Origin of the sequence: Thermohalobaculum xanthum, from assembly GCF_016623495.1 — a bacterium.
Classification (GTDB): Bacteria; Pseudomonadota; Alphaproteobacteria; order Rhodobacterales; family Rhodobacteraceae; genus Thermohalobaculum; species Thermohalobaculum xanthum.
Map to the genome: position 1 here is coordinate 113,470 of NZ_JAEHHL010000012.1, position 57,135 is coordinate 170,604.

Consider the following 57,135-nt stretch of genomic DNA (forward strand, 5'->3'; position numbering starts at 1 on the left):
CGATCCCGGCCGTCTTGACGTCGATGCCGACGGGATCATTGACGAGGGCTGGCAACAGGTGAACGGCTCGCTGAACGCGGGTGACGAGATGCCCGAGGGCCTTATCCTGTCCGCCATCACGCCCAATGGCGTGATCCTCGAGCAGGACTTCCTCGATACGGCGGTCTACCTGAAGGGTGACCGCCAGGACTCGGCAAACCTCTACGACATCCGGCTGGTGATCGAGTACGAGCCGATCCTCGAGCAGGTGACGATGGGCGCGGTGCAGGGCCTCTCGGTCAATCACATCGAGCGGGTGGTCAACTACCAGGACGGTGCCACCTTCGCGGCGCCGGTCGTGTTCCTCACGCCCACGACGCGAGACGGCTTCCAGCCCGCCTCGATCACCGTCAGCAGCGTCACCTCGACGGGCGCCAGCATGCGGCTCGAGGAGCCGGACTATCTCGACGGCTGGCACAACCCCGAGGGCGTGTCGATGCTCACGCTCGAAGAGGGTAACTGGACACTCGAGGACGGCACGCGCCTCGAGGTCGGGACCGTGGATCTCGCCGCCGGGTCGACCTCGAGCTTCGCCGCCGTGACCTTCGACGAGGCCTTCGATGAGGTGCCGACGGTGATCGTCCAACTGCAGACCGACAATGGCGCCGACTGGGCAATCGCGCGGGTGCAGAACGTCACGACGACCGGCTTCGAGGTCGCCATCCAGGAAGAAGAGGCCAGCGACGGCGTGCACAGCGCCGAGGTGGTCGGCTGGGTCGCGCTCGACGCGTCCGCCCCCTCGGGCGTCATCGATTGGGGCGGCATCGGCGCACAGGCCTTCACGATGGACCAGGGCGTGAGCCATGCTGGCGGCTCGTTCACCTTCGACGAGGCGGTCGGGCTGGATCCGCTCGTCTCGGCGGGGATCGCGAGCTTCTTCGGCGCAGATCCGGCGATCCTGCGGCTGAACGATCTCTCGGACGACGGATCGGTCGCGACCGCCGATTTCCTCGCGCAGGAGGAGAAGAGCGCCGACGACGAACTGTGGCACGCGCTCGAAGACGTCTCGGGGATTGCGTTCGAGACCGCGGGGCTGCTCACGGCGGGTGAGACGCCGACGGTCGAGGCCTTCGACTTCGTCTGAGCACCAAGCCTCGATGCTTCCTTCGCCGGGCGGCCTGCTGGCCGCCCGGCTTTCATTTTGGCTGCTCTCTTGGGACGACTAGGCGCGGGTCACGCATCGCCATGGCACTGAGGGACGCGAACGAGAAAGGCCGGGGCACGCGGTCCCCGGCCTTCGTCGTCACCTCGCCCGAACGGGCGACGCCGCGTCAGGCGAGAAGCGGCAGCAGCGAATCCATCGAGGCCTTCGCGTCACCGTAGAACATGCGGCTGTTCTCCTTGAAGAACAGCGGGTTCTCGATACCCGAATACCCGGTGCCCTGACCGCGCTTGCAGACGAAAACCTGGCGTGCCTTCCAGACTTCCAGCACCGGCATTCCCGCGATCGGGCTGCCCGGGTCCTCCTGCGCCGCCGGATTCACGATGTCGTTCGCACCGATCACGATGACCACGTCCGTCTGCGGGAAATCCTCGTTGATCTCCTCCATCTCGAGCACGATGTCGTAGGGCACCTTGGCCTCGGCGAGCAGCACGTTCATGTGGCCGGGCAGGCGGCCGGCCACCGGGTGGATCGCGAAGCGCACCTTCTTGCCCTGGGCGCGCAGCCTGCGGGTCAGCTCGGAGACCGAGCCCTGTGCCTGCGCGACCGCCATGCCGTAGCCGGGAACGATGATGACGCTGTCGGCATCGTTCAGCGCGCTCGCGACATGGTCGGCATCGGCGGCGATCATCTCGCCCTCGATCTCGCCCGCCGCCTGGGTCTCGCCGCCCCAGCCGCCCAGGATCACCGACACGAAGGAGCGGTTCATGCCGCGGCACATGATGTAGCTGAGGATCGCACCCGAGGCACCGACCAGCGCGCCGGTGACGATCAGCAGGTCGTTGCCCAGCGTGAAGCCGATCGCCGCCGCGGCCCAGCCCGAGTAGCTGTTGAGCATCGAGACAACCACGGGCATGTCCGCCCCGCCGATCGCCATGATCAGGTGCCAGCCGATCGCGCCGGCGATCACCGCCACCAGCAGCATCGTCCAGATACCTGCGCCGTTGAGGTAGAGCAGCCCGAGAAGCAGGCAGAGCGCCACCGCACCGAGGTTGATCTGGTGACGGAAGGGGAGCGTCAACGCCTTGGAGCTGATCTTGCCCGAGAGCTTGCCATAAGCCACGACCGAGCCGGTGAAGGTCACCGCACCGATGAAGATGCCCAGGAACAGCTCGACCTTCAGGATGCTGAGCTCGACCGGTGTCTTCTTGGCGATGGTCGCAGCAAACCCGCCGAGCTGATCGGTCGTGCCCGACGCGACGGCCGAAAGCGCGCGACCCATCTCGATGTCGGCGTTGAGGCCGATGAAGACGGCCGCGAGCCCGACGAGGCTGTGAAAGCCCGCCACCAGTTCGGGCATCTGGGTCATCTGGACCTTGCCGGCGACATAGGCACCGCCGACCCCGCCGATCACGATCATCAGCAGGATGACCACGTAGGCGCCGACGCCGGGACCGAACACGGTCGCGCCGACCGCGAGCGCCATGCCGATGATCCCGTACCAGATCGCGCGCTTGGCCTTCTCCTGATTACTCAGGCCGCCGAGGGCGAGGATGAAGAGGATTGCCGCCACGACATAGGCGGCCGTCACGAGGCCGATGCTCATTATTCCTGTCCCCGATCAGCTTTTCTGGAACATGGCGAGCATCCGCCGGGTCACGAGGAACCCGCCGAAGATGTTCACCGATGCCATGAGAACCGAAAGTGCCGCCAGCACCGTTACCACGCCGCTCGCCGATCCGATCTGCAGCAGCGCGCCAAGGATGATGATCGACGAGATCGCGTTCGTGATCGCCATCAGCGGCGTGTGCAGCGAATGGGCGACGTTCCAGATCACGTGGAACCCGACAAAGCAGGCCAGCACGAACACGATGAAGTGCTGCATGAAGCTTGCGGGCGCGACCGTTCCGACCAGCAGCAGAAGACCACCGCCGACGCCGAGCAGGGCCGTCGACCGGTTCGCTGCCTTCTTGAACTCGGCCAGCTCGCGCGCAGCCTTCTGCTCGGGGGTCTCCTCGGGCTCTTTCTTCTTCGGCTGCGCCGCGATCGCTTTGACCTTCGGCGGCGGCGGCGGGAAGGTGATCTCACCCTCGTGGCACACCAGGGCGCCGCGGATGACGTCGTCCTCCATGTTGACGACGACGACGCCGTCCTTCTCGGGCGTGAGGTCGTCCATCATGTGACGGATGTTCGTCGAGTAGAGGTTCGAGGCCTGCGTCGCCATGCGGCTGGGGAAGTCGGTGTAGCCGACGATCGTGACACCGTTCTCGGACACCACCTTCTGGTCCGGCACGGTCAGGTCGCAGTTGCCGCCGCGCTCGGCCGCCAGGTCCACCACGACCGAGCCCGGCTTCATCGCCTTGACCATGTCCTCGAGCCAGAGCTTGGGGGCCGGCCGGCCGGGGATCAGCGCGGTGGTGATGACGATGTCCATCTCGGGCGCAAGCTCGCGGAACTTCTCGAGCTGCTTCTCGCGGAACTCGGGGCTCGAGGGCTTGGCGTAGCCGCCGGTCTCGGCACCGTCGGTCTGGTCCTCCTCGAAATCGAGGAACACGAACTCGGCGCCCATCGACTCGATCTGCTCGGCAACCTCGGGACGGACGTCAAAGGCATAGGTCATCGCGCCAAGCGCAACCGATGTGCCGATGGCGGCGAGACCCGCGACGCCGGCTCCCACGACCAGCACCTTCGCAGGGGGCACCTTGCCCGCCGCGGTGACCTGGCCGGTGAAGAACCGGCCGAAATTGTTTCCCGCCTCGATCACCGCGCGGTAACCCGCGATGTTGGCCATCGACGAGAGCGCATCCATCTTCTGCGCGCGGCTGATGCGCGGGACCATGTCCATCGCGAGCACGGTCATGCGCTTGGCATTGAGCTTGGCCAGAAGCTCCTCGTTCTGGGCGGGCCAGACGAAGCTGATCAGCGTCTTGCCATCGGGTGCCGCGTCGAGCTCCTGCGGCATGGGCGCGCGCACCTTGGCGATCACGTCCGCCTCGGCCCAGAGTTCGGCAGCGGTGTCGACGACCTTGACGCCCGCGGCCCGATAGGTGTCGTCGGAGAACGAAGCGGCCAGACCCGCACCGGACTCGACGAGACATTCGTGTCCCAGCTTCTGAAGCCGGCCGGCGCTTTCAGGCGTCAGCGCGACACGCGCCTCGCCCGGTTCCAACTCTCTCGGTGCTCCGATCTTCATGTCGGGATCCTTGTACTTTTCGACGAATCCTGAGTGGGATTGGGATTTATGCGTCTAGCAGGATTGCATGTCGCATTTCAGCAGGAAACAGACGCAACGGGTCCTGGCCGGTCAGAAAACGCGCCGGATTGCCTGCCGCATATCGACGCAATGCCGCTGCATCACATGCCGAAGGCGGGAATTCCCCTCGCGGCGGCGCGATCTCGAATCGGCCTTGCACGCCGGAAGACGCGGATGCTTGCAGCGTGCCGATGCAGGACCACCCGGCAGATCACTGCCGCGCAACGTCAGGGATTCGCGGCGAACTTCCCCTTGGCCAGCCCGGGCTCGCCACGCTACTGAAACGACGGGAAGAAGCACGGGGGGCGGGCCATCCATGACATCGGTCTTCGACTACGTGATCGTTGGTGCCGGCTCGGCCGGATGCGTGATCGCGTCGCGGCTTTCGGAGAATGCCAGCGTCACGGTCTGCATGCTCGAGGCGGGTCCCGCCGACTGGCACCCGATGATCCACATCCCGGCCGGCTGGATGAAACTCATGAAGAACCCGCGGCTCAACTGGATGTATGAGACCGAGCCGTCGGAATGGACGGGCGGCCGGCACGTGCCGGTCCCCCGCGGCAAGACGCTGGGCGGATCGTCGTCGATCAACGGCAACATCTTCAATCGCGGAACGCCCGGCGACTTCGATCACTGGGCAGAGCGCGGCAATCCCGGCTGGGGGTATGCCGACGTCTTGCCGCTGTTCCGCCGGCTCGAGGACTGGCAAGGCCCCGACCCCGATGCGCGACGCGGCCGCGGCGGCCCCCTGCGCATCACGCCGAGCCCGTGGCGGCATCCGCTGTGCGATGCCTTCATCGCCGGCGCGGCCAGCCTCGGCATTCCCGAGAACCCCGACTACAACGGCGTCCGGCAGGAAGGGGTGAGCTATACGCAGCGCACGATCTCGCGCGGCCTGCGGCAGAGCTCGGCCCGCGCCTTCCTGAGACCCGCGATGAAGCGCGCGAACCTCGACGTCCGCACCGACGCCCAGGCCTGCGCGATCCTTTTCGAAGGCAGGCGCGCCATCGGGATCCGCTACCGGCGTGGCGGGGCGATGCACGAGGTCCGCGCCCGCCGCGAGGTGATCCTCTCGGGCGGCGTGATCAACTCACCCCAGCTTCTGCAGCTCTCGGGCGTGGGGGACCCCGAGCATCTCGGGAGCATCGGCATTCCGTGTCTTCACGCGCTGCCCGGGGTCGGAAGGAACCTGCGCGACCACTACACGCCGCGCTTCACCGCGCGCGTCAGGAACGCCGAGACCTTCAACGAGCGCGCCCATGGCCTGAAGTTCGTCGCCGAGCTCGCGAAATGGCTGGCTGGAAGGCCGTCGATCCTCGCTCTGCCCGCGACCGCCTGCTACGCCTTTGCGCGCTCGCATCCCGCGCTCGATATCAATGACCTCCAGATCACCTTCATGCCGGCGAGTTACAAGGAAGGCCACCAGAGCCAGCTCGACGACCGTCCCGGAATGACCATCGCCGCCTGGCAACAGCGACCCGACAGCCTCGGACATGTCCTGGCCCGCAGCGCCGATCCGTTCGAGAAACCCGTGATCCAGCCGAATTACCTCGCCGAGGAAAGCGACCGCCGGGTTCTGCTGGCAGGCTTGAAACTGGCCCGCGCGATCCTGCGCAGCAAGCCAATGGAGCCCTATTTCGCGGGCGAGATCTTCCCCGGCGACGACGTGCGCACGGACGCCGAGCTGCTCGAAACCGCCAAGGCCCGGGGCACGACGACCTTCCACATGATGGGAACCTGCCGGATGGGTCCCGCCACGGATGAAACTGCGGTCGTCGATCATCGCCTGAAGGTCCACGGGATCGACGGGCTGCGCGTCGCGGACGCATCGATCATGCCGACCATGCCATCCGCCAATACGAACGCATCGACCCTGATGATCGGCGAGAAGGCGTCCGACCTTATCCGCGCCGATTGCCACACATGACCCTGTCTCTCCGGCATGCACCGGGCAGCGCGGCACCCGATCCCGGGGCCGATGCCGGGCACGCCATGCAGCGCCGATCCTGCTTTCTGCAACCGCCCCGCGGTGGTAGGTTCTTCGGGTTGAACAAGCGCACGGTGCTGCCGCTCGGCAATGGGAACTCATGGCATGCCGCGGGCTGACCAACCTTCGAGCCCCTCCGAGGAACTGGCCGAACGCCGCGGCTGGAAGGGTGAGACACTTGCCAATGGCGTGCTCACCACCGAGCTCGCGGAATTCTGCCAGAGCGGCATCAGCGTCGTGCTGGCGAGCTGCGACGGTGGGGGGCGGCCGGTCGTCGCCCGAGGCCTGGCCTGTCGGATCGACGCGGACGGGCGGGTCCGGGTGATGCTCCGCGAGGAGCCGAACCTGCCCTTCCTCAAGGCAATTGCCGCAGGGGCGTCCGTTGCCGCGACCTTCACCAAGCCCCATTCGCACCGCTCGATCCAGCTCAAGGGCACACACGCCGAGATCTTCCGCCCGGCCCCGCTCGACGGACCGGCAGCATTCATGCAAACGAGCGCCTTCCGCGACGAGCTGGTCTCGGTCGGCCACAGCGAGGCCTTCTCGGCCGGGTACACGCATTTCGAGCCGCACGAGCTTGCCGCGATCGAGTTCCTGCCCGAGAGCGCGTTCGTGCAGACGCCCGGCCCGAGCGCGGGGAGCGCGCTGGCACCATGATCGAACCCTCGCTCGACGTGATCCGCAATTGCTTCGAGGGCGTCGTGCCGGCGATCCTCGCGACCTGCGACGGCGACGGCGTTCCCAACGTCTCGCTCGTCTCGCAAGTCCATTACGTCGACTGTGAGCGCGTCGCGCTGAGCTACCAGTTCTTCAACAAGACCCGGCGCAACATCCTCAGCACCGGCATGGCCAGCGTTTCGGTGATGGACCCCGAAACCGTGACCGATTACCGGCTCGACCTCTTCTACGAGGAGACGCAGTCCGAAGGCCCGCTCTTCGAGATCATGAAGGCGAAGCTCGCCGGTATCGCGTCGCATAGCGGCATGGAAGGCGTGTTTCAGCTGCTTGGCGCCGACATCTTCCATGTCCGTTCGGTGAGCGTCGCCTCGGGGCCGGTCACGGCCCCGCCGGACGCGCCGCGAAACCTGCTCTCGGCGGTGCGGCGCAGCTGGCACGAGCTTGGCGAGGCGCGCGAGCTTGGCGCGCTCTTCGACCGAACGCTCGACTGCCTGGGGCGTTATTTCAGCATCGAGCACGCGATCATCCTGGTCCGCGACGGGACGGCGGAGCGGCTCTACACGGTCGCCTCCATGGGCTATGCGCGGTCAGGGATCGGCTCGGAAATCGCGCTCGGTCATGGCGTCATCGGCGTCGCCGCGCGCGAGGGTGTGCCGATCCGCATCGGGCACATGTCCGCGGACTACAGCTACGGCGCCACGCTGCGCGATCAGGCGCTCGATCACGGCCTCGGCGCGCCCGAAGCGACCCAGATCCCCTATCCCGGCCTTCCTGCGCCCGAGAGCCAGATCGCCGTTCCGGTCATGGTCGGCGGGCGTACCGCGGGCGTCCTCTTCGCCGAGAGCCCCGAGCCGATGCGTTTCCGATACGATGACGAGGACGCGCTGTCGCTCGTCGCCGCGCGCCTCGGCGAATTGATGGGATCGGGTCTCGAAGCGGTCGGGGCCGAGCCGGGCCCGAGCCGCCCGAGCGTTGCCGCCGCACAGGCGATCCACATCCGCCACTACGCCGCGGACAACAGCGTCTTCGTCGATCACGACTACCTCATCAAGGGCGTGGCCGGCGCGATCTTCTGGAAGCTCGTCGCGGAGTACGACCTGACCGGACGGACCGAGTTCACCAACCGCGAGTTGCGGCTCGACCCTGCGCTGAGGCTGCCCGAGTTCGCGGAGAACCTTGAGGCGCGGCTTGTCCTCTTGCAGCGGCGCCTTTGCGAGCGCGACTGTCCGATCAGGCTGGAAAAGGCAGGCCGCGGCCGGTTGAGACTGTGTGTGCCCGGCACCCTCTCGCTCGAGGATATCCCCGTGGCCGGTGGCAAGCTGACCGCTTAGCAAAATCTTAGCATTTCTTGCGGGGATTCTTACCGAGCCACGTCGTTGGCATTGGTCTAGTTCCTTGCGCGCCGAGACCGGTCACCGGTTTCGCTTTGCATTCAAAGCGCGTGACGGAAATGACCTCGCAGCAGCATTCGATCATTGCATCGGCCCCGGCCAGGGTGGCCATCGGGACCCGCCAAGCCGAGGCGTCCCGCCGGCGGCCGCGCCGGACCATGACGGTGACCAACCCCATCGCGCCCGTGGCGTGCCGGGACCAGCGCAAGGCGCCTGGATTCCATCCTTGATCTGCTGAAGCCGAGACATTGCCCAGAGAACCGAAATGAAACCGAACACCCCCACCTGGCCGCGCAAGACGCGGGAGGTGCGCAACCACCACTTCGACTCGACGATCTGGAACGACTTCAGGTTCCGGCCTGACGACATCGTCATCGGCACCTACGCCAAGTCCGGCACCACATGGGTGCAGCAGATCGTCGGACAGCTGATCTTCGCGGGCGACGCGGAGGTGAACGTGCCCGAACTGTCGCCCTGGCTCGACCTGCGCGTGCCCCCGAAGGAGCAAAAGCTGCCGATGGTCGAGGCGCAGACCCACAGGCGGTTCCTCAAGACCCACCTGCCCGTCGACGCGCTCGTGTTCTCGCCGGAGGCGAAGTACATCTATATCGGCCGCGACGGACGCGACGTGCTGTGGAGCATGTACAACCACCACGCTCGAGCCAATGCCGAGTTCTACCGCGTGCTCAACGAGACGCCCGGGCTGGTCGGCGAGCCGATCGCGCCGCCGCCCGCATCGATCCGACGGTATTATCACGACTGGCTCGACCGCGACGGCCACCCGTTCTGGCCGTTCTGGGAGAGTATCCGGAGCTGGTGGGAGATCCGCGATCTGCCAAACGTCCTGTTGGTCCATTTCGCCGACCTCAAGGCCGACATGGCTGGCGAGATCGCGCGCATCGCGCGTTTCCTGGAGATCGAGGTGGATCCCGACCGTTGGCCCGCGATCCTGGACCACTGCAGCTTCGATCACATGAAGCGCAATGCGGCCAGAAGCGCGCCGCTTGGCGGCATCCTCTGGGACGGCGGAGCGGAGACCTTCATCCACAAGGGCACGAACGGCCGCTGGCGCGATGTGCTCACGGCACAGGAAAGCGAGAAGTACGAGACCCTTGCAGTGGAGAAGCTCGGCCCCGAGGCGGCCGCCTGGCTGGCCAGCGGCAACGGCTCGCGGGGTCTCGCACAAGGCACGGCCACGCAGGGATCGCCCACGTCGGAGCTGATGCGACGAACCGGCTGACGGGCGGCACACGACCCAAGGCAACCAGATCGACGCCGCCCCCGGCCAAACCCGTCGGGGGCGCTTGGAACTTTATTCCGGAGGGGCCTCCTCGGAGGGGGCGCACGCCATGTTCGACTTCGTCTACAACCTTGGATCCTCGGTGCGGCCCGCGCTGTTCGCGACAGGTCTGTCGGCCGGGCTGGGGGTATTGCAGTTCCTACTCGCGTCCGGGTCGCCGGTTGCTGGCACCATGCCCAGCACTGCCGCAGCCGGCGCGCCAGCCACGCTGGCCGGGACAGGACTCTATGCCGATCCGGCGGCGCTTGCCGTCGATCCGGCGCATATCGCGTTCGCGCCGCAATATCCCCTCTGGACCGACGGCGCCGAGAAGCGGCGTTGGATCTCGCTGCCGCAGGGCAGCGCGGTCGATGCCTCGAACCCGGACGTGTGGGACTTCCCGGTCGGCACCCGGCTCTGGAAGGAGTTCGCCTTCGCCGACCGAAGGGTCGAGACCCGGTACATGGAGCGCCTGCCGGATGGCAGCTGGCTGTTCGCGACCTATGCCTGGAGCGAAGACGGGCGGGACGCGTATCTCGTCTCCGAAAAGGGTCGCCGGAACGCCTTCGCCCTGACGGGTGGCGGCTCGCACGCGATCCCCGGCAAGAACGACTGCCAAGTCTGCCATCTTTCCGGACCGGCCGCGGTGCTGGGCTTCAGCGCGCGGCAGCTCGCGACCGACGACGAGCCGGCGACGCTCGACGAAACGAGACAGCCGAATCGGAACGCGTCGCTCGCAGCCCTGGTCGAGGGTGGCGCCATCCACGGTCTCGACGCGCAGCTGATCGAGGCTACGGCACCCGGCACCTCCAGCGTCGAGCGCGCGGCACTTGGTTACCTCCACGGGAATTGCGGCCATTGCCACAACGCCCATGGGCCGCTCGCAAAGCTCGGCCTGAACCTGCGCCAATCGGTTGCCGACCCCCATGCCGCACCGATGGCGACGACGGTGGACCAGCCGATGAAATCACCACCGCCGGGCCTCGCGCCCGGAACGGCCCTCAGAATCGCACCGGGGCGTCCGGAACTGAGCGCCTTGCCGCAGCGCATGGCCTCGCGCTGGCCGTCGCTCCAGATGCCGCCCCTCGGCACGTCCCTGGTGGATGCCGACGCAGTCGATCTGATCAACCGCTGGATTGCCGGGATGGAGGAGGTCTCCACCACGGCCCTGCACAATGAAGGAAGCAAGCAATGACGAAATTCGGATTGCCAGCCCTGGCCCTCGCCACCGTCCTGTGCGGCACGGCGGGCGCCGGGGAGGCCGCGGATCCGGAGCGGGTGAAGCGGGGCGAGTACCTCGTGAACACCTCCGCCTGCCACGACTGCCATACCCCCTTCAAGATGGGCGATAACGGCCCCGAATGGGACATGGACCGGATGCTCTCGGGTCACCCCGAGAGCGAGGTGATCACCGTGGGCCCGACGCTCGAAGGCCCCTGGGCCGCGGCGGTATCGATGACCAACACGGCTTGGGCGGGTCCCTGGGGCGTGAGCTTTACCGCGAACCTGACGCCTGATCCGGAGACGGGCATCCTGCGGGACTACTCCGAGGAGCAGTTCGTCCAGGCAATGCGGACCGGGAGGCATCTCGGCCAGGGACGGCCCATCCTTCCGCCGATGCCCTGGCCGGTCTATGGCCAGATGACGGACGAGGACCTGGGCGCGATCTACGCCTACCTGCGCCAGCTCCCGGCTGTCCGCAACAAGGTGCCGGATCCCCTGCCGCCGACGCCGCCGAGCAATTGAGCCAAGCGCCGCCGCGCCATCCGCACGCAGTCGGGGTGGCGCGGCGGCCCCCGCTGACGGGTCGCCGCACCGGCGCCGGGACGAGATCCATGTGGCCCTGCCTGGCCCCGGTCAGGAAAATGCGGCGAGCGCAACGATCACCTGCCGCGATGGCGCAATCGCGTGTTAGGCTCGGCCCATCTTGACCGCACGCCAGCGAATGGGAGAGCGACATGAAAGACGGGAACGGCATCCGGACGACCCAGGGCCGCGGGCGCCTGTTCGCGAACGTGCTCGACACGATCGGCGACACGCCCTGCATCAGGGTGAACAATCTGGGGCCCGATCATGTGACGATCTACGTCAAGGCCGAAGCCTTCAATCCCGCCGGGTCGGTCAAGGACCGCCTTGCCGTGAGCATCATCGAGACGGCCGAGCGCGAGGGCCGGCTGAAGCCCGGACAGACGGTCGTCGAGGCGACAAGCGGCAACACCGGCATCGGCCTCGCCATGGTCTGCGCGCAGAAGGGCTATCCCCTCGTCGTCACCATGGCCGACAGCTTCTCGATCGAGCGGCGCAAGCTCATGCGCCTGCTGGGCGCGAAGGTCGTGCTCACCCCGCGGGCCGAGAAGGGGTTCGGCATGTATCGCAAGGCCGTCGAACTGGCCGAGGCCAACGGCTGGTTCCTTGCCCGCCAGTTCGAAACAGAAGCGAATGCCGCAATCCACGAGGCCACGACGGCGCGCGAGATCATGGCAGATTTCGAGGGCCAGCGCCTCGACTACTTCGTCACCGGCTATGGCACGGGTGGCACTCTGAGCGGCGTCGCGCGAATCCTGCGCAAGAAGCGCCCCGACACCAGGATCGTGCTCAGTGAGCCGGCCAACGCCCAGCTCCTCGGCAGCGGCGTGTCGCAGCAGCGAACAGCCGACGGCTCGCCGGCCGCCAGCCATCCGGCCTTCGAACCGCATCCCATCCAGGGCTGGACGCCCGACTTCATCCCGTTCGTTCTGCAGGAGAGCGTGGACAACGCCTATTACGACGAGCTCATTCCCGTTCCCGGTGCGGAAGGCGTGAAATGGGCCCGCGAGCTTGCGCGGCGCGAGGGGATCTTCACGGGCATCTCGGGCGGCTCGACCTTCGCGGTCTCGCTGCAGATCGCCGAGCGCGCTGCCCCCGGGTCGGTGATCCTGTGCATGTTGCCCGACACGGGCGAGCGCTACATGACCACGCCGCTGTTCGAAGGCATCGAGGAGGACATGAGCGCCGAGGAACTGGCGATCTCGCGCTCGACGCCGGGCTACCAGATGGGCTGAGGCGCGCCTTCGCGCCTCACTCGGGCACGCCGAGGCGCTGCAGCAGGGCGCAAAGCCTGTCGAGGACGCGGGGCGAGAAGACCATCGCCTCGCGGAACATTTGCGTGGTGAAGCCCGGATAGGCCTTGAGCAGCACGTCGCGCGAGGCCTGCGCTTCGGCCTCGCGCCCGGCCGCGAGCAACGAGGCCGCCAGGTTCCGGTGGATCCACAACGCATTAGGCCGCTCCTCGAGCGCCCGGATGAACAGATCGGCCGCAGCCGCATCATCGCCGACGACCTGCCGCGCGCTCGCGAGGCCGACATAGTTGTTGAAGTTCATCGGGTCGAGCGGGCTGAGCCGCAAGGCCTTGCGGAAATGCTGCTCGGCCTCGTCGGGCCGATCGGTGTAGACCTCGAGCCAGCCGAGCCGGCACAGCGCCCAGGCGGCGTTGGGATCGAGCGTGACCGCGCGCTCGAGGAGGACGCGGGCCACCCCGTAATTCCGTGCGAAGGTATTGACCGCCCCGAGAACGGCAAGGATCAGCGGATCATCGGTCGAATGACTGGCCGCCCGGTCCGCCAGCGACAGCGCCTTGGCGCGCGCCCCGGCGGTGTCCTGCACCCAGTTGTAGACCGAGCGCTGCGCCCAGCACCACGCGGCGAGGGCAAGCGCAAGGGGATAGTCAGGATCGATCTCGAGCGCCTGGTCGAGAAGCTCGAGCGCCGCTGTCGCCGCGTCCTTCTCGAGCGTCCAGACGTGTCGCATCGCCCTCATGGTGTAGTCGTAGGCACCCAGCTCCTGCGGCCGCTTTCGGCGTGCACGCTCGATCTCGGCCTGGCGGATCGATGGCTGCAACGCACCTGCAACCTGCTCGGTGATCCGGTCCTGGAGGTCGAAGATGTCGTCGACCGACCCGTCATAGCGCTCGGCCCAGAGGTGACCGCCATCCGCCGTCTCGATCAGCTGAACCGTGATCCGCACCCGGTTACCCGCCCGCTGGACCGAACCCTCGAGCACATAAGCCACGCCAAGCTCGCGCCCGATGTCCCGGACGTTGAGGTGCCGGCCCTTGTAGGCGAAGGCCGAGTTGCGCGCGATCACGAAGAACGCGCGGATTCGGCAGAGCGCCGCCGTGATCGACTCGACCACTCCGTCGGCGAAATACTCCTGCTCGGGGTCGCCCGACATGTTGTCAAAGGGCAGGACGGCGATCGAGGGCTTGTCGGGTGGCAGCGGCTGAGCGGACCGGCGCCGCGCCGACGGCGCTGCCCCCTCTGGACACCAGCGCCACACCTGGATCGGGCGCTCGATGTTCTTCAGTTCGCAGCGGCCGCCATCCTCGAAAACCTCGTCGATCCGCCCTTGGACGTAATCGTGCACGGCGCCCGACACCGCGATGCCCCCGGGGTCCGCGATCGCCTCCAGGCGCGCAGCGATGTTGACGCCGTCCCCGAGGATGTCGTCGCCCTCGATGACGATGTCGCCAACGTTGACGCCGATGCGCATCACGAGCCCGCTGTCTCGCGTCGAGAGCAGCCCCTGCATACCGAGCGCGGCCCGAACCGCATCGACGGCCGAAGCAAACTCGGCAAGGAAGCCGTCGCCCGTTGTCTTGACGAGTCGCCCACCGTGGTCGGTGATCATCGGAACGATGACGCTCTCGCGCAGTTGCCGCAGCTCCGCGAGGGTGTTCTCTTCATCCTCGGCCACGAACTTCGAATAACCCTCGACATCCGCGGCGAGGATCGCGGCGAGGCGCCGATCGACCTTGAGGGGCGTCATCGCGAGCGGGCTCCCAGCGTTCTGCTTCGCGCTCATCCTGGAATGCGGGTCGTGGGAGCGCAGGATACGGCAGTGACCGAAGACACGCTAGACGCGTTGTCGGAAAGTGGCACCGCCGAGTTGACCGGCAGCCCGATCGAGCCCGGTCGGGTCCGGGACGACGGCAGGCAAGACCTGTCACACGACGAGAGCGGGGACGCGATGTCGAGCCGCTGGGCGGATGCCGCACGCAGGAGAGAAGCATTGCCAGTGCGACCGCCACGGACCCATGATGTGCCCGCTCACACTTATTGAATGCTTCTGACGTTTCTGACCGCTGGCGAACCCGGCACAGCCGCTGCGCCATTCCGATCTTGACCGGGGTTAAGCATGTCCGACGCGCGAATTCCCGAGGACATCCCCATGGCGGCAGCCGATGTGCGTCTTGATCAGGCGTCCCGCAGGCGGGAGCGCGCCGCGATCTCTCTCCTCGTGATCCTGGTCCTGGCACTGCTTGGCATCACACCCGTCGCGAACCATGCCCTGGCCCATTCCGGGATCTTGCTCCCCGCCTACGCCACGGCCGTGCTGATGTGCGACGTCGTCACCGCGGTGCTTCTCTTCTCGCTGTTCTCGGTGCATGCATGGCCGCCGCTGCACATCCTGGCCATGGGATATCTGTTTGCGGGGCTGACGATGGCGCCGTGGACGCTGAGCTTCCCGGAAATCGCCGCCGAGTTGGGTTTCTCGGCACCCGGATTGCAGAGCACGGCCTGGTTCGGTGCGCTCCGCCGCCTGGCTTTTCCGGCCTTCGTGCTCGCCTATGCGATCATGAAGCGATCGGCGGATACCGCCGACCACCGAGACCCGTCAAGGCTTCGCCTGATCTGGACTTGCACGGCCGCCGCGGTCTTGGCGGCGGCATCGGCAACCTGGCTGATATTCACCAATGCGGACAGCCTGCCCAGATTCATGGTCGATGAGCGCCACGTGGCTGCGCTCTGGCAGTATGTTCCGATGGCTTCGGTGCTGCTCTGCCTTGCTGCCATGGGGTGGCTATGGTCGGGAAAGCGGCATCGGCTCGACATCTGGGTGATGGTCGCGCTGGCCACCTGGCTCGTCGAAATCATCCTTCTCGCCTATGTCAGCGGCGGCACGCGCTTCACGGTGGGATGGTGGGCGGGCCGCCTATGTGGCCTCGCATCGTCCTCCGTGGTCCTTGTCGCGCTGCTTGCCGACACGGCGGCCCTCCATGCCCGTCTCGCACGCGCCTTGACAGCCGAGCGGCGCGCGCGAGAGGCCCGTGTCTCGAGCCTCGAGGCTCTCTCGGCATCGGTTGCTCACGAAGTGAACCAGCCGGTCGCGAGCATGATCACCAACGCCAATGCCGGTCTGCGCTGGCTGGAGAGGAACCCGCCCGAACTTGACGAGACCCGGGCAGCCCTGCAACGCATCGTGCATGACGGCGACCGCATCGGCCGCATTATCCGCGGTATCCGGGCAGTCTTCGACCGGGGGGAGAACAGGCGCCATGCGATCGACCCGAACCGGCTGGTCGAGGATTGCATGGCCGAGTGGCGCCGCGACGCGCATCGGGCGGGGATCTCGGTCGAGCTTCAACTCGATCCGATTGCCCCGAAGGTGTGGGCCAACCCGGTCCAGTTCCAGCAGGTGGTGACGAACCTGATCAGCAACGCGATTCAGGCAATGCAGATCGAGCACCAGGGTCCGAAGACGCTTCGCGTCTCGACTGATCGCGACGCGGCCGGCGATCTTCGCATCGTCGTGCAGGACTCGGGACCGGGCGTTCCTGCCGAGGTTGGCGATCGTGTCTTCGAGCCCTTCTACACCACCAAGCAGGGCGGGATGGGCATGGGCCTGATGTTCTGCCGGGCGGTCGTCGAGGCGCATGGCGGGCGGCTCTCGGTATCCGATGTGACACCTCGCGGCGCCCGCTTCGAGTTCACGATCCCCGCGCAGGACCTGCCCGAGGCCGACGAGAGAGGACGATCTTGAGCACCCCCGAAGAATCCGTTGTCTTCGTCGTCGATGACGACCCCTCGATCCGCGCATCGATGGAGAGCCTGCTGCGCTCGGTCGGCCATCAGGTCCAGACCTTCGGCTCGACGGCCGAATTCATCTCGAGCGAAAGGCCGGACATTCCCGGGTGCGTCGTGCTCGATGTCCGCCTGCCGGGGCCGAGCGGGCTGGAAGTCCAGCGCCATCTCGCCGGCTCGGACGCGCCGCTCCCCGTGATCTTCGTCACCGGCTATGGCGACGTCCCCATGTCGGTCGCGGCCATGAAGGCCGGGGCGGTCGAGTTCCTCACCAAGCCGTTTCGCGATCAGGACCTGCTCGACGCCGTCTGCCGGGCGCTCGAGATCGACCAAGCGCGGCGCGAGGAAGCCACGCTGGTCGACGAGATCGGTTCGCGCGTGAATTCGCTGACCCAACGGGAGCGCGAGGTGTTCGAGCTTGTCGCGGACGGGCAGTCGAACAAGCAGGTCGCCGCGCATCTTGGCCTGAGCGAGGTCACCGTGAAGGTTCACCGGGCGAATGTCATGCGCAAGATGGACGCGCGTTCCCTTCCCGATCTGGTCCGCTTGGCCGACCGGCTGAGCGCCCATACCCGAAAGGCGTAGGGACCACACACCTCGGTCCAATTGCTTCCAACCTGTCGCCGCGCCGATCCTCGCGCAGTTGTCAGGCCGGCTTGTTGATGCCGTCCCGACCGCGTGAACCGAGGGAAAGGGCGGCCATTGTCAGGTGAGCTGGTTGCGGTTGTCGACGATGACGCTTCTGCCCGGCAGTCGATCGCTGGTCTGTTGCGCGCGCTCGGCCACCACGTCGCCGAATACGAAAGTGGCACGGACCTTCTTTCAGCCCGTGATCTGTCTACCGTCGCGTGCATTGTCGCCGATCTCAGGATGCCGGGCGTCGGCGGGCTCGAGCTTTGCCAGCGGCTCGTCACGATCGGCAGTCCGATCCCTACCATCGTCGTGACTGCGTTTCCCGATCGCACGAGCCGCGAACGCGCCCGCGCCCTGGGCGTCGTTGCCTACCTCACCAAGCCCGTCACACCCGACGAGCTTGTCGCCAGTCTTCGCGCGGCATTCGGAGGCAGCGGGGCGAACGGCTCCGCCGCCGAGACGGAGGAGCCCGAATGACCGGTCGTGATGCGTCCTGGAAATCCGGTCGTCGGCAATCCCTCACCCGAACCGTGCTGCCGGGAGACCACAAACATCAAGGAGTATGAGCGATGAGCACGCTCAGGATGAAGGACGGCACTGAAATCTTTTTCAAGGACTGGGGCAGCGGGCAGCCGGTCGTCTTCAGCCATGGCTGGCCGCTCAGTTCGGACGCGTGGGAAGCGCAGATGATGCTGGTGGCCGAAAACGGCTACCGCGCCGTCGGGCATGATCGCCGAGGTCACGGGCGGTCGAGCCAGCCCTGGCAGGGCAACGAGATGGATACCTATGCCGATGATCTCGCAGCCCTGATCGAGGCGCTCGATCTGCGTGACATCGTGCTTGTCGGCCATTCGACCGGGGGTGGCGAGATCACGCGCTATATCGGCCGCCATGGCACGGGCCGGGTGGCGAAGGCGGTGCTGGTCGGGGCCGTGCCACCCCTGATGCTGAAGACCGAGGCCAATCCCGGCGGTCTGCCCTTCGATGTCTTCGACGGGTTGCGCCAGGCCAGCCTCGCCGATCGCTCGCAGCTCTATCGCGACCTCGCCTCCGGCCCGTTCTTCGGGTTCAACAGGCCCGGCGCCAAGGTCTCCCAGGGCATGATCGACTCGTTCTGGATGCAGGGGATGCTGGCCGGGCACAAGAACACCTTCGACTGCATCAAGGCGTTCTCGGAGACCGACTTTACCGCCGATCTCGCGAAGTTCGACATCCCCACGCTGATCCTGCATGGCGATGACGACCAGATCGTGCCGATCGATGCGGCGGGGCGTGCCTCGGCAAAGCTGATCGAGGGCGCCGTGCTCAAGGTCTATCCCGGCGGCGGCCATGCCCTGATGGATACCAGCAGGAACCAGTTCAACGCCGACCTCCTCGAATTTCTGCGCAGCTGACGGCGCTCGCCGCCCTCGCATGTGCCGCCGACCGAAAGGGAACAGACAATGACCATGAAGCCTGACCTGCTTACGCCCAAGAACTGCCAGATGATCTTCATCGACCAGCAGCCGCAGATGGCTTTCGGCGTCCAGTCGATCGATCGACAGGTTCTGAAGAACAATGTCGTCGCGCTCGCCAAGTCGGCGAAGGTGTTCGGCATTCCGACGACGATCACGACGGTCGAGACGGAAAGCTTCTCGGGCCACACATACCCCGAGCTGCTCGCCGTCTTCCCCGACCATCCGCTGCTCGAACGCACCTCGATGAACTCCTGGGACGACCAGAAGGTGCGCGATGCGCTGGCGAAGAACGGCCAGAAGAAGGTCGTGGTTTCCGGACTCTGGACCGAGGTCTGCAACAACACCTTCGCCTTCTCGGCGATGGCCGAGGGGGGCTACGAGATCTACATGGTCGCCGACGCCTCGGGCGGCACCTCGAAGGAGGCGCATGACTATTCCATGCAGCGCATGATCCAGGCCGGTGTCGTGCCGGTGACCTGGCAGCAGGTGATGCTGGAGTGGCAGCGCGACTGGGCGCACCGCGACACCTATGACGCCGTGATGGCGATCGTGAGGGAGCATTCCGGCGCTTACGGCATGGGCGTCGATTACGCCTACACCATGGTCCACAAGGCGCCCGAGCGCGTCGAGCACGGGCCAACGCTCGACCCCGTCGCCGCCCCGGTGATGCCGGGCTGAGGGCGTTCCCGCTCGTCTCCGGGACAGGTTCCCGCGTTCCCTGACCCCTTGGAAGGAAACCACGCGATGCAGAGGTTCGACGGAAAGACCGTTCTCGTCACAGGCGGCACGAGCGGCATCGGTCTCGCGACGGCGCGGCGTCTGTTGTCCGAGGGCGGCCGCGTCATTGTCACCGGAAGCCGCGCGGAGAGCATCGAGGCTGCGCGCGGCGAACTGCCCGGGGCGAGCTTCCTCTTGAACGACGCGGGCGATCCCGCGGCCGCCGACGGGCTTGCCGCGGCCGTCCGGGACGTGGCCGGCCGTCTCGACGCCGCCTTCCTGAATGCCGGCTTCGGCCGGTTCCATCCGCTCGACCAGGTGACGCCCGAGGAGTTCGACACCCATTACGACGTTCTGGTCAAGGGGCCGCTTCTGCAGACGAAGGCCCTCGCGCCGATGATGGCGGACGGTGGCAGCATCGTCGTGACCACGTCGATCGTGAACAATCTCGGGCTTCCCGCGTCGGCGATCTATTCCTCGTGCAAGGGGGCCGCGCGAACCCTTGTGCGCGTCCTTGCCCGCGAGCTGGCGCCGCGCGGAATCCGCGTCAATGCGGTCAGCCCCGGTCCGATCGGCACGGGCTTCTTCGCGCGGACCGGGATGAGCGCGGCCGAGATCGAGGATTTCGGCACCCGGGTCCTCGCGCAGGTGCCGCTCGGCCGGTTCGGCACGCCCGACGAGGTGGCCGCGGTCGCGGCCTTCCTTCTTTCGCCCGATGCGTCCTACGTCACCGGCTCCGAATACGTGGTCGATGGCGGCATGTCCGAACTCTGAGGGTGGAAGCACGATGACACTCCCGCGCCGCGCCGTTCTTGCCGGGCTCGCAGCGACGCTGTGGCCCGGAGGAAACCCTTCGGGAGGGAGGAGCCAGACCATGACATCGCATCCCGACCTCGTCCTGCACGATGCGCGCATCACGACGCTCGACCCTGCCCGGCCGGAGGCGGAGGCGATCGCGATTTCGAACGGAAAGGTGCTCGCCACCGGCAGAACCGACGTGATCACGCGCCTCGCGGGTCCGAACACCAAGTTCATCGATGCCGGCGGCCGGCGGGTGATCCCCGGCCTCAACGACAGCCACACCCACCTGATCCGGGGCGGCCTGAACTTCAACATGGAGCTGCGGTGGGAGAACGTCCCCTCGCTCGCCGACGCGCTCCGGATGCTGAAGGAGCAGGCCGAGCGCACGCCCGCGCCGCAATGGGTGCGGGTGGTCGGCGGCTGGTCCGAGTTCCAGTTCGCCGAGCGGCGCATGCCGACGCTGGACGAGATCAACGCCGCCGCCCCCGACACGCCGGTCTTCATCCTGCATCTCTACGGCCGTGCGCTGATCAACCGCGCGGCGATCAAGGTCCTGGGCTTCAACAGGACCACCCCGAACCCGCCGGGCGGCCAGATCCAGCGCGACGTGCAGGGCAACCCCACCGGGCTGCTGATCGCGAGGCCCTCGGCGCTGATCCTCTACTCGACCCTCGCCATGGGGCCGAAGCTGCCGCTCGAGGACCAGATCAACTCGACCCGCCACTACATGCGCGAGATGAACCGCCTCGGCATCACCAGCGTGATCGACGCGGGCGGCGGCGGGCAGAACTATCCGGACGACTACGCGGTGATCCAGACGCTCCATGACGAGGATCTGCTGACCGTGCGGATCGCCTACAACCTGTTTGCCCAGAAAGCAGGGGCAGAGCTTTCCGATTACGAGCGCTGGGTGGCGATGACCGAGCCGGGGGCGGGCTCGGCCATGCTGCGGATGAACGGCGGCGGCGAGAACCTCACCTGGTCGGCGGCGGATTTCGAGAACTTCCTCGAGCCGCGCCCCGACCTCGCCCCCACCATGGAGAGCGAGCTCGAGCCGATCGTCGAGCTTCTGGCGGCGAACAAGTGGCCGTTCCGCATCCACGCGACCTACAACGAGACAATCGACCGCTTCCTCTCGGTCTTCGAGCGGGTGAACGGGCGCCAAGCCTTCGAGGCGCGGTTCATCATCGACCACGCCGAGACGGTCACGCCGAGGAACATCGAGCGGATCAAGGCGCTCGGCGGGGGCATCGCGATCCAGCATCGCATGGCGTTTCAGGGCGAATATTTCGTCGACCGCTATGGCGCGCAGGCGGCCCAGGCCACACCACCCATCGGGCGCATGCTGGAGATGGGCGTGCCGGTCGGCGGCGGGACCGACGCAACGCGCGTGTCGAGCTATGACCCTTGGGTCGGTCTCTACTGGCTGACCACCGGGAAGACTGTTGGCGGCATGCCGCTCTATGACGAGGCGAACGTGCTGTCGCGCGAGGATGCCCTTCGACTCTGGACCCATGGTTCGGCCTGGTTTTCGGGCGAGGCGGATGTGAAGGGCACGCTCGCGCCCGGCATGTATGCCGACCTCGCGGTGCTCTCGGCCGACTACATGAGCGTGCCGCCCGAGGAGATCCGGCGGATCAGCGCGGTCATGACCATGGTCGGTGGCAGGATCGTGCATGGCGAGGCAGACTATGCCGATCTCGCGCCTCCGATGCCGACCGCTTCGCCGTCGTGGTCACCCGTGAACGCCATTCCAAGCCCTGCGGATCGCGCCGAACGCGCGGGAGTGCGGCGGGTTGCGCCCGGCGCATGCGGCTGCTCGACGACCTGCGGCCTGCATGGCCACGATCACGCCATCGCCTGGACAACGCCGCTGCCGGTCGCGGACAAGGGAGGTTTCTGGGGTGCGCTGGGCTGTTCCTGCTGCTCGGCCTGAGGGTTCCGCTTTGGGACGTAATGCGGTCCCCATCCTCTCGACGGCTTCGCCGGCACAGGGCCTGCCAGTCAGTCAGGACTGCCGGCGCCGCGCGCCACTTTGTGCCCGGGGGGTGGACGTGATGGTGCTCATGACGATCGACGTGCTGGAGACCGAAACATGAGCGACACCGACGGCCAAGATCTGTCGGACCGACCGTCTCCCTCGGCGCTCGCCCCGCTCAGGCACAGGGCGTTCGCGATCCTGTGGGTCGCGACGGTTGCGTCCAACGTGGGCACCTGGATGAACGATGTTGGCGCGGGCTGGCTGATGACCGAGCTCGCGCCAAGCCCGGCCACGGTCGCACTCGTGCAGGCCGCAACAACACTGCCGGTTTTCCTGTTCGCGCTGCCGGCGGGGGCGCTTGCCGACATCACCGACCGGCGGCGGCTGCTGATCCGGGTCAATCTCGGCATGGCGCTGACCGCGGCCGCGATGACCAGGCTGGTCGCGGCAGGCGCGATGACCGCCAGCCTGTTGCTCGTCTTCACCTTCCTGCTCGGGGCCGGTGCCGCCTTCGTCGCCCCGGCCTGGCAGGCCGTGGTCCCGGGCCTCGTGCCGCGCGCGGATCTGCCGTCCGCAGTCTCGCTCAACAGTGTCGGCATCAATGTCAGCCGCGCCATTGGCCCCGCGGTGGCAGGCGCCCTGATCGTGGCGCTGGGCCTGTGGGCTCCCTTCCTCGTGAACGCGCTGAGCTTCCTCGGCATCCTGGTCGCGCTCGGTCTGTGGCGGGGCGAGCGGGCCGGGGGCGACCGCGTGCCACCCGAAACGCTGGTCCCTGCAATGCTTGCCGGGCTGCGCTATGCGTGTAACAGCCGGGCGCTGCAGCGCACACTCGTGCGCGCGGCCGCCTTCTTCCTCTTCGCCTCGTGTTACTGGGCGATGCTGCCTCTCATCGCGCGCGATGTCCTCGGCGGTGGCGCCGAGCTTTATGGGCTCCTCCTTGGCGCCGTGGGCGCGGGCGCCGTCTCGGGCGCCGCGGCTCTGCCGATTGCGCGCCGACACCTTGGCGCCGACGGAATGGTGGCCGCGGGCAGCGTCGCGACAGCATTGACGCTGGTCGCCTTCGCCCTGGCGCCGGGCCACGCGGTCGCGGTCGGTGCTGCGGCCGTCGGCGGTCTCGCCTGGATCGCGGTGCTGTCAAGCCTGCAGGTCTCGACCCAGACCGCGCTTCCCGATTGGGTGCGCGCGCGCGGTCTGTCGCTGTTCCTGATGGTTTTCTCGGGGACGATGGCGCTCGGCAGTCTGGTCTGGGGGCAGGTGGCCACCGCAACCGGGATCACGACCGCCCTGCTGATCGCAGCGGCCGGTGCGATCGTCGCGGTACCGCTGAGCTGGCGAGCCAAGCTGACAACGGGCGCGGCTCCGGACCTCGGCCCGGCGATGCACTGGCCCGAGCCCGTTTGGACTTTGCCGGGAGAGGCGGGAGACCGGCGGATGGCTGTCCACGTTACCTATGTGGTGAAGCGCGCCGATCAGACGGCGTTTCTTGCCATGATGCACGAGCTCGCGATGGCACGTCGGCGGAACGGCGGATACGCTTGGTCGCTGATGCAGGATGCCGCCGATCCCGAGCGCTTTGTCGAGGCCTGGAGCGAGTCCTCCTGGACACAACATCTGCGCCATCATGCAAGAGTCACCGGGGCGGAGCGGCTGTTGCAAGAACAGGTCCGGGCGCTCCTGGCACCCGGCACCGCGCCCGACATCCGCCATCTGGTCGCGCCAGCGCCAGAAGCCGAAACGGAACAGCCGACAACAGAGAGTGACGGGCGGGCATAAGGCCATCCTCCGGCGAGCGCCGAAAAGGCCTGCCCGCGGCACGGGCTTCACGAGGCGGTAAAGTTCCGCGCCTTCCCCCTTCAATCGATGAGGGTATCGGATCGCCGGCCAGCCCGTTCGAAGTGGATTGGCAGGACCCTGCCATAGAGCTGTTTCGCGCGCTCCGGTGTCGCCACCATGTCCGGCTGATCGACATAGGACAGGATCGCGACATAGCGCGGGCGCGGGCCGGCGAGGGGCGCGACCCGGTGCAGGCTGTAGCGTCCGCGAAAGAGCTGAAGGTCCCCGGGTTGCAGGTGCAGCGTCCGGACGCGGTCTGACGTGCCGTCGAGCACGCGCGCAACGTCATCGAAATTCTCGTGGCCCAGTGCGTCCCGGATCGCGGGCACATACTCGAATGCGCCTCCGCTTTCCGCGTTCTGGATCGCCAGCGTGACCGTGAAATTATTGGTGTCGAAATGCCAGGGAAAGCCCGGGCCTTCCTCGGCGACGTTGACGATGGCGTCGGCCAGCGGGTCCGCATAGCGGAAGAAGGCCCTCTCCTGCAGGCAGTCTCGGACGAAGGCGTCGAAGCCGGGTGCGTCATAGACCGTGCGGAGTGCACCACCGGGCATGAAATGATCAGCCGGCACGAAGGCGTTGGAGCGGTCGAAGAACCGTCGCTTGGGGTGGGTCTCGGGCAGGGTGGGGTCGTCACCGGTAAAATAGGCGTTGGTGCGCGTGTAGGTCCGGTGGGCGTGGACGGCGTTGCGCTCGGCCTCCTCGGCGAGGGCAGCGATGCCGCGCGGCGTGAGGAAACCGCGGAGCACTGCGCAGCCGTCCTGCGCCAGGTCCTTGCGCACCTCGGCAATCCTCTGCTCGAGCTCGGGGCCGCGGCGGTCGATCGGATAGCGTGCGAGGTCGATGAGATCAGAAAAGTCCATCGCGAGATCCTGCCAATGAGCGTCTTCGCCGAGCTAGACAGGTTGGCAGGATCCCGTCTTTCGTGAATCCGACACCACCATGGTGGAAACGTGCCAAACGGATCCTCGGCGCTCACCTGCGGCCGATGAGCCGCTCGCTGATCTCGCGCCCGAACAGCGCTTCGGCATTGCCGTTGGCGATCCTCTCGGCGGCGCTTCGGGGCAGCCGCGCGAGCCACAGCCGGCTTGCAGCGATTATCCGGTCGTAGCGCTCCCACTGCGCGTTCACCCAGGTGTCAGAGCCCACGAGAAACCGGTCGGAATGGCGTATCAGCAACGCCTCCCATCCCGGGTCGAGCCCGCGGCCCGCGATGATGTCGGTGTGCCGGATCGAGGTGTCTGCATAGAGCCGGGGATGGCGGTCCATCATCGCCCCGATCTCGTCCGGCTGTGCGGTCATTCCTGCATGCGCCCAGATCACGGTGATGCCGGGCTCGGTCTCGAAGAAGAACTCGACCGGCCCTGCCTCCGAATGGACGTGAACGGGGATGCCGCGCGCCGCGGCCTCGCGCGCGATCGCCGCCAGCAACTCCGTGTTCACGCCCTCCATAGCGGTGACATGGAACTCGCCGATGCCCTCGTGCGGATAGGCCGCCAGGCGTTCGTTGAGGTATCCGAGCATTCCCGGACTGGACATCCAGTCCGCCTTGTCCCAGTCGCCGTGATACGGGCGCAGTTCCGGAACGACCCGCGATGGCGCGAGCTGCCAGAGCGTGATCGTGCCCTCGTCCGGCGTCGATGACACAAGCGCCATCGCCACCCGGTTCCTGTCGAAGAGCGCGATCACCGTCTCGGGCGGGAACGGGCCCCAGGCCGGCTCGCTGTAATGCACATGTGCGTCGAAGATCGGGATCGTCCTGGCGTCGTCGCCGAGCAGCGGCTCGGCAAGAACCGGGCTCGCGTAGCCGAGGAGAAGGCCTGCGAAGACGAAGCTCCGCGGGACCGATGGACGTTTCGCACGGGTCATGGGGGTGCGCATTTCGGGATCAATCCTCCGCATGATGCAATCGCCGGATCTCACTTGCGACCATCTCCTGCAGCGTCCAGAGGTAGGCGTCATAGATGCCGAACGACTGCAGGTGCACCACGGTCTCTTGCAGGTACGCCGCTGCACTGCCCAGATGCCCGGAAGCCCGGGCGAGACGAACCGCCTGAGCTTCCAGTGGAAGCCTGAGGTACGATGGATCCTTCCGCGGCCCGGCCCAGAACACGAGCGCCCGCACCGCCTTTTCCCGACCGCGCACGGTGATCCATCGAACCGAGTCGAAATCGCCCTGGTAGGCGGTCTCGCGCCGCAGCAAACGCAGCAGCTGCGCATGGTCGTTTCCGCTGGGGAGGCGATAGGCGACCCCGTTGCAGCTCCCGCCACGATCCAGGGCCATGATCAGCCCCGGGGCGTCGGGACTGGCCCGCCAGCGGAGATCGTGGAGGCAATACGACCGTCGCCACCCGATCGCCCGACAAGCAAAATGGTCGACGTGATCGAAATCCGGCTTCCAGATCAGGGAGCCATAAGCGAAGAGCCATATCGGTGCGCCGTCATTCTGGCCAAGGAGCGCGTGCGCGAAGCTGTCGAAATCATCGTCGGTGAGCGGGGCATAGCCTGCCTCGATCCCGGGATCGGGCACCTGCCGCTCGACCAGCGCCACAAGCTCGGCAGTCAGCGCCAGGGGGCGCCTGCTCGCATTGCGTCGCGGTTTCGCGCCCTCTGCCGCCGGGCCCTGCGCCTTTTCTGTCATGCCCTGGATGCCGCTGCTGGCGACCCTTGAAACCCGACCCGGTGCTCTGTCGCTTTGGTTCTGACGCCCGGACAACTGCTCCCGGAATGCGCGCGGTCGAGCGCCGTTGATCTTACGCGAAGCCAACTTGGCTCGACCGTCAGATTGCGGCGGCGGGGTCGAAAACAGGATGTATGGCGTGGGCTCGGTCGAGACGTGAACTGCACGAGGCGAGAACGTCTGGCCCGGAGTGCACTCGGGGGGCAGTCTTTGCCCCGGATCAGTGGTAACGGGTGGGAATCCGGCCTTTTTCGTAAGCCAACCTGCCGCGTTTCTGTGAAATGTTACAACGCCGCCGCGCCTCATCGCCGAAATCCGTTGCCCCTGCATGCAGGGCTCTCATACTGGCGCGGCGAATTCAGCCGGGGATCGAGATGACGCGAAAATACATCGTCGAAGTCGACGGAGTGCCCGTGTCTCCGTCGCCGATCAGCAACGCGGTCGTCGTCGGAAACACCTGCTGGATCAGCGGCCAACTCTCGGTCGGGGAGAGCGGCTATATCCCCGGCACAGCGCGCGAAGAAGCTGAGATCGCGTTCGCCCACGTCTTCCGGATTGCCGAGGCGGCAGGGTTTTCGCGCACGGAGATCGTCTATGTCGATCTGGCGTTCGCCGATCTCGACGATCTCCCGGAAGTGAACGCCCTCTACGAGACGCTCTTCGAACCCGGACGACGGCCCGCGCGCACCATCTACCAGGCGGCGCGGCTGCCTTTCGGCGGTAAGGTGAAGGTCCAGGCAATCGCCGCAAAGGGATGAGCGAGGACGCGTGCTCCCGGCGTCCGCGTCTTCCCAGTATCGGCCCATCTCCGCGGCAAGATCGGATGCTCGCAGCCGACCGAGAGCGTCACCGGCCCGAGAGGCTGGAGAGCGGTCATTCGCGGCGCCGACCATGAACGGCGCCTCTGCGGACGGGGCGGCCATGGGTGCCGGGGTGTGCTGTAGTTTGGCGAGGACATATCACAGGCACTGAGATCGCCTGTGACGCCGCGTCTGATCCCGCTCGTGGCCAGGTCATGGCTGGCCGAACATCTTGAGGATCCGGACCTGCGCACCATCGATGTTCGATGGAGATTTCGCGAGCAGCACTGAATTGGCGTAGTTCGGCCCGACCCGGCTTGTTTGCATGAGCCGGCTCCTGCCGCCCCTGGACCGCGGTCTACGGTATCGCCCGCGCGTGTTGATTGCCGTTCATGGTCCACCGACCGAGCGCGACCATCATGTCCACGACGAAGTCCGGAGACTGCAGCTTGCGGCGCTGGAGAGCGCCAGCGGACATGCCTCGTGGCCTCGCGAGCACACCTCTCCGAAGAGCGTGGGCCTTACCACGAGACTCACGAGCCATCGCCGAGAATCGCGCTAACCTCGATATCGTTAGAGTTGCAGGTCGCTCAGATACGGGCGCTCGAGTTGCGGACGATTACGAATTGGGGGGCAAGGTGAGCACGCGTAACGATATCGATCCCCTTGAGAAAGAAGTCGAACTCGAGCTTAGGCTTGCTGCGGCAGCGGCAGCGCGAGCGGCCTCGAGAGCGCGAAGATCAGACTTGCGAGCCGACTTGGTCTCGAGGCTTGAGGACTACGCGGGGCTGCTCTTCGAAGCGGCCGAGCAGATCTGCAAGCGGGCGCCCGAGACCGAGCCCCCTCGCCCCGTCCGAAACACGCATGCGCTTGGCTTTGCAAGGAAGATCGCCGAGCATTTGCGCGCGGGCCTCGCGTCCGGGCCAAGGCGCCAGTGAGCGCCTGCGGCACCCTGTTGGTTGCGGGCGGCCGCGTGGAACCACGTCATGCTCGCCCCAGGGTGCCCGCCTGAGCGTCGTCGTCACAGCGCCGGCTCAGGGCTTCAGCCGACAACTCGCAGCGACATACCGGTAGCGCGCGCCATCACGGTCGACATATCCAATCGCCGGAAACGGCATGTGATCGCCGGTGAGCAAAGCATCCTGCCGCCGAGATGCGCTTAGGGTTGCCGGATGTGCCAGTGGAACGGGCTCGACCAATGCCGCGCACCGTCGGTGCGCGCCTCCTGGTCGCTCCGGTCCATGCCGGCCCAGCCGGCGTGATTGAACAAGCTGACCGCCCTGTGCCCAGGAGGCTTATGCGGCTGCCAAGACGCGCGACGACCAGTGGCTGAACCGCTGCCATGGACGTTCTGTGAAAGCCGGAGGGCGACAACGTGGTGATCCCGAATGCCATGGAGATGGATGCCTGGGGGCCTCCAAGGGTCAGACCGGGGCCTCTTCCGACTTCTCCATCGTTTTCTGCAGGCGTAGTCTGCATGTGTTGAGTTCGCTGCCGCAGGAGCCTCCAGCCCATTGGAACGCAAGCTCGCTGTGATCCTTGCTGCCGACGTCGCTGGCTACAGTCGTCTCGTGGCGTCTGACGAGGAAGCGACGCTGGCGGCCCTGACGCTGTATCGCAAGACGATCGACGACCTGATCGCCGAGCATGAAGGGCGGATCTTCAGCACGGCGGGCGACAGCGTCGTTGCCGAGTTTGCCAGCGCCGTGCTGGCGGTGCGCGCCGCCGTCGCGATCCAGCGAGCGCTTCACAGACGAAACGCGGATCTTGCCCCGGACCGTCGCCTCGAGTGGCGGATCGGACTGCATCTCGGTGACGTGGTGATTCAGGGTGCTGATCTGCTCGGTGATGGCGTCAATGTCGCGGCGCGGCTGCAGGAGGTGGCCCAGCCCGCGGGCATCTGCGTCTCCGGCCCGCTGCGCGAGCAGATCGATGGCAGGCTCGAGTTCCGCCTCACGGCCATCGGGGAGCGGAGCCTCAAGAACATCAGCCGCTCGATTGCGGTTCACCGGGTCGACTGGCAGCGCCAGGATCCGGTCGCGGCCGGCGCCCTTGGCGGCCCGCTCGCTCTACCCGACAAGCCATCGATCGCGGTGCTGCCGTTCGCCAACATGTCGGACGAGGCAGATCAGGAATACTTCGCCGACGGCCTGACCGAGGACATCATCACGGCGCTGTCGCGCTACCGCTGGTTCTTCGTCATCGCCCGCAACTCGAGCTTCGCCTACAAGGGGCGCTCGATGGACGTGAAGCAGATCGCCCGCGAACTGGGTGTGCGCTATGTGCTGGAGGGCAGCGTTCGAAAAGCTGCCGATCGTCTGAGGGTCACGGGGCAACTGATCGATGCCGAGACTGCCGCCCATATCTGGGCCGAGCGTTACGATCGAAACCTGGCCGACATCTTCGACATCCAGGACGAGCTGACGCAGCAGGTGGTCGGCGCCATCGAGCCCGAGATCCTGATGGGCGAGGGGCGGCGTGTTTCGCGGAAGCCAACCGCCAACCTCGATGCCTATGAATGCCATATGCGTGGCATGTGGTTTCACAACCCGCAGATGACAGCTGATCAGTTCACGGAGGCGATCCGCTGGCAGCGGAAGGCGATCGAGCTGGACCCGAGTTTCGCGCGCGCTCACATGGCCCTGGCGCGCTCGCTCTATGCTCGGTTCTTCTTTGGCCACGGTTGCGATTTCGAGCGTGATGGCGCCGAGCTCCAGGCGGCCGCGGCGCGGGCGGTGGCCCTCGATGATCGAGACCCATACTCGTACTATGCGAGTTTCACGGCGTATATGTTTGCCGGACGCCCGGAGATGGCACTGGCCGAGGCGCAGCGCGCGATTGACCTCAATCCGAATTTTGCCCTCGGGCACATGGCGCTCGGCTGGTCGCGAGTGATTAGCGGGCATTTTGCCGAGGCGCTCGATCCACTTCACACCGCGCTCCGGCTCAGCCCGAACGACCCGCTGGCCTATCTGTTCCTCAACTGGGTCGCGCTCGCCCACTACCATCTTGGAAACTACGAGGAGGCGGCACATCATTCAGGGCGCGCGAATGCGCTGCGCAAAGTGCCTCCAATCCGCGTCGTTCTGCTCGCAAGCCTTGGTCAACTCGGCCGGACGGAGGAGGCGAAGGTGATCCTGTCCGACCTGGCGGAATCCACCGGCGCCGAGATCGCGAGATACCTGCCGGGTATCTATCCCTATGCTGACCCCGCGGATCGCACCCATCTGTATGAGGGCCTCCGCAAGGCCGGGCTTGATGGGGTCTTGTGACCGCAAGCATGCCCGTCTCGAGTTCGATGCAAACCTTCGCTGTCGCAAGCGCCAAGGTCCGGAAAGGACCACGAGCTGACCCAAGCCTATCCGGCCGGAGCGTCTGCCTTGGCAGAAGTGCCCTTCCGTCGCACTGCGCAACTGCGAGCAACCGGCACAAAACTGGTAGACCTAGATACTCCGCACCCCCTCGACGGGTCTCAGGTGCTCACTGGGCCAAGTCCCCGCGGCCCAAGGCCGTCCGCTGGAAACGACGATCCTGAGAATGGGAATGGACCGAGCTTGCTCCGCGACCGGGGCATCGTTGGGAGTATGAGGCGATCCTGCTCAGGCGGCATCGCTTCGAGCGGATGCTTGCCGCCAAGAGGCGAAGCGCGTGGTAATCGTCGGCGGCTCCGGAGCGGAAACCCCGATCCGGCGGCGTTCTCCGTTCCCTGACATCAGCGTTGGAGAGTCCTGCGCGCAACACGCATGCACGCGCGAGGGCTCGTCTTGGCGACTTTCCCGGCCGCCGCGTTGACCTGAGCCATGTTGGACCTCATCGTCATTGGAGCGATGGAGGGGCCAATCCATGACCATGGAAAATGAAGCTACATCCGAGCCTGAGAAATCTCAGGAAGAGGCTGCCTCTTCTCTCAATGAAGACTTCTCGATAAAGCGATTGCGCGCTTCTCGGATGAAGTATCGCCAGAAGTTGGAGATCGACGCGAAAAAATCCGGCGCAGAATGGCTGATGGCATATGCGAGCTATGAGCAGATCATATTTCTGCACGCCGTAAAGGCGGGGAAGCACAAAGATCGCGATGAAATGCAACTCGACAATTCAATCGTCCTTTTCGACGAGATCGACAAGCAGATCCCGCGGGTCTCAACGGTTCCCCGCTGGTCCAGAGATGACATCTGGTTTGAAACCTTCATCGATAGCGTGCTGGAGCGCTGGAGCGAAGTTTCCGACAAGGTGGAAATCGAGGAATGCGGCTAGGGCTGCAGTCAGCGTTAACAAAACCTTAAACTCTCATCTGCCATTGTAACGCGCGGCCACCCTCGTAGGAGATCAAGGGCAGCCGCGGCACGCAACACGAGCGGTACACGCCACCGATATGCAAGCGAGCTGGTGGCGTGTCCATTCGACAGAGTGCCCTTGTCAAATCGGCGGCGGGTTTTGGGCCTAATCTTGGCACCGAACGTGCTGCGGTTGTCCGCGTCCGCATGCCGAACGGGGCTGTTTCCCGGAATGCCACGTCGTGATCCAGTCGCGATGGCGTTCCGCTCGAGAGAGCAATGGATGCCCTCGGGGAACAGTCATGGCGGATGTAAGCATGATCGGGCTTGGCGCGATGGGCTCGGCCCTCGCCCGCGCCATGGTTTCGGCCGGGCACACCACGATCGTCTGGAACCGGCCACCCGACCGAGCGGAACTCTTGGTCTCGCTCGGGGCGTCGCGCCTGTTCCGCTGCCGAGGCGGCTTCGGCCGGCCCCGTATGTGTCATCTGCATTAACAACCACGCGGCGACACACCGGCTGATCGAGGAAACCGGCATGTTGACGGCGCTATCAGGGCGCATCCTCGTCCAGCTCCGCACCGGGACCCCGGAAGAGGCGCGGGAGCTTTCGTGATGGCTCGCTCCGCATGGCGCGGACCTGCTGGACGGGGCAATCATGCCGTATCCGGACGGGATCGGGGCCGAGGATACGCAGCTACCATCCGGCCCACGCCGATCTAGTTCAGCCACAGGCCGAGCACACCTGAATCTCGGGTCTTTGGAGGTGCCGCGAACGCTCAGGTCCTACGTCGCGCCGCTCGTCGAGCTGTTACGACTCGACTGCCGCAACTTCATGCAGCTGGTCGATATTGCACGGAATGGTCGAGCTGGCTGGGGCGGCAGGATTCGAACCTGCGAATGGCGGTACCAAAAACCGCTGCCTTACCACTTGGCGACGCCCCAACGCGGCGCGACATTAGTCGGGCGCAAAGGCTCCGGCAAGAGCACCAAACAGAGCAAATGCTGCTTGCCCCGGCAACGCGTCGCCGCTATACACCGCGACGCTGGTTTTCGGAGTGTAGCTCAGCCTGGTAGAGCACTGTCTTCGGGAGGCAGGGGCCGCAGGTTCGAATCCTGCCACTCCGACCAGCCAATCCCATCGCCTCCCATCCCCCCTCCGCGTCCGGCGGCTATTCGGCGCTCCAAATCTGGTTTCGCCCGGCTTCCTTCGCTCTCAGCACGTAATCCTCGAGCCGCGCGACAAGCTTGAGCGTGGTGTCGCCCGGCCTCAGCGTCGTCACCCCGAGGGATGCCGTGAGGCTAGCAACACGCTCGCCCGTGCCTGCCCGGACAAGCTGCAGGCGGCTGAACTGCTCTCGCAGGTCGTCCGCCATGGCGCGCGCGACAGCGAGCGAACGCGCAGGCAGGAGAAGTGCGAACTCGTTGCCGCCGACGCGCGCTGCGAGATCCCCTTCACGCTGACGCTGGCGAAGCAGCTCCGCAAAGCGCATCAGCAACTGGTCACCGGTCGTCCTGCCCCACCGCTCGTTGAAGGGGCGGAAGTGATCGATATCGGCAAGCACGATGGCGAGATCCGCCCTTTCGCGGCGCGCACGCGCGATCAGCGTCTCGAGCGCCTCGTCAAAGCGGCGCCGGTTGGCAAGCTGCGTCGCGTGGTCGATCAGGACGCTCTGGCGCAACTCGCGGAGTTCGGTTTGCATCGATGTGAATTGCGCGCGGAGCCCCATCACGCGCTCGCCGAACTGCGAGACCCGGTCGACATGCTCCCGGTTTGCCTGGCGCAGCTCGGCAACATGGCGGCGAAGCTCCGCCTCGCTGGTCCGCGAGTGAACCGAGGAGTCGATTCGGCGGACCGTCGCGGCATATCTGTCGCTCGCGGCCATTCCCTCCTCGATCAAGCCGACCGCCTGAACGAGTTCACCGTCCATCCGGTCGCCGATCCGCTCGACCCCCGCGCTGACACCCGCAGGCGCGAGATGCTCCGCGTGAAGACGGTGGATCAACGCCGCAGTCACGGTCCCATCGCAGGCGATCGCACGATCGATGCGCGTGCGAATGATCGGGTGATGCCCGCCGACATATGCGAACCAGACCTCGAATGCCGCGGGAACCGGGGGGGTCGCATGCTGGCACGCAAGCTCGAGGGCTCGCTCGGCCAGGGTTCGCACCTCCTCGAAGCACTGTCCGGGCGTGGAAGGGTGTTCGTTCATTCTCCGCCTGCTCCCCATGCGATGCGCTTGGAGCATGCGCGCGACGGGTTTCGGACCGGTAAATCTGAACGCCCGGTGACGTCGGCGCCGCACGGCAAGAGGACGGGCGCGCGATCGCATGGCGGGTGGCTGCCGGAGCGTGAGAGAAGGCGTGCAAACGGCTCGGGAATTTGCACAAAGGCGCGCCACGAGATCGGCCCGGGCGGCGATCTGACGGGCGGCGTGAAGAGCATTCGCAAGGCCGCCCGAGATGCGTCGACCTTCAACCAAAACGCCCTTGCGCCCCCAGATCAAATCTGCAATAACCCCGCCACTTTCGGAACGCGGGTGTAGCTCAGGGGTAGAGCACAACCTTGCCAAGGTTGGGGTCGTGGGTTCGAATCCCATCGCCCGCTCCAGAAGTCTGCCGCAGAGGCGCGCAAAGAAGGCCGGTCTCTCGACCGGCCTTTTGCATTGCGCAACCTGGCGGATTGCGCGATTGGTTCTCGTGCCGGCGCCGCGAGCACCTTGATGCATCGTGATGCGATGGCTGCACCACCAAGCGGGATCTGCCGGGATGACCCTCGAGATCTGGATTGCGTTTACCCTCGCCTCGGCCGCCATGCTGGCGATCCCAGGGCCGACGGTGTTGCTCGTGGTCAGCTATGCCCTGGGCTACGGACGGCGAAGCGCGCTTGCCACGGTTCCCGGCGTCACGCTTGGGGATTTCACGGCAATGAGCATTTCCCTGGCGGGTGCGGGCGCCGTGCTGGCGACGTCTGCGAGCCTCTTCACCGCGCTCAAGCTGTTCGGAGCGGCATACCTCATCTGGCTCGGGCTGCGCCTGTGGCGCACGTCACCCCGCCCGCTCGCGCTGCCCGGGGGCAGCCATGTGCCGGGCGATCTGCGGCGCATGTTCTGGAACTCCTACGTGGTGACCGCGCTCAATCCGAAGAGCATCGTCTTCTTCGTCGCCTTCGTGCCTCAGTTCATGGATCCCGCGGCGCCGCTCCTGCCGCAGGTCGTGCTGCTCGAGGTGACCTTCCTGACGCTTGCGGCCGTCAACATAGCCTTGTGGGCGGTCATGGTCGGCGGAATGCGCGCGCGCTTCCGGCGGGTCGAAGCCCTCAGGCTCATCAACCGCGTCGGCGGAGGTTTCCTGATGGGCGCGGGCGCCCTGACGGCACTGATGCGGCGGGCGGCCTGAAATCCTGGCGCGCCCCATTCCGACGCGCAGCGATCAGCGATCCACGGCTGTGGGGGCGAACGGCGTCGAGCGGGTTGCTTCGGCGTCGCCCAGCTTCGAGAAAAGCCGCTGGAAGCCTTCCTTCACGCCCTTGAGATCGCAGCCGAAACTCTGCTTGCCGACGATCCGGCCATCGTCGCCGCGGGCGCACGAATCGCGGCTCTCGGGTGTCTCGCTCATGTCCGGCGCGTTCTGAGAGGGCGTCGCCGAGGCGATGGCCCATGCACGCTCGCTCTCCCATTCCGCCCATGCGACGGCCGAGCGTTCATTGAGCGACTCGATCTGCTCCGCGTCGAGATATCCCGTTTCCACGAAACCGAAATCGCGCTGCCAGGCGATGATCGCCTTGCGGCTCATGGACCCAAGAAGACCGTCGAAGCCTTGCGGGTCATACCCGATCAGCGCGAGGCGCTGCTGAAGCTCGCGACGCTGCGCCCGCCCGAGGCCGAGCGCCTTTTCGTGCGCCTGGGCAGTCGCGAACATGAAGTCCATCAGATGGGCATCATGATCGGGACCCGGCGCCTTCTCGACCTTGGGCGCCACCGGCTCCGGCTCGATCGCTGGGGCCTTGGGCGTGGCAGGGACCACATGCACCGCATTGGGGCCGATCGGCTGAAACTGCGGACCGGGCAGGACCGATGCCAGGGTCAGGGAAGCGGAGTTGTCGCTGGCCACCACGATGGGGCCCTTCGAACGGACCTGGTCGCTCAGACGTATCACGGGATCACTCAGCGAGACGGACACCACCGCTGCACCGATCAGCAGGCTGATCCAGCTCAATGGCAGGCTCGGCGCTTGGTCGAATTCCTCAAAGCGCCGGCGACTGCCGACTACATGATTCCCGATCACTCCGAACACCCTCGCACGAAGGATGCGCTTTGCATCCTAACACCACTCCCAACTGGTATAATACGCCCGACTCGGGTCATTCTCCAAGAATGTTTTAGGTTGATCCGGATCAATGCCAACCCGTTCCGCACCTGCGAAACGTGGCGCCACGCGAATCCGGCCGGACAGGAGCAGTGACATGAGCGGAGCAAAGGGTGCAGCCTCGGGCGGGGCGGGCAACCTCTATGCCGCGCGCGAACCCGTCTTTCCGAAGGCGACGAAGGGCTTCTACCGCCGGCTGAAGTGGCTGATCATGCTGGTCACGCTGGGCATCTATTACGTCACGCCCTGGATCAGGTGGGATCGCGGGCCTCACCAGCCTGACCAGGCCGTGCTTGTCGACCTCGCCAACCGGCGCTTCTACTTCTTCTGGATCGAGATCTGGCCGCAGGAGTTCTACTACGTCGCGGGCCTGCTGATCATGGCGGGGCTGGGGCTCTTCCTCGTCACCTCGGTGCTTGGTCGCGCGTGGTGCGGATACACCTGCCCGCAAACGGTGTGGGTCGACCTCTTCCAGCATGTCGAGCGGTTCGTCGACGGCGACCGGAACGCGCAATGGCGACTTTGGAACGCGCCATGGACTGCGCACAAGATCGCGCGGCGATCCGTCAAGTGGCTGATATGGCTGGCAATTTCTGTCGCGACGGGCGGCGCCTGGATTTTCTATTTCGCCGACGCACCGACGCTGGCGCGCGATTTCGTGACCGGTGAGGCAGCCTTCGTGGCCTATGCGACGGTCGGGATCCTCACCGCGACGACCTTCGTCTTCGGCGGCTTCATGCGCGAGCAGGTGTGCATCTACATGTGCCCTTGGCCCCGCATCCAGGGCGCGATGCTGGACGAGAACTCGCTGATCGTCACCTACAAGGACTGGCGGGGCGAGCCACGCGGAAAGCACCGCAAGTCCAAGGATGCCGAGAAGCTCGGCGACTGCATCGACTGCAATGCCTGCGTCGCCGTCTGTCCGACCGGCGTGGACATCCGCAAGGGCCAGCAGATCGGCTGCATCACCTGCGCGTTGTGCATCGACGCATGCGACGACATCATGGCGAAAGTCGGCAAGCCGCGCGGGCTGATCGATTACTGCACCCTCAAGGACGAGGAACTGGAGCGTGCCGGGAACCCGCCGGTCGCGGCCTGGCGCCGCGCTGTGCGGCCGCGAACAATCATCTATTCCGTGCTGTGGTCGGCGATCGGTATCGTGATGGTTGTGGCGCTCTTCATGCGGAGTGAAATCGATCTCGCGGTGCACCCGGTCAGGAACCCGGTTTACGTGACGCTTTCGGACGGAACGATTCGCAACGCCTACGACATCAAGGTGCAGAACATGCAGGGCGATCCGCATCGCTTCCGACTGTCGGTCCGGTCGCCCGAGGCAAACCTCGGCCTCGCGCTGCAAGGCGAGGAGAGCACCGTCTTCGACGTCGCGGCTGACGAGGCCCGGCGCATGCGCGTGTTCCTCGACGCTGTTCCCACGATCCCGCTTCCGGCGCGCGTGCCGGTCCGGTTCTGGGTGGAAGACCTCGAGACGCGCGAGCGCGTGCACTATGATACGACCTTCCGCGGCCCCAACACCGACTGAGTGCGGCGGCAATGCCGTCGAGGAGAGTGAAGCGATGCGGACAAAGGAACTCACCGGGCGCAAGGTCCTGCTGATTGCAGTCGCGGCCTTCGGCGTGATCCTGGCGGCCAATTTGACCATGCTGTTCGCCGCGACCGGAACCTTTCCCGGCCTCGTCGTGAAGAACTCCTACGTTGCAAGCCAGGAATGGAACCTGCGGGCGTCCGAGCAGCGTGCCCTCGGCTGGAAGGCGCAAGCGGCGATCAGCGGCGAGGGTCTCGCAGTTCGGATGGTGGATGCCGAGGGGCATCCGGTCCTGGGCCTGACCGTCAGCGTCGTCATCGGCCGCCCAGCGAGCCAGGCTGAAGACCGCCGGCTTGAACTCGTCGAGGACGCCGGGATCTACCGCGCCGATGTTGACCTCGCCGAGGGCCTTTGGCGGGTCGAGATCCACGGCAGCGATGCCGAGGGGCGCAGTTTCAAGGCCGAGGCCGAGTTGTTCGCGAAGGCAGCGTCCTGATGCGCGACGCGGCCGGGCAGACGGGCGCCGACATCGCCCCCGTCACGCGATCTGGGGGCTGCTGCCCGACCGGTCTTGCGGCGCAGCTGGCCGCCGAGCGCATGACCGAGGCCGGCGCCGGACGCTGGGTGCGGCCTGCGACGCAGGACGCGGTCGCGCTCGACCTCATGGTCCCGGCCATCCGCTGCGCGGCCTGCATGTCGGCGATCGAAACGGGGCTTACCAACCTTCCGGGCGTCGCGTCGGCGCGCGTGAACCTGTCGATGCGGCGGGTCCGGGTGCTGTTCGATCCGGCCTCGGCCAGTGCCGACGCTGTCATCGCCCGGCTTCGCGCGCTGGGCTACGAGGCGCAACCCTTCGACGCAAAGGCGATGGCCGACATCGATCGCGACACGGTCGGACGCGATCTTCTGGCCAGGCTCGGCGTTGCCGGCTTCGCGATGATGAACGTCATGCTGCTCTCGGTCGCGGTCTGGTCGGGTGCCGACGCCGCCACGCGGGACCTGATGCACTGGATCTCGGGGCTCATCGCGCTGCCCGCCATCGCCTTTGCCGGGGTGCCCTTCTTCCGGTCGGCGATCCTTTCGCTGCGCAGCGGCCGCGTGAACATGGACGTGCCGATCTCGCTCGCGGTCCTGCTCGCGGTCGGCGTCTCGCTCTACGAGACGGCGCATTCGGGCGAGCACGCCTATTTCGATGCCGGCATCAGCCTCGTCTTCTTCCTGCTTGTCGGGCGTTACCTGGACCACCGCACGCGGGCGGTGGCGCGATCGGCCGCGGCCGAGCTCACCGCATTGTCGGCCCGCGCGGCCACCGTGATCCTGCCCGAGGGCGGGCGCGCCGCCGTCGCGATCGACGACCTCGCCACCGGCGCGCTGGTCGAGGTGCTTCCCGGCGAGCGTATTCCCGCCGACGGCGTGCTCGAGTGGGGTCAGTCAGACCTCGACCGCTCGATGGTCACGGGCGAGACGAACCCCGAACCCGTGGCCGCGGGCGCCGCTGTCCATGCGGGCATGCTCAACATCTCGGGCCCGCTCCGCATCCGCGTCAGCGCGACCGGCGAGGCGACGCTCCTGGCCGAGATCGCCCGGATGATCGAGGCGGCAGAACTGGGCAAGACCCGCTACGACCGCTGGGCGGACAAGGCGTCGCGGCAGTATGTCTGGGGCGTGCATGTGATGTCCTGCGTGGCTTTTGGCGGCTGGATGTGGGCGACCGGCGGCGATGTCTACCGCTCGGTGATGATCGCGGCGGCGGTGCTCATCATCACCTGTCCCTGTGCGCTCGGCCTCGCGGTGCCCGCCGTGCACGCGGCCGCGAGCGGGCGCCTGTTCCGCCGGGGGATCTTCCTCAAGGACGGCGCCGTGCTCGAGCAACTGGCCGAGGTCCAGATGGTCGTCTTCGACAAGACCGGAACACTGACCGTTGGGCAGCCCGGGCTGATCGCCGCGCCCTCGGACGACGATCCGGCCTGGCCCCTGGCCGCCGCGCTGGCCGAGGCCTCGCGGCATCCGCTGGCGAAGGCGCTGGCGGAGGCGGCGCGGCTGCGCGGGATCACACCCGCGAAGATCGATACTGCAACCGAGATACCTGGCGCCGGCGTCGAAGGGCGCAGCGGCGCGATAACGCTGCGCCTGGGGCGGGCCGACTGGGTCGGCGCAGGATCTGCCGACACCACGGCTGTCTGGCTGCGGGCAGGCGACGCCGAGCCGGTGAAATTCGCCTTCGCCGACGAGCTGCGCGAGGATGCGGCCGAAACGGTCGACTGGCTGAAGTCGCGGGGCCTGCGCGTGGCGATGTTCTCGGGCGACGCCGAGGGGCCGGTCGCGCGCGCTGCGGCGGCGACGGGCATCGAGGATACCCGGGCCCGGATGAGCCCGGCCGACAAGCTTGCGGCACTCGAGGACCTCGCCCGCAACGGGGTCAAGGTCCTGATGGTGGGCGACGGGATCAACGACGCGCCCTCGCTTGCGGCGGCACATGCATCGATGTCGCCCGTCGCCGCGTCCGATGTCAGCCGCGCGGCTGCGGGGCTAGTCTTCACCGGTCATCGCCTGGCGCCGGTGCGGTTTGCGATCGAGACTGCGGGCGCGGCACGCGCGCGGGCGCTCGAGAATTTCGCCTTCTCCGCGCTCTACAACATCGTCGCCGTGCCGGTGGCGCTGTTCGGCTTCGTCACGCCGCTGATCGCTGCGCTGTCGATGTCCGGGTCGTCCATCGTGGTGACGCTCAACGCATTGAGAATCCGGGGGTTCCGGCCATGACCATCCTCGGCCTGCTGATCCCGGTGTCGCTGCTCCTGGGCGCGATCGGCCTGGCCGCGTTCCTGTGGTCGCTCAGGTCGAACCAGTATGACGACCTCGAGGGGGACGCCGCGCGCATCCTGTTCGACGAGGCCGACAAGCCGCGCGACTGACGCCGTCAGTAGACGGCCGCGGCCCGGACCTCGACGAGGACGGCGGCATAGAAGACGAAGCTCGCCGCCAGCACCAGCCCGTGCCAGATCGCGTTCTGGAACGGCAGGCTGTGCCAGAGGTGGAACACCACGCCCAGCGTGTAGAGCACGCCACCCGTGATCATCAGCACCAGCCCCGCATCGCTCAGGCCATCGATGATCGGCCCGCCGATGAACAGCGCCGCCCAGCCCATGGCGAGGTAGAGAAATAGGCACAAGGTCTCGAGCCGCCGCGGCGCGGTGACCTTGATCGCGAGCCCCACCAGCGCCGCCGTCCAGATGCCGGCGAGAATCGGCCCCGCCTCGTCGCGGGCGAGCAGCACGGCGAATGGCGTGTAGGTGCCCGCGATCTTCACATAGATCGCCGCGTGATCGAACCGCCGCAGGATCTCCCGTGCGCCCGCGTGATGCACGAGATGATAGGCCGCCGAGAAGGCAAACATCGCGATCAGCGACACGCCGTAGATGGCGGCGGCGAGGACGGTCGAGAGATTGCCGTGCCAGACCGCGGCCAACGTGATCAGCACCGGCACCGCGACCAGCGCGGAGATCACGCCAAGCACATGCAGGACGGCGTCGGCAATATGCTCGGCGCGCGTATAGGCCGGCAATCCCTGATTTTGCTGCATCGGTGCAGCCGACATCTCGAGGCTCCGTCGCGGCTTCGTTCCGCGTTGAAGGGTAACAGCGCCGCCGCCGCCGGTTCAATCCTGCGGACCTCAAACCTGCGTCCGCCAAAGCACCAGAGCGGGTTGGCGCGGGGCCTCGCTTCGCGGTCTTTGCAGCACGGGAAAACAATGCAATCCTCGCCGCCGGGCGAGCTGTCGGGGGAAACTTTCACGAGAACGGAGGATCATTCATGTGCCACCATTGTGTGACCGAAAGCGTGAAACGCCGGATGCTGAGCCGGCGCGCTGTCCTCGGCGCTGTACCTGCGGCTGCCGCGATCGCTCTTGGCTCGAGCGTAACGGCCCAGCCGGCGCTGGCATCCGAGCCACGTGGCGTCGAGGACCTGACCCACGAACTGCACCATGACTTTCCGACCTATTTCGGCGAGCCCGGGATCACTGTCAGCCAGAAGTTCACCTGGGCCGAGCACAAGTTCAATCTCAACACCATTGCGCTCAACGAACATACGGGCACCCATGTCGACGCGCCCCTGCACTTCTCGGAGAACGGTCAGAGCGTCACCGAGATCCCCGTCGGCAATCTCATCGTGCCACTGGCCGTGATCGATATCCGCGAAAAGGCGGCGAATGACGCGGATGCCCAGGTCACGCCGGATGACCTCAAGGCGTGGAAGGACGCGAACGGCGAATTTCCCGATCGTTGCTGCGTCGCCATGTTGTCGGGCTGGGCCTCGAAGGCCTCGGGCGACGGCTTCCGCAATGCCGACAGTTCTGGCGTCATGCACTTCCCCGGCTTCCATATCGAAGCGGCTGCAATGCTGATCGAAGAGACCACCGCGGTCGGCATGGGGGTGGACACGCTGAGCCTCGATCACGGGCCCAGCGCCGACTTCGCCACGCACTACGCGTGGCTTCCGACGAACCGCTGGGGCATCGAGTGCCTTGCCAATCTCGAACGCCTCCCCGCCAAGGGCGCAACGCTCTTCGTCGGAGCGCCGAAGGTGCGCGGCGGCACGGGCGGGCCCGCCCGGGTTCTCGCGCTCGTCTGATGCCGACCGTCAGACCACTCGGCGATGCCGAACTCTCCCCTCGGGCCGCGGCCGTCTTTGCCGACATCCGCGCGACCCGGGGGAGCGACTTCGTCAACAATTTCTGGCGCTCTCTTGCGGCGCTCGACGACGCCATGCTCGAGCGCGTCTGGGGACAGCTGAAATCGGTGATGACGGTCCCCGGCGCGCTCGATCCCCTCACGCGCGAGATGATCTACATCGCCGTATCGGTTGCGAACGGATGCAGCTACTGCGTCCACTCCCACACCGCGGCTGCCCGGGCGAAGGGCATGGGCGCCGAGATGGAGGCGGAGCTTCTGGCCATCATCGCCCTCGCGTCGCAAACCAATGCCCTGGCGACCGCGATGGCGGTTCCGGTGGATTCCGAGTTCGAAGCGGCATCCTCCGAACCATGAAAGTTGATTTCGCGGGTCCGTGCATCCGAGAATGAGAAAAAATCGCTGCGGAGGACTCACCCATGTGCCAGATCTTTGCCGGCCAGGATCCCGCGAATTACGAGTGCGAGACCCGTTCGATCCGGCTCAACGGGCTCTCGACCTCGATCCGGCTCGAGCGCGCATTCTGGCGCGTGCTCGAGGAAATCGCCGCAGGCGAGGGGGTATCGGCGCCACAGTTCATTTCGCGCCTGCATTCGGAAGTGCTCGACCTGCACGGCGACGTCAGGAACTTCACCTCGCTGCTGCGCTGCGCCTGCCTCGTGCAACTGGGGCGCACGGCGCCCGGCCTCGACCGCATCGCGGCCGAGTAGTAGCAGGCTAACACCCGGCCTCTCCCCCTCTGCGCTAGCATGGCGCCGGAAGGAACAGCAGGGAGAGACCGATGGCGAAGGCCATACATTCCATGATCCGCGTGCTCGACGAGGCGCGGTCGATCGATTTCTACGACCGGGCCTTCGGGCTGAAGATCGCGGATCGCCTCGACTTCGAGAATTTCACCCTCGTCTACCTCCGGAACCCGGAGAACGATTTCGAGCTCGAACTGACCGTGAACAAGGGACGCGCCGAGCCCTACGATCTCGGTGACGGGTACGGCCATCTTGCCTTCGTCGTTGACGACCTCGATGCCGAGCATGCCCGCTTCGAGGCCGAAGGCCTCGCGCCGAGAAAGCTTGTCGCCTTCGCGCCCGGGGGGCCGGGAACCGACCCGATCGCGCGCTTCTTCTTCGTCGCGGATCCCGACGGCTACCAGATCGAGGTGCTTCAGCGGGCCGGGCGCTACCAGTAAGGCGCCCTCCGCGACAACGAATAACGCCGCGTCCGCGGCGCAATAGACCGCCCGGCAACGACCGGGCACGGGAAGGGAGGAAACCCGATGACACGCAAACCGGATCTGCGATCCATGACCAGGCGCGAGCTTCTCGCGTCGGGCGCCAAGGCCGGCGCTGCACTGGTGATCGGCTCGAATTTCGTGACTCATGCCACCGAGGCATGGGCAATGGAAACCACCGCCCTCGAGCCCGCGACCATGGCGACGCTGGTCCAGATGGCGCGCGACATCTACCCGCACGACCGCGTGGCCGACCAGTTCTACGCCGCCGCCGTGAAGGGGTACGACACCCCCGAGGCCGCTCCCGCGATCGAGGCCGGCGTCGCCGCGCTCGATGCCGCGGCGCAGGGCATGGGCCATCCGAGCTACCTCGGGACCCCATGGGAGCGCGACCGCGTCGAGATCCTTCGCTCGATGGAGCAGAGCGGCTTCTTCCAGACCATCCGCGGGGGCCTGGTGACGGGCCTCTACAACAACAAGGAGGTCTGGCCTGTCTTCGGCTACGAGGGCGAGTCGTTCTCGCAGGGCGGCTATCTCGATCGCGGCTTCAACGACATCAACTGGCTCTGAGCCACGGGTCGGGAGGGAACATCATGACTGCACCATTCGACCTGAACGACGACAACGTCGTCGTGATCATCGGCACCGGCGCCGGCGGCGGCGTGCTCGGCAACGAGCTTGCCCAGAAGGGGGTCTCCGTCGTCGCGCTCGAGGCGGGCGGACGCTATCTGCCCGAGGACTACATCAACGACGAGTGGGAGAGCTTCGGGCAGCTTGCCTGGCTCGACCCGCGAACGACCAGCGGCGACTGGCGCGTGGCGCGCGACTTCTCGGGTCTGCCCGCGTGGATCGTGAAGGCGGTCGGCGGCACCACCGTGCACTGGGCCGGGGCCTCGCTCCGCTTCCAGGAGCACGAGTGGAAGGCCAAGACCACTTATGGCGACGTGCAGGGCGCAAGCCTGCTCGACTGGCCGATCGACGCGGCCGAAATGGCGCCATGGTACGAGAAGGCGGAGACCAAGCTCGGCGTTACCCGGACCGGAGGACGCGAGGGCCTGCCCGGAAACAACAACTACAAGGTCTTCGAGGCAGGCGCGAAGGCGCTCGGCTACAAGGAGGTCCATACCGGCCGGATGGCGATCAACTCGGCCGATTACGACAACCGTGTCGCCTGCCAGCAGACCGGCTTCTGCTTCCAGGGTTGCAAGTGGGGCGCCAAGTGGTCGGCCGCCTACACCGACATTCCCCGCGGCGAGGCGACGGGCAATCTCGAGGTGCGCGAGCGTTGCCAGGCGGCGCGGATCCTTCACGACGCGAACGGCAAGGTCACCGGAGTCGAGTATTTCGACGCCGACGGCAATCTTCAGATGCAAAAGGCGCGCATCGTCTGCGTGGCCGGCAACTCGTTCGAAAGCCCGAGGCTCCTGCTCAATTCCGCGTCGTCGATGTTCCCGGACGGGCTGGCCAATTCCTCGGGCCAGGTTGGGCGCAACTACATGCGCCACACCACCGGCTCGGTCTACGCCGTGTTCGACAAGCCCGTGAGGATGTGGCGCGGCACCACCATGGCCGGCATCATCCAGGACGAGGCGCGGCACGACCCGTCGCGCGGCTTCGTCGGCGGCTACGAGCTCGAGACGCTTGGGCTCGGACTGCCTTTCATGGCGGCCTTCCTCGATCCCGGGGCATGGGGGCGCGAGTTCACGACGGCGCTCGACAGCTACGAGAACATGGCCGGCATGTGGATCGTCGGCGAGGACATGCCGCAGGAAACCAACCGCGTGACCATCAATCACGAGGTCAAGGACAAGTACGGCCTGCCGGTCGTCGATGTGCATTTCGACGACCACCCCAACGACATCGCCATGCGCAACCATGCCTATCGGCAAGGCACGGCCGTCTACGAGGCCGTGGGCGCGACGCGCACCTTCCCAACGCCGCCCTATCCCTCGACCCACAATCTCGGCACCAACAGGATGTCCGAGCGTGCGCAGGACGGCGTCGTGAACAAGTGGGGGCAGACGCACGACATCGCCAACCTGTTCATCTCCGACGGGTCCCAGTTCACCACCGGTGCTGCCGAGAACCCGACGCTGACGATCGTGGCTCTGGCGATCAGGCAGGCCGACCACATCGCGGCCGAGATGGGCAAGGGCGCGCTCTGAGTTCCCTGTCGTGACGGCCCTCGGCGGGCCGCGCGGATACTCAAGCCGGGCACGGTGCGTGCCCGGCCTTTTTGTTGATTGAGGTCATGGGCGACCGGCTCGGTGATGCTAAGCTTTCCGCGATGTGCACTGCCGTATCCGCAGCCAGCCGACGCGAACGCGTTGCGGCGGGCGCTGGTGGATGCGCCGAGGTCGGAAAGAGAGCTGGGCGGTGATCCGCAACCTGTTGCGATTTCTGGTTCTGGCCACGCTGGTCGCGGGCGGTGTCTGGGCGTGGAACATGCGTCCCCAGAGCGTGACGACCGCGCGGCTGACCCGTGGCGACGCCGCCGAGGTGGTCTACGCAACGGGCGTGATCGAACCCGTGCGCTGGGCCGAGGTCGCACCACTCAGGCGAGGCCGCATCGTCCAGACCTGCCGGTGCGAGGGCCGCGTGGTGCTCGAGGGCGAGGTGCTCTTCCGCCTCGACGCGAGCGAACTCAAGGCGCGGATTGCCGAGCTTGAGGCACGTCTCGACTTCGCGGAGAAGGAGCTTACGCGCGCCGAGGACCTGTTCGCGCGGCGCGTGGCGACGCGCGAGACGCTCGAGGAGCGTGTCTCGACGGTGGCGGAATACCGCGCCGCGCTTGGCGCGACGCGGACGCAGTTGGCCGAGATGGTGATCCGCGCGCCGATGGAGGGGCAGGTGCTGCGCCTCGACGGCGAGGTTGGCGAGGTCGTCGAACTTGGCCAGACGCTCGCCTGGGTCGGACAGCCGCGACCGCTGCAGGTGGTTGCAGAAGTGAACGAGGAAGACATCCCGCGGGTCCGGGAAGGCCAGGCCGCGCTGATCCTGGCCGATGCCTTTCCCGCCTGGGACCTGCCTGCCACGGTCGCGTCGATCACCCCGAAGGGCGATCCCGAGCTCAAGACCTATCGCGTCTATCTTGCGCTGCCCGACGACACGCCGCTGTTCATCGGCATGTCTGTTGACGTGAACATCGTCGTCCGCGTCGTCCCAAGCGCGATCCTTGCCCCAGCGCCGGCGGTCACGGGCGGGGCGATCTTCACGATCGAGAACCGTCGCGCACGCCGCATCGCGATCGAGACCGGGATCCGGGGCGCCGGCAGCGTCGAGATCGTGCGCGGCGCCGAGGAGGGGCTGGAGGTCGTCTCGCCCGTGCCGCCGGGCCTCGCCGAAGGCGATCGCCTCAGGATCGAGGGGGAGGCCACACAGTGAGGCTCCTCCTCGAGATCGCGCTCACCCATGTCCGTGGCCGGGCGCGGCAGACCATCGTCTCGGTGGCCGGGGTGACGCTGGGCGTGGGATTCGCGATCGCCATGGCCGCCCTGATGCAGGGCAGCCAGGACGAGTTCGTCACCACCCTGATCGACGCGATGCCGCATGTGCAGATCACCGACGAGACCCGAACACCCCGCACCCAGCCCGCCGAGCGCGCCTACGCAGCGGTCGAGATCCACGGGCTGCGACCCCGGGACGATCCGCGAGGCATCCTCAACCCGGTCGAGGCCTTGGCCGGGCTTCGGTCATGGGTGCCCGGCGCGATCTCGGCCGGGCTCAACGTCTCGGGCGTGGCGCGCTACGGCGGCACCGACCGGGGCGTCTCGATCCTGGGCATCGAGCCGGAGGACGAGCTTCGTGTCTCGAAGATCGCGCAGGACATGACCAGCGGCAAGTTCTCCGACCTCGTCGGCGGCGGGTTTGCCGCGGTCATTGGCGACAGTCTGGCGGAACGGCTCGGCGCCGGTCTCAATGACAGCATCCGGATTTCGGCGTCGACCGGCGTGGCCCGCAACTTCAAGATCGTCGGGCTCTTTCACACGGGCGTCGTCGCTACCGACGAGACGATGGTCTACGTGCGGCTCAAGAGCGCGCAGGTCCTCGCGGCGCGCCAGAACGCGGTCAACGACATCCGCATCCGGCTCGGCGATCCGGACGCAGCCTCGGCCGTGGCCGCGAGGGCCGAGGAACTGCTCGCGCTCAAGTCGGTCAGCTGGCAGGAGGCCAACGAAAGCATCCTCGAGGCCTTCGCGGTGCGGAACATCATCATGTACACCGTGGTCGCCGCCATCCTCGTCGTCGCGGGCTTCGGCATCTTCAACATCGTCTCGATCATCACCCACGAGAAGGCCCGCGACATCGCGATCCTGAAGTCTATCGGTTTCCGCGACCGCGACATGCGGCTGGTCTTCATGGCCGAGGGGGCATTGATGGGAGGGCTCGGCGGCGCCCTGGGCGCCGGGCTCGGCGCGGCGCTCACCGCCTACATGGGCACGATCGAGTTCGAGTTTCGCGAGGCAACCGAGGTCACCCATCTTCCGGTCACATGGAACTGGATCCATTACGCGATCGCCGTCGGGCTCGCGCTCGCGACCGCCGCGCTTGCGGGCTACCTTCCCGCACGCAGGGCAGCGCAGGGCAATCCTGTCGACATTATCCGGGGCGCGACATGAGCGTGCCGCTGGTCGAAGCGCGCGGGGTGACGCGGATCCTGCCGCTGACCGTTCCCGTGCGGCTCGTCGAAGACGTCGATCTTGCGGTTGGCCCGGGCGAGTTGGTCGCAATCACCGGCCCCTCGGGCTCGGGAAAGTCGTCGCTTCTCTATCTGCTGGGCATCCTCGACGCGCCGACGAGCGGCGAGATCCTCCTGAACGGCGAGAAAACGCATGCGATGACCTCGGACCAGCGCGCGGCCCTGCGGCTGAGGGGCATCGGCTTCGTTTTCCAGTTTCATTTCCTGCTGCCGGAGTTCTCGGTCATCGACAACGTCGCAATCCCGATGCGCCGCCTCGGCGCGCTGTCGGGGCGCGAGATCGAGGCGCGGTCGGCGGATATCCTCACCCGGCTTGGCCTTGCCGATCACATGCGCAAGCGGCCCGAGCAGCTGTCCGGCGGGCAGCGCCAGCGCGTGGCCGTGGCCCGTGCCCTCGCAAACGACCCTCCGCTGATCCTCGCCGACGAGCCGACAGGCTCGCTCGACAGCGCAGCCTCCGAGCAGGTGTTCGAGATCCTCTCGGACATCGCGGGGCAAGACGGCAAGAGCGTGATTGCGGTGACGCACGACACCGACATGGCCGAGCGCATGGACCGCCGCGTTCACCTGATCGACGGACGGATCGTGAGCGACGAGCGCCGCCGGCCCGAGCGCCCGACGGGCCGCGCGCCAGGGCCAGGGGCCGCGGGTATTCCACTGGAATGACAAAGGGCCCGGATCGGGCGATCCGGACCCTTCTTACATCGTCATCGGGCGCTTCAGTTCAGGCGCTTGCCGACCGCCTCGATCGACTCGCCGACCAGCACATCGGCCTTCTTGTCGGGCATGCGCTTCTTCATCACGTCCGCGGCAGCCGCGACCGCGACCTGCACCGCCCGGTTCCGGACCTCGGCGATGGCGCTGGCCTCGGCCATGGCGATCTGCTCGTCGGCCGAACGAAGGCGGCGATCCACGGCCTCCTTGATGTCAAGCTTCGCCCGCTCGGCGGCGCGCTCGGCTTCGAGCTTGGCGTGCTCGATGATCTCCGACGCCTGGCCCTCGACCTCGAGACGCTTGCGCTCGAACTCGGCGAAGGTCTTCTGGGCTTCCTCGCGCAGGCGGCGCGCCTGGTCGAGATCCGCACGGATGCGCTCGGACCGCGCATCCAGCGCGGCGCCAAGCTTACGGTGCACGCCGACATAGTAGAGGATGCCGAAGAAGAGGATGAAGCTGATCGCGACGACCAGATTGCTGTTCGCGTACCACATTCCCTGTCGTCTCCCCTCAGGCCCGGGCCTTCACGGCGGATGCCACCGCCTTCGCGTCCTGCGCCTCGGGCAGCACCGCATCGATCAGCGCCCCGGCGGTATCGGTCGCGACAGTGATCACCGCCGCGGCCGCTTCGTCGCGGATCTCGCGAATGCGCTTCTCGGATTCAGCGGTGCGCGCCGAGATCTCGGCATCCGCCTTCGCCAGCGCCGCGTCGACCTGCGTCTGGATCTCGGCCCTGGTCTCGGCCGCGATCGCCTGCGCCTTCGACCGCGCCTCGGCGAGCGCCTGCTCGTAGGCCTTCTCGGCGTCCGCGGCGCGGCGCCGGAACTCCTCGGCCTTGTCGAGGTCGTCCGCGATCGCGTCGGCACGCTCTTCCAGCGTCTCCGAGATGCGCGGAAGGGCCACGCGCGACATCAGGTAGTAGAGCACGACCAGCGCGACCGCGAGCCAGAAGATCTGGGTCGGCCAAGTCGCGAAGTCGAGTTGCGGCAGCCCGCCTGACGCATGCGGCTCGGCCGCTTCGTGGATGAGTTCGCCGACGGTCTCGGTCGCCATCACGTTCTCCGCGAATTCGCTGCCCGGTTATTTCCGGGCCTTCTTCGAGCGGCCCCTCCAGCCAGGGGCCGCTTCGGTTGTCCAGCCGAAGATCCCGGAGGGATCAGACGGCGAAGAGCAGGAGCATCGCGACGACGAGGCCGAAGATGCCGAGCGCTTCGGCAAAGGCCATGCCGATGAACAGCGTCGCCGTCTGCTCCTTCGCGGCGGCGGGGTTGCGCAGGGCGCCCGCCAGGAAGTTGCCGGCCACGTGGCCCACGCCGATGCCCGCGCCCGCCATGGCGAGACAGGCAAGACCGGCACCGATGTACTTGCCCAGGAGGGCCGCAGCTTCAGCTTCCATGATCCTTACTCCTTGGTTTGGCTGAATTTCGGGGAACGTACGGGGCGAATCCTCAGTGCATGTGCAGAGCGTCGTGCAGATAGACGCAGGTGAGGATCGCGAAGACATAGGCCTGGATGAAGGCGACCAGGAACTCGAAGGCCGTGAGGCCGACCATCGCCGCGAGCGGAACCACCGCCATCGGGCCCAGCCCGCCGGCGATCACCATCGCGAAAAGGCCGGCAAAGACCTTCAGAACCGCATGGCCCGCCAGCATGTTGGCGCCAAGACGGATCGAGTGGCTGACCGGCCGCACAAAGTAGGAGATGAGCTCGATCACGCAAAGGACCGGCCGCAGCCAGCCCGGCGCTTCCTGCGGCCAGAAGAAGGTCAGGAAATGCGCGCCATGCTTCATGAAGCCGATCACGGTCACCGTGATGAATACCGCCAGCGCCAGCGTCACCGTGACCGCGATATGCGCCGTGGGCGTGAACGACCCCGGGATCATGCCAAGCATGTTCGAGAAGAGGATGAAGGTGAACAGCGTGAAGATGTAGGGGAAGTACTTCATCGAGCCTTCGCCCGCGACCTCCTCGACCATCTGGCGCACGAAGCCGTAGAGAAGCTCGGCAACCGACTGCACCCGGGTCGGCACCAGCGCGCGGCCCGAGGTTCCCCAGACCGTGAGCGCGGTGATGCCGAGGACGGAAATCGCCATCCAGAGGGTCGAGTTGGTGATCGAGAGGAGCTGAACCTCCCCGCCGCCAAACAGCGGCTTGATCACGAACTGGTCCATCGGGTGGATGAAGCTCTGCTCACCGTGCTCTGCCGCCGCCACGTCCTGCCCTCGCGTCTGTTCCCCGATCAGGGGGTTGGGTTCTCGTGCTTCGAAGGCGCGCCCTTGGACGAGCTCGCCTCCTGCTTCCGCCTGATCTCCTCGGCCGAGCGAAGCATCGTCTTCACCCCGGCCGCGAAGCCCAGAATTCCAAACACGATCAGAAACAGGGGCAATGTTCCCGCGAGGCGGTCGATCCCCCATCCGATCGCGGCGCCGATGAACACACCGACCACCAGTTCGGTCACCATGCGCCACGCGATCGAGGCAGCACGGATCTCGCCCTCGGCCCGGCCCGACTTCGGACGCTGTGCACTACGCGCCGCATCGATCCGGCCGCCCAGATCGTCGAGAGCGCTCCCACGATCTTTCGGCACGCCCATCGGCGGCTCCTCGCATGACACCAGCGCCGGAGCGTCGAGCCCGGCGAAGTTGCGGCGGACATTACGGAGGGGTCTGTCCTGAGTCAAGCCGCGTCTCGTCTCGGCTCTAACCCTATAAAATATTGAAATATCTCGTATTTCTGATCATGCGACCGGACGGCGCACCGGATCTGGCACGGCTTGCGAGGGCACCTCGCGCCAACAATGACAGGCGCGGAAGCTGCCGGGTGGTTTGCTGGTCGCCGCTTGGCTGCGGATCGGGCTTTGGTGGCGGTCAGGCGTCGACCATCTCGGCCGCGCGCGCCAGGTCGACGGAAACGAGCTGGCTGACGCCCTTTTCCACCATCGTGACACCGAACAGCCGGTCCATCCGGCTCATCGTGATCGCATGGTGGGTGATGATCAGGAAACGCGTCGTCGTGACCCGGCACATCTCGTCCAAGAGGTCGCAGAAGCGGCTCACATTCGAATCGTCGAGCGGCGCGTCCACCTCGTCGAGGACACAGATCGGCGCGGGGTTCGACAGGAACACCGCGAAGATCAGGCTCAGCGCGGTCAGGGTCTGCTCGCCGCCGGAGAGGAGCGACAGCGTCGAGAGCTTCTTGCCCGGCGGCTGGCAGAGGATCTCAAGCCCCGCATCCAGCGGATCGTCCGACTCGACCATGACCAGCCTGGCCTCGCCACCACCGAAGAGATGCCGGAACAGGCGCGCGAACTTCTCGTTGACGCTGTCGAAGGCTTTGACGATCCGCTCGCGTCCCTCGCGGTTGAGCTCCGCGATGCCGCCGCGCAGCTTGGAGATGGCCGCGTCGAGATCCGCCTTCTCCTGGGCGAGGTTGTCGCGCTCGGCGGCGACCTCGCGCGCGTCTTCCTCGGCCCGCAGGTTGACGGCTCCCAGCGCGTCGCGCTGGCGGCGCAGCCGAGCGACATCGGTCTCGGCCGCCATCACCGGCGGCAGGTTCTCGACCTCGGCAAGCTCCGCCGCGAGCGCCTCGGGTTCGATCTCGAGGTCCTCTCGGATCCGCGCGGATGTCTCCTCCACCTTCTCGCCGGCGCCCTCCAGCACAGCCTGCAGGCGCGCGCGTGCCTCACGCCGGTCCGAGGCCGCCCGTTCGGCCTCGCGCTCGGTCGCTTCGGCACGACGCAGCGCGGTCTCGGCCGCGGAGAGTTTGTCGGAGGCCGCGCGCCGGCGGGTTTCCGCCGTCTCGATCTCGTCCATCAGGCGCTCGGCCTTGGCGACGATCTCGTCCGGCAGCGCATCCGCGCCCTTGCGCGCCTCGGCCGTCTCGGCACCACGCCGGTCAAGATCGGCAAGCCGGGACGAGGCATTGTCGAGGCGATCCTGCCAGCCCTTCCGCTCGCGGGCGATCTCGGCCAGCCGCTTCTCGCGCGCCAGCGCCTCGCGCCGGATCTCGTCCGCCCGCCCGCGCGCCGCCAGCATCGCGGTCCGTGCCAGATCCACCTCGCCGCGCTGGCGTTCGACTGCGGCGCGGGCCTCGCCGACATCGTCGAGCTCCGCGACCGCGCCCTCGGCCTCGGCCAGCGCCTCGGCGGCTGCCGTCATCTCGTCGCGCCGCGCCGCGAGGCTGCCGCGCTGTGTCTCGAGCCGACCGCGCCGCATCTCGAGATCGGCTTCAGCCTTCGACATCGCCCGCGCGGTCTCGGCCACCGACTGGTCCGCGGCCCGGCGGCGCGAGCGCGTGTCCTGCTCGGCGCGCGCTGCAGCGTCGAGCGCCTCGCGCGCCCCGGCATGAGCGGCCCGTGCCTCGTCACGCGCCGCCCGGGCTTCGGCCTCGGCCTCGCGCAGTGCCGCGAGGCGGTTCTTCTGTTGCAGGCGCAGCGCTGCCGCCGAGGGAGCATCCTCGGCGCGCTGGCAATAACCATCCCAGCGCCAGAGGTCGCCTTCGCGACTGACGAGCCGCTGGCCGGGCGCGAGCAGCGGCTGGAGCCGCGCGCCCTCGGCCCGATCGACGACGCCGACATGCTGCAGCCGGCGCGACAGTTCGGCCGGCGCCTTGACGTGCGGGGCGATCGGCGCGGCCCCGGCCGGAAGCGGCCCGGGCGCGGGATAAGGATCGAGCGCCAGCCATCCCGTCGCCCCGGCATCCGCCACCGACGAGGCGCGAAGGTCGTCGCCGAGCGCGGCACCGAGCGCCGCCTCGAAGCCCGCGGCGACGCTTACCTGATCGAGCAGTTGCGCGCCGTCGCCACGATCGCGCGCCAGCAGCCGCTCCAGCCCCTGCACTTCGGCCGACAGTGCCGAGAGGGCGCCCTCGGTCTCGGACGCCTGACCGCGAGCCTCGCTTTCCGCCGATTGTGCGGATGCGCGCCGCGCCTCCGCCGCCTCGAGCGCCGCCTCAGCCTCCTCGGCCGCCGCACGAGCCCTGGCCTCGGCCTCGACCGCCTGCGCCAGCACCGTCTCGGCGGCATCGATCTCGGCGGCGAGAGCGGCTTCCGCGGCCTCGGCGCGCTCGATCTCGGCCAGAAGGCGCGCCTGGTTCCCACGGGCCTCGGCAAGCCGGCGCTCGGCCGCCGCCGCGCGGGCCGCGAGGCGCGCCGCCTCCTCCGTCAGCCGGTCGAGGACGGTTTCCTGCTGCGCGAGCTTCTCGCCCGCCGCGCGCGCGGCCTCCGACACCTGCGCCTGCAGAGCATCATGCCCCTCATGCGCGGCCGACAGCTCGGTTTCTTCCTCGGTCAGCCGCCCGATGGTGGCATGCGCGTCGCGCCCCAGCGTCTCCTCGCGCTCGCGGTCAGCGGCGATCTGGCGCGCGAGGGCGGCAAGCCGCTCGATCTCGGCCCGTGCCCGGGCTTCCTCCTCGGCCAGCCGGTCGCGCTCGATGCTCAGGCGCTGATGGACCGCCGCTGCGATCGCCTCCTCCTCGCGCAGGGGGGGCAGCGCTTCCTCGGCCTCCTCGCGCGTGCGGCGCGCGGCCGAGACCTCGGTCTCCGCCCGCGCGGCGGCGCGCACGCCTTCGGCAAGCTCGTCCTCGGCCTTGCGGCGTGCCGATTCCGCCTGCTGCCAGCGCAGGTAAAGCAGGACCGCCTCGGCGCGGCGCAGTTCCCCGGCGATCTCGCGATAACGCTTGGCCTGAGCGGCCTGGCGCTCGAGGCTGCGAAGCTGGGTCTCCAGCCCCTCGAGGACATCCTCGACGCGGGCAAGGTTCTGCTCGGCCCCGTTGAGCTTGAGCTCCGCCTCGTGGCGACGCTGATAGAGCCCCGAGATCCCCGCCGCTTCCTCGAGGATACGGCGCCGCGCCTTTGGCTTGGCATTGATGAGTTCGCTGATCTGGCCCTGGCGCACCAGTGCCGGGCTATGGGCGCCGGTCGAGGCGTCCGCGAACAGCATCTGGACATCGCGCGCGCGGACGTTCTTGCCGTTGAGCGTGTAGGCCGAACCGATGTCCCGGGTGATCCGGCGGCTGATCTCGAGGGAATCGCTGTGGTTGAACGTCGCCGGCGCGAGGCGGTCCGTGTTGTCGATCACAAGGTCGACCGAGGCCGAGTTGCGCGCCGGGCGCGAGGCGGTCCCGGCGAAGATCACGTCTTCCATGCCGTCGCCGCGCATCGCCTTGGCGCGGTTCTCGCCCATGACCCAGCGCAGCGCTTCGAGCAGGTTCGACTTGCCACAGCCGTTCGGGCCGACGACGCCCGTCAGCCCGTCACGAATGACGAGCTCGGTCGGGTCGACGAAGGACTTGAAGCCCTGAAGCCTGAGTCGGGTAAACTGCACGCGGCCTGCCTCTGCCGTTTGTTATCGCGCAATCGTGGGCGAGTCGCCCGCGCCTGTCAATGCGCGACCGCGCGATCTGGGGGGTATCCGCACAGCCGACACTAGATCTAGAGACAGCTCGTTACTCGCGATCCGCCAGGAGCATCAAGCGCAGCGCTTCGGCCGCGGCGGAGATCCCGCGCCCGGCCGGGGTCACGAGATGATAGCCCCGCCCCGTGGCGAAGGCTGTGCCCGGCAAGGGGACCAGCCGGCCCGACGCGATCTCGCCCGCCAGCAGGCCGGGTGACCCGAGCGCCACCCCCTTGCCCTGGACGGCCGCGTCGATCGCGCGGACATAGCTGCCGAGACCAAGTACCGGCGTGGCCTCGAATTCCGTCCCCGGCGACTGCGCCAGCCAAACGCCCCAGTTCACCCAGTCGGGGCCCTGCCGCTCGTAGTCGAGGAGCGGGCCTCGCCGCGCATCCGAGACCCGTCCCGGCGCCACGAGGGGCACCAATACCTCGGCAAAGAGCGGCGTCCCGTCCCATCCGGGCGGCGGCGCGAGACCATAGTGCACCGCCATCGAAACGGATGCGTCGAGCTGATCCTCCGTGCGGTCCGACGACACGAGCCGGACGGGCGCCGCATCGGCGCCAAGCTGGTACTCGGTGATGCGCGGCCCCAGCCAGTAATGCGAGACCGCGACATTCGCGGCGACCGTCACCGAGGCCGTCCCGGCATCCGCCACGGCAGCGCAGGCCGCCGAAAGATAGTCGAGCGCCTCCGCGGTTCTTGCATGTAGAAGCCGCCCCTCGGCGGTCAGCGTGACGGCCCGGCCGCGGCGATGGAAGAGAGGCGCGCCAAGCCGTTCCTCAAGCGCCTTCACGCGCTTGCTGACGGCCGCCTGCGTCACGTTGAGCTCGCCCGCCGCTGCGGTGAACCCGCCCCGCCGCGCCGCGGCCTCGAAGAACAGGAGGGCATCGAGCGGAGGAAGAGCGCGGCGAAGATTTTTCATAACCTGAAGGAATGTTTTTTCCGGAAAATTTGTCAAGTCGTCGCGATATCGCGGCTTGTGCTAATCAATCGCCCAGCTTTGACGAACTTGCGTCATGAACGAGGGTGACCATGGCTGAACTCGATTGGCACGCCGAGCGCTCGGACCTCGCGGGGATCGCGCTTCTCGATCGCGCGCCCCAGGACGAGGGGATTAACCTTGTCGCGGTGCGCGCGTGGCGGATCGGGCGTGTGCGCTCCGAGATGGCGCGGCGCGGCATCGCGGCGTGCATCCTCACCGACCCGGTGAACATCCGCTACGCCACCGGCACGCGGAACATGCAGATCTTCACGGCGCGAAACGCTCCCTCGCGCTATCTGCTCCTGACCGCGGACGCGGCCATTCTCCACGAGTTCACGGGCTGCATGCACCTCGCGGACGGGTTCGAGACGATCACCGATGTCCGCCCGGCGATGACCGCGAGCTTCGTCGCCGCCGGTGAGAAGATCGCCGAGCGCGAGGCAGCCTGGGCCCGCGAGATGGCGGCAACCCTGCGCGAGACGGTCGGCCCCGGCGTTACGGTCGGCATGGAACGGCTGAACGCCGGGGCAACGATCGCGCTGGCCGCCGAGGGCTTCCGCCTTGTCGATGCACAGGCCCCGGTCGAGATGGCCCGCGCCATCAAGTCGGCCGAGGAGATGAAATGCGTGAATGCGAGCCTCCGCGCGACCGAGATCGGCGTCGCACGGCTGCGCGCCGCGATCCGGCCCGGCATCTCCGAGAACGCGCTGTGGTCCGTGCTCCATCAGGCGGTGATCGCGCAGAACGGCGATTACTGCGAGACGCGGCTGCTCTC

At 67.0% G+C, this 57,135-nt stretch carries 51 protein-coding genes and 3 tRNA genes (2 of these 54 cut by a window edge); 37 read left to right on the plus strand and 17 right to left on the minus strand.

Translation table 11 applies throughout. The features are described from left to right. Positions 1-1,123: the 3' end of an H-type lectin domain-containing protein gene (locus H0I76_RS17330; protein ID WP_200612842.1), read on the plus strand. It extends 1,811 nt beyond the left edge of the window; the window shows 1,123 of its 2,934 coding nt (coding positions 1,812-2,934); its start codon lies beyond the left edge, outside the window; its stop codon occupies positions 1,121-1,123. A 187-nt stretch (positions 1,124-1,310) separates the two neighbouring features. Here the strand turns inward: H0I76_RS17330 and H0I76_RS17335 are convergent, their stop codons facing one another. Together H0I76_RS17335 and H0I76_RS17340 are read right to left on the minus strand one after the other, a co-directional pair. Continuing rightward, on the minus strand, positions 1,311-2,747 hold the full coding sequence (locus H0I76_RS17335) for an NAD(P)(+) transhydrogenase (Re/Si-specific) subunit beta (protein WP_200612844.1): 1,437 nt from the start codon (positions 2,745-2,747) through the stop codon (positions 1,311-1,313). A gap of 15 nt (positions 2,748-2,762) precedes the next feature. Then, complete coding sequence (locus H0I76_RS17340; RefSeq protein WP_200612846.1) at positions 2,763-4,334, minus strand: Re/Si-specific NAD(P)(+) transhydrogenase subunit alpha; 1,572 nt, start codon at positions 4,332-4,334, stop codon at positions 2,763-2,765. 376 nt (positions 4,335-4,710) lie between these two features. Between H0I76_RS17340 and H0I76_RS17345 the strand changes: the two genes are divergently transcribed. The 7 genes from H0I76_RS17345 to H0I76_RS17375 all read left to right on the plus strand — a co-directional run bounded on the left by H0I76_RS17345 (position 4,711) and on the right by H0I76_RS17375 (position 12,770). Next, on the plus strand, positions 4,711-6,321 hold the full coding sequence (locus H0I76_RS17345; RefSeq protein ID WP_200612848.1) for a GMC family oxidoreductase: 1,611 nt from the start codon (positions 4,711-4,713) through the stop codon (positions 6,319-6,321). Positions 6,322-6,486: 165 nt separating this feature from the next. Next, the gene (locus H0I76_RS17350) at positions 6,487-7,038 is read left to right on the plus strand and encodes a hypothetical protein (protein WP_200612852.1); all 552 of its coding nucleotides are present in this window, start codon (positions 6,487-6,489) and stop codon (positions 7,036-7,038) included. Then, positions 7,035-8,390: a GAF domain-containing protein gene (locus tag H0I76_RS17355; RefSeq protein WP_200612854.1), complete on the plus strand. Its 1,356-nt coding sequence runs from the start codon at positions 7,035-7,037 to the stop codon at positions 8,388-8,390. Before H0I76_RS17350 ends, H0I76_RS17355 begins: the two co-directional genes overlap by 4 nt. A gap of 325 nt (positions 8,391-8,715) precedes the next feature. Then, positions 8,716-9,690: a sulfotransferase domain-containing protein gene (locus tag H0I76_RS17360; RefSeq protein WP_200612857.1), complete on the plus strand. Its 975-nt coding sequence runs from the start codon at positions 8,716-8,718 to the stop codon at positions 9,688-9,690. Between the two features lie 109 nt (positions 9,691-9,799). Further along, the gene (locus H0I76_RS17365; protein ID WP_200612860.1) at positions 9,800-10,924 is read left to right on the plus strand and encodes a hypothetical protein; all 1,125 of its coding nucleotides are present in this window, start codon (positions 9,800-9,802) and stop codon (positions 10,922-10,924) included. After that, on the plus strand, positions 10,921-11,475 hold the full coding sequence (locus tag H0I76_RS17370; protein WP_200612863.1) for a c-type cytochrome: 555 nt from the start codon (positions 10,921-10,923) through the stop codon (positions 11,473-11,475). Before H0I76_RS17365 ends, H0I76_RS17370 begins: the two co-directional genes overlap by 4 nt. A gap of 212 nt (positions 11,476-11,687) precedes the next feature. Next, positions 11,688-12,770: a PLP-dependent cysteine synthase family protein gene (locus H0I76_RS17375; protein ID WP_200612866.1), complete on the plus strand. Its 1,083-nt coding sequence runs from the start codon at positions 11,688-11,690 to the stop codon at positions 12,768-12,770. A 16-nt stretch (positions 12,771-12,786) separates the two neighbouring features. On the opposite strand, the gene H0I76_RS17380 is transcribed toward H0I76_RS17375, so the two are convergent. Beyond that, positions 12,787-14,532 carry an adenylate/guanylate cyclase domain-containing protein gene (locus H0I76_RS17380; RefSeq protein WP_200612869.1) on the minus strand — a complete coding sequence of 582 codons (1,746 nt, stop codon included), beginning with the start codon at positions 14,530-14,532 and terminating at the stop codon, positions 12,787-12,789. A gap of 369 nt (positions 14,533-14,901) precedes the next feature. Here H0I76_RS17380 and H0I76_RS17385 point away from each other — a divergent pair, with 369 nt between their 5' ends. The 8 genes from H0I76_RS17385 (at position 14,902) to H0I76_RS17420 (ending at position 23,930) form a co-directional block, all read left to right on the plus strand. Next, the gene (locus H0I76_RS17385; protein ID WP_200612872.1) at positions 14,902-16,527 is read left to right on the plus strand and encodes an ATP-binding protein; all 1,626 of its coding nucleotides are present in this window, start codon (positions 14,902-14,904) and stop codon (positions 16,525-16,527) included. After that, entirely contained in the window at positions 16,524-17,153 is a 630-nt protein-coding gene (locus H0I76_RS17390) for a response regulator transcription factor (protein ID WP_234455408.1), read from the plus strand. The genes H0I76_RS17385 and H0I76_RS17390 overlap by 4 nt, the downstream gene beginning before the upstream one ends. Before the next feature lie 117 nt (positions 17,154-17,270). Continuing rightward, entirely contained in the window at positions 17,271-17,678 is a 408-nt protein-coding gene (locus H0I76_RS17395; RefSeq protein ID WP_200612875.1) for a response regulator transcription factor, read from the plus strand. Positions 17,679-17,770: 92 nt separating this feature from the next. After that, positions 17,771-18,595 (plus strand): alpha/beta fold hydrolase, encoded by an 825-nt coding sequence (locus tag H0I76_RS17400; RefSeq protein WP_200612878.1) that lies wholly within the window; start codon positions 17,771-17,773, stop codon positions 18,593-18,595. Positions 18,596-18,643: 48 nt separating this feature from the next. Further along, complete coding sequence (locus H0I76_RS17405; protein WP_200612881.1) at positions 18,644-19,336, plus strand: hydrolase; 693 nt, start codon at positions 18,644-18,646, stop codon at positions 19,334-19,336. Between the two features lie 66 nt (positions 19,337-19,402). Beyond that, complete coding sequence (locus H0I76_RS17410) at positions 19,403-20,149, plus strand: SDR family oxidoreductase (RefSeq protein WP_200612884.1); 747 nt, start codon at positions 19,403-19,405, stop codon at positions 20,147-20,149. Positions 20,150-20,249: 100 nt separating this feature from the next. Beyond that, a complete protein-coding gene (locus H0I76_RS17415; protein ID WP_200612887.1) occupies positions 20,250-22,112 on the plus strand; it encodes an amidohydrolase in 1,863 nt (620 codons plus the stop codon). A gap of 159 nt (positions 22,113-22,271) precedes the next feature. Next, positions 22,272-23,930 carry an MFS transporter gene (locus tag H0I76_RS17420; protein WP_200612890.1) on the plus strand — a complete coding sequence of 553 codons (1,659 nt, stop codon included), beginning with the start codon at positions 22,272-22,274 and terminating at the stop codon, positions 23,928-23,930. Positions 23,931-24,010: 80 nt separating this feature from the next. Here H0I76_RS17420 and H0I76_RS17425 read toward each other — a convergent pair whose 3' ends face one another. The 3 genes from H0I76_RS17425 to H0I76_RS17435 all read right to left on the minus strand — a co-directional run bounded on the left by H0I76_RS17425 (position 24,011) and on the right by H0I76_RS17435 (position 26,631). After that, positions 24,011-24,853: a HalD/BesD family halogenase gene (locus H0I76_RS17425; RefSeq protein ID WP_200612893.1), complete on the minus strand. Its 843-nt coding sequence runs from the start codon at positions 24,851-24,853 to the stop codon at positions 24,011-24,013. Positions 24,854-24,965: 112 nt separating this feature from the next. Next, on the minus strand, positions 24,966-25,859 hold the full coding sequence (locus H0I76_RS17430) for an amidohydrolase family protein (RefSeq protein ID WP_200612896.1): 894 nt from the start codon (positions 25,857-25,859) through the stop codon (positions 24,966-24,968). A gap of 19 nt (positions 25,860-25,878) precedes the next feature. After that, positions 25,879-26,631, minus strand: a complete 753-nt coding sequence (locus H0I76_RS17435) for a gamma-glutamylcyclotransferase (protein ID WP_200612898.1) — start codon at positions 26,629-26,631, stop codon at positions 25,879-25,881. A 320-nt stretch (positions 26,632-26,951) separates the two neighbouring features. On the opposite strand from H0I76_RS17435, the gene H0I76_RS17440 reads away from it, so the two are divergent. From H0I76_RS17440 to H0I76_RS17455, 4 genes are all read left to right on the plus strand, one after another. Then, positions 26,952-27,428 carry a RidA family protein gene (locus tag H0I76_RS17440; protein WP_200612901.1) on the plus strand — a complete coding sequence of 159 codons (477 nt, stop codon included), beginning with the start codon at positions 26,952-26,954 and terminating at the stop codon, positions 27,426-27,428. Between the two features lie 1,556 nt (positions 27,429-28,984). Further along, positions 28,985-30,742 carry an adenylate/guanylate cyclase domain-containing protein gene (locus H0I76_RS17445; protein WP_200612904.1) on the plus strand — a complete coding sequence of 586 codons (1,758 nt, stop codon included), beginning with the start codon at positions 28,985-28,987 and terminating at the stop codon, positions 30,740-30,742. A gap of 571 nt (positions 30,743-31,313) precedes the next feature. After that, entirely contained in the window at positions 31,314-31,724 is a 411-nt protein-coding gene (locus tag H0I76_RS17450; protein WP_200612906.1) for a hypothetical protein, read from the plus strand. Positions 31,725-32,046: 322 nt separating this feature from the next. After that, positions 32,047-32,241 (plus strand): NAD(P)-binding domain-containing protein, encoded by a 195-nt coding sequence (locus tag H0I76_RS17455; protein WP_200612908.1) that lies wholly within the window; start codon positions 32,047-32,049, stop codon positions 32,239-32,241. Positions 32,242-32,613: 372 nt separating this feature from the next. Here H0I76_RS17455 and H0I76_RS17460 read toward each other — a convergent pair. Then, positions 32,614-32,688 (minus strand) — tRNA-Gln (locus tag H0I76_RS17460). A gap of 109 nt (positions 32,689-32,797) precedes the next feature. Between H0I76_RS17460 and H0I76_RS17465 the strand changes: the two genes are divergently transcribed. Further along, a tRNA-Pro gene (locus H0I76_RS17465) sits at positions 32,798-32,874 on the plus strand. A 41-nt stretch (positions 32,875-32,915) separates the two neighbouring features. On the opposite strand, the gene H0I76_RS17470 is transcribed toward H0I76_RS17465, so the two are convergent. Next, on the minus strand, positions 32,916-33,956 hold the full coding sequence (locus H0I76_RS17470) for a GGDEF domain-containing protein (protein WP_200612910.1): 1,041 nt from the start codon (positions 33,954-33,956) through the stop codon (positions 32,916-32,918). 323 nt (positions 33,957-34,279) lie between these two features. Here H0I76_RS17470 and H0I76_RS17475 point away from each other — a divergent pair. Together H0I76_RS17475 and H0I76_RS17480 are read left to right on the plus strand one after the other, a co-directional pair. After that, positions 34,280-34,354, plus strand: a tRNA-Gly gene (locus H0I76_RS17475). 158 nt (positions 34,355-34,512) lie between these two features. After that, positions 34,513-35,142 carry a LysE family translocator gene (locus tag H0I76_RS17480; RefSeq protein ID WP_200612912.1) on the plus strand — a complete coding sequence of 210 codons (630 nt, stop codon included), beginning with the start codon at positions 34,513-34,515 and terminating at the stop codon, positions 35,140-35,142. Positions 35,143-35,175: 33 nt separating this feature from the next. Here H0I76_RS17480 and H0I76_RS17485 read toward each other — a convergent pair whose 3' ends face one another. Next, the gene (locus H0I76_RS17485) at positions 35,176-35,961 is read right to left on the minus strand and encodes a peptidoglycan-binding domain-containing protein (protein WP_200612914.1); all 786 of its coding nucleotides are present in this window, start codon (positions 35,959-35,961) and stop codon (positions 35,176-35,178) included. A 247-nt stretch (positions 35,962-36,208) separates the two neighbouring features. On the opposite strand from H0I76_RS17485, the gene ccoG reads away from it, so the two are divergent. The 4 genes from ccoG to ccoS are packed head-to-tail and all read left to right on the plus strand — an operon-like array spanning position 36,209 to position 40,566. Next, entirely contained in the window at positions 36,209-37,651 is a 1,443-nt protein-coding gene (ccoG, locus tag H0I76_RS17490) for a cytochrome c oxidase accessory protein CcoG (protein WP_200612916.1), read from the plus strand. 34 nt (positions 37,652-37,685) lie between these two features. Next, positions 37,686-38,150 (plus strand): FixH family protein, encoded by a 465-nt coding sequence (locus H0I76_RS17495; protein ID WP_200612918.1) that lies wholly within the window; start codon positions 37,686-37,688, stop codon positions 38,148-38,150. After that, positions 38,150-40,414, plus strand: a complete 2,265-nt coding sequence (locus H0I76_RS17500; protein ID WP_200612921.1) for a heavy metal translocating P-type ATPase — start codon at positions 38,150-38,152, stop codon at positions 40,412-40,414. The genes H0I76_RS17495 and H0I76_RS17500 overlap by 1 nt, the downstream gene beginning before the upstream one ends. After that, positions 40,411-40,566 (plus strand): cbb3-type cytochrome oxidase assembly protein CcoS, encoded by a 156-nt coding sequence (ccoS, locus tag H0I76_RS17505; protein WP_200612924.1) that lies wholly within the window; start codon positions 40,411-40,413, stop codon positions 40,564-40,566. The genes H0I76_RS17500 and ccoS overlap by 4 nt, the downstream gene beginning before the upstream one ends. A 5-nt stretch (positions 40,567-40,571) precedes the next feature. Here ccoS and trhA read toward each other — a convergent pair whose 3' ends face one another. Further along, positions 40,572-41,249: a PAQR family membrane homeostasis protein TrhA gene (gene trhA, locus H0I76_RS17510; protein ID WP_234455409.1), complete on the minus strand. Its 678-nt coding sequence runs from the start codon at positions 41,247-41,249 to the stop codon at positions 40,572-40,574. 215 nt (positions 41,250-41,464) lie between these two features. Between trhA and H0I76_RS17515 the strand changes: the two genes are divergently transcribed. The 9 genes from H0I76_RS17515 (at position 41,465) to H0I76_RS17555 (ending at position 48,935) form a co-directional block, all read left to right on the plus strand. Beyond that, positions 41,465-42,283, plus strand: coding sequence for a cyclase family protein (locus H0I76_RS17515; RefSeq protein ID WP_200612927.1), 819 nt, complete (start codon positions 41,465-41,467; stop codon positions 42,281-42,283). After that, on the plus strand, positions 42,283-42,699 hold the full coding sequence (locus H0I76_RS17520) for a carboxymuconolactone decarboxylase family protein (RefSeq protein ID WP_200612931.1): 417 nt from the start codon (positions 42,283-42,285) through the stop codon (positions 42,697-42,699). The genes H0I76_RS17515 and H0I76_RS17520 overlap by 1 nt, the downstream gene beginning before the upstream one ends. 62 nt (positions 42,700-42,761) lie before the next feature. Next, positions 42,762-43,052 (plus strand): ribbon-helix-helix domain-containing protein, encoded by a 291-nt coding sequence (locus tag H0I76_RS17525; RefSeq protein ID WP_200612934.1) that lies wholly within the window; start codon positions 42,762-42,764, stop codon positions 43,050-43,052. A gap of 71 nt (positions 43,053-43,123) precedes the next feature. Beyond that, a complete protein-coding gene (locus H0I76_RS17530; protein ID WP_200612937.1) occupies positions 43,124-43,528 on the plus strand; it encodes a VOC family protein in 405 nt (134 codons plus the stop codon). 87 nt (positions 43,529-43,615) lie between these two features. Further along, on the plus strand, positions 43,616-44,140 hold the full coding sequence (locus H0I76_RS17535) for a Twin-arginine translocation pathway signal (RefSeq protein WP_200612940.1): 525 nt from the start codon (positions 43,616-43,618) through the stop codon (positions 44,138-44,140). A gap of 23 nt (positions 44,141-44,163) precedes the next feature. Continuing rightward, positions 44,164-45,735 (plus strand): GMC family oxidoreductase, encoded by a 1,572-nt coding sequence (locus tag H0I76_RS17540; protein ID WP_200612944.1) that lies wholly within the window; start codon positions 44,164-44,166, stop codon positions 45,733-45,735. Between the two features lie 211 nt (positions 45,736-45,946). After that, a complete protein-coding gene (locus H0I76_RS17545) occupies positions 45,947-46,954 on the plus strand; it encodes an efflux RND transporter periplasmic adaptor subunit (protein ID WP_200612947.1) in 1,008 nt (335 codons plus the stop codon). Further along, complete coding sequence (locus H0I76_RS19725; RefSeq protein ID WP_200612950.1) at positions 46,951-48,189, plus strand: ABC transporter permease; 1,239 nt, start codon at positions 46,951-46,953, stop codon at positions 48,187-48,189. The genes H0I76_RS17545 and H0I76_RS19725 overlap by 4 nt, the downstream gene beginning before the upstream one ends. Next, complete coding sequence (locus H0I76_RS17555; protein WP_200612952.1) at positions 48,186-48,935, plus strand: ABC transporter ATP-binding protein; 750 nt, start codon at positions 48,186-48,188, stop codon at positions 48,933-48,935. Before H0I76_RS19725 ends, H0I76_RS17555 begins: the two co-directional genes overlap by 4 nt. 53 nt (positions 48,936-48,988) lie before the next feature. Here H0I76_RS17555 and H0I76_RS17560 read toward each other — a convergent pair whose 3' ends face one another. From H0I76_RS17560 to H0I76_RS17590, 7 genes are all read right to left on the minus strand, one after another. Further along, positions 48,989-49,477 (minus strand): F0F1 ATP synthase subunit B family protein, encoded by a 489-nt coding sequence (locus tag H0I76_RS17560; RefSeq protein WP_200612954.1) that lies wholly within the window; start codon positions 49,475-49,477, stop codon positions 48,989-48,991. Between the two features lie 16 nt (positions 49,478-49,493). Beyond that, positions 49,494-50,036 (minus strand): F0F1 ATP synthase subunit B', encoded by a 543-nt coding sequence (locus tag H0I76_RS17565; protein ID WP_200612957.1) that lies wholly within the window; start codon positions 50,034-50,036, stop codon positions 49,494-49,496. A gap of 103 nt (positions 50,037-50,139) precedes the next feature. Continuing rightward, a complete protein-coding gene (locus H0I76_RS17570) occupies positions 50,140-50,379 on the minus strand; it encodes a F0F1 ATP synthase subunit C (protein WP_200612960.1) in 240 nt (79 codons plus the stop codon). A 52-nt stretch (positions 50,380-50,431) separates the two neighbouring features. Further along, on the minus strand, positions 50,432-51,154 hold the full coding sequence (locus H0I76_RS17575; RefSeq protein WP_200613013.1) for a F0F1 ATP synthase subunit A: 723 nt from the start codon (positions 51,152-51,154) through the stop codon (positions 50,432-50,434). A 68-nt stretch (positions 51,155-51,222) separates the two neighbouring features. After that, positions 51,223-51,663, minus strand: coding sequence for an AtpZ/AtpI family protein (locus H0I76_RS17580; RefSeq protein WP_325166478.1), 441 nt, complete (start codon positions 51,661-51,663; stop codon positions 51,223-51,225). A gap of 187 nt (positions 51,664-51,850) precedes the next feature. After that, positions 51,851-55,306: a chromosome segregation SMC family protein gene (locus H0I76_RS17585; RefSeq protein WP_200612963.1), complete on the minus strand. Its 3,456-nt coding sequence runs from the start codon at positions 55,304-55,306 to the stop codon at positions 51,851-51,853. A 121-nt stretch (positions 55,307-55,427) separates the two neighbouring features. Continuing rightward, entirely contained in the window at positions 55,428-56,300 is an 873-nt protein-coding gene (locus H0I76_RS17590; protein WP_200612966.1) for a LysR family transcriptional regulator, read from the minus strand. A gap of 110 nt (positions 56,301-56,410) precedes the next feature. Between H0I76_RS17590 and H0I76_RS17595 the strand changes: the two genes are divergently transcribed. Next, positions 56,411-57,135, plus strand: partial view of a M24 family metallopeptidase gene (locus H0I76_RS17595; protein WP_200612969.1) — the 5' portion only. It continues 532 nt past the right edge of the window; the window shows 725 of its 1,257 coding nt (coding positions 1-725); its start codon is at positions 56,411-56,413; its stop codon lies off the right edge, out of view.

Excerpts from the sequence above, each read along its gene's own strand:
- H0I76_RS17470 (WP_200612910.1), bottom strand. The coding sequence starts at position 33,956 with ATGAACGAACACCCTTCCACGCCCGGACAGTGCTTCGAGGAGGTGCGA.
- H0I76_RS17495 (WP_200612918.1), top strand. The coding sequence starts at position 37,686 with ATGCGGACAAAGGAACTCACCGGGCGCAAGGTCCTGCTGATTGCAGTC.
- trhA (WP_234455409.1), bottom strand. The coding sequence starts at position 41,249 with ATGTCGGCTGCACCGATGCAGCAAAATCAGGGATTGCCGGCCTATACG.
- ccoS (WP_200612924.1), top strand. The coding sequence starts at position 40,411 with ATGACCATCCTCGGCCTGCTGATCCCGGTGTCGCTGCTCCTGGGCGCG.
- H0I76_RS17410 (WP_200612884.1), top strand. The coding sequence starts at position 19,403 with ATGCAGAGGTTCGACGGAAAGACCGTTCTCGTCACAGGCGGCACGAGC.
- H0I76_RS17415 (WP_200612887.1), top strand. The coding sequence starts at position 20,250 with ATGACATCGCATCCCGACCTCGTCCTGCACGATGCGCGCATCACGACG.
- H0I76_RS17540 (WP_200612944.1), top strand. The coding sequence starts at position 44,164 with ATGACTGCACCATTCGACCTGAACGACGACAACGTCGTCGTGATCATC.
- H0I76_RS17335 (WP_200612844.1), bottom strand. The coding sequence starts at position 2,747 with ATGAGCATCGGCCTCGTGACGGCCGCCTATGTCGTGGCGGCAATCCTC.
- H0I76_RS17560 (WP_200612954.1), bottom strand. The coding sequence starts at position 49,477 with ATGTGGTACGCGAACAGCAATCTGGTCGTCGCGATCAGCTTCATCCTC.
- H0I76_RS17500 (WP_200612921.1), top strand. The coding sequence starts at position 38,150 with ATGCGCGACGCGGCCGGGCAGACGGGCGCCGACATCGCCCCCGTCACG.
- H0I76_RS17535 (WP_200612940.1), top strand. The coding sequence starts at position 43,616 with ATGACACGCAAACCGGATCTGCGATCCATGACCAGGCGCGAGCTTCTC.
- H0I76_RS17350 (WP_200612852.1), top strand. The coding sequence starts at position 6,487 with ATGCCGCGGGCTGACCAACCTTCGAGCCCCTCCGAGGAACTGGCCGAA.
- H0I76_RS17425 (WP_200612893.1), bottom strand. The coding sequence starts at position 24,853 with ATGGACTTTTCTGATCTCATCGACCTCGCACGCTATCCGATCGACCGC.
- H0I76_RS17370 (WP_200612863.1), top strand. The coding sequence starts at position 10,921 with ATGACGAAATTCGGATTGCCAGCCCTGGCCCTCGCCACCGTCCTGTGC.
- H0I76_RS17405 (WP_200612881.1), top strand. The coding sequence starts at position 18,644 with ATGACCATGAAGCCTGACCTGCTTACGCCCAAGAACTGCCAGATGATC.
- H0I76_RS17430 (WP_200612896.1), bottom strand. The coding sequence starts at position 25,859 with ATGACCCGTGCGAAACGTCCATCGGTCCCGCGGAGCTTCGTCTTCGCA.
- H0I76_RS17480 (WP_200612912.1), top strand. The coding sequence starts at position 34,513 with ATGACCCTCGAGATCTGGATTGCGTTTACCCTCGCCTCGGCCGCCATG.
- H0I76_RS17435 (WP_200612898.1), bottom strand. The coding sequence starts at position 26,631 with ATGACAGAAAAGGCGCAGGGCCCGGCGGCAGAGGGCGCGAAACCGCGA.
- H0I76_RS17520 (WP_200612931.1), top strand. The coding sequence starts at position 42,283 with ATGCCGACCGTCAGACCACTCGGCGATGCCGAACTCTCCCCTCGGGCC.
- H0I76_RS17570 (WP_200612960.1), bottom strand. The coding sequence starts at position 50,379 with ATGGAAGCTGAAGCTGCGGCCCTCCTGGGCAAGTACATCGGTGCCGGT.
- H0I76_RS17360 (WP_200612857.1), top strand. The coding sequence starts at position 8,716 with ATGAAACCGAACACCCCCACCTGGCCGCGCAAGACGCGGGAGGTGCGC.
- H0I76_RS17355 (WP_200612854.1), top strand. The coding sequence starts at position 7,035 with ATGATCGAACCCTCGCTCGACGTGATCCGCAATTGCTTCGAGGGCGTC.
- H0I76_RS17345 (WP_200612848.1), top strand. The coding sequence starts at position 4,711 with ATGACATCGGTCTTCGACTACGTGATCGTTGGTGCCGGCTCGGCCGGA.
- H0I76_RS17375 (WP_200612866.1), top strand. The coding sequence starts at position 11,688 with ATGAAAGACGGGAACGGCATCCGGACGACCCAGGGCCGCGGGCGCCTG.
- H0I76_RS17420 (WP_200612890.1), top strand. The coding sequence starts at position 22,272 with ATGAGCGACACCGACGGCCAAGATCTGTCGGACCGACCGTCTCCCTCG.
- H0I76_RS17440 (WP_200612901.1), top strand. The coding sequence starts at position 26,952 with ATGTTACAACGCCGCCGCGCCTCATCGCCGAAATCCGTTGCCCCTGCA.
- H0I76_RS17455 (WP_200612908.1), top strand. The coding sequence starts at position 32,047 with ATGGCGGATGTAAGCATGATCGGGCTTGGCGCGATGGGCTCGGCCCTC.
- H0I76_RS17515 (WP_200612927.1), top strand. The coding sequence starts at position 41,465 with ATGTGCCACCATTGTGTGACCGAAAGCGTGAAACGCCGGATGCTGAGC.
- H0I76_RS17525 (WP_200612934.1), top strand. The coding sequence starts at position 42,762 with ATGTGCCAGATCTTTGCCGGCCAGGATCCCGCGAATTACGAGTGCGAG.
- H0I76_RS17590 (WP_200612966.1), bottom strand. The coding sequence starts at position 56,300 with ATGAAAAATCTTCGCCGCGCTCTTCCTCCGCTCGATGCCCTCCTGTTC.
- H0I76_RS17365 (WP_200612860.1), top strand. The coding sequence starts at position 9,800 with ATGTTCGACTTCGTCTACAACCTTGGATCCTCGGTGCGGCCCGCGCTG.
- H0I76_RS17565 (WP_200612957.1), bottom strand. The coding sequence starts at position 50,036 with ATGGCGACCGAGACCGTCGGCGAACTCATCCACGAAGCGGCCGAGCCG.
- H0I76_RS17450 (WP_200612906.1), top strand. The coding sequence starts at position 31,314 with ATGACCATGGAAAATGAAGCTACATCCGAGCCTGAGAAATCTCAGGAA.
- H0I76_RS17400 (WP_200612878.1), top strand. The coding sequence starts at position 17,771 with ATGAGCACGCTCAGGATGAAGGACGGCACTGAAATCTTTTTCAAGGAC.
- H0I76_RS17530 (WP_200612937.1), top strand. The coding sequence starts at position 43,124 with ATGGCGAAGGCCATACATTCCATGATCCGCGTGCTCGACGAGGCGCGG.
- H0I76_RS17380 (WP_200612869.1), bottom strand. The coding sequence starts at position 14,532 with ATGACGCCCCTCAAGGTCGATCGGCGCCTCGCCGCGATCCTCGCCGCG.
- H0I76_RS17385 (WP_200612872.1), top strand. The coding sequence starts at position 14,902 with ATGTCCGACGCGCGAATTCCCGAGGACATCCCCATGGCGGCAGCCGAT.
- H0I76_RS17555 (WP_200612952.1), top strand. The coding sequence starts at position 48,186 with ATGAGCGTGCCGCTGGTCGAAGCGCGCGGGGTGACGCGGATCCTGCCG.
- H0I76_RS17575 (WP_200613013.1), bottom strand. The coding sequence starts at position 51,154 with ATGGACCAGTTCGTGATCAAGCCGCTGTTTGGCGGCGGGGAGGTTCAG.
- H0I76_RS17340 (WP_200612846.1), bottom strand. The coding sequence starts at position 4,334 with ATGAAGATCGGAGCACCGAGAGAGTTGGAACCGGGCGAGGCGCGTGTC.
- ccoG (WP_200612916.1), top strand. The coding sequence starts at position 36,209 with ATGAGCGGAGCAAAGGGTGCAGCCTCGGGCGGGGCGGGCAACCTCTAT.